Source organism: Nitrosospira sp. CT (genome assembly GCF_059489795.1).
In genome coordinates this window covers 1-57,671 of sequence record NZ_JCAHZJ010000065.1, presented here as the reverse complement: position 1 = coordinate 57,671, position 57,671 = coordinate 1, and the positions used below count along the sequence as shown (strand labels likewise).

The 57,671-nt window shown below is 56.9% G+C and carries 51 protein-coding genes and 3 tRNA genes (1 of these 54 running past the window's edge); 40 read left to right on the top strand and 14 right to left on the bottom strand.

Annotation, left to right across the window (positions count from 1 at the left end; translation table 11 throughout):
* From ispG to der, 5 genes are all read left to right on the top strand, one after another.
* Window positions 1-759, top strand: partial view of a flavodoxin-dependent (E)-4-hydroxy-3-methylbut-2-enyl-diphosphate synthase gene (ispG, locus tag AC52W5_RS11340; protein ID WP_074975443.1) — the 3' portion only. The gene continues 492 nt to the left of window position 1, outside the view; 759 of the gene's 1,251 nt are visible here — the last part of the coding sequence; its start codon lies beyond the left edge, outside the window; the stop codon is at window positions 757-759.
* Window positions 749-2,008 carry a histidine--tRNA ligase gene (gene hisS, locus AC52W5_RS11335; RefSeq protein ID WP_495671077.1) on the top strand — a complete coding sequence of 420 codons (1,260 nt, stop codon included), beginning with the start codon at window positions 749-751 and terminating at the stop codon, window positions 2,006-2,008. The genes ispG and hisS overlap by 11 nt, the downstream gene beginning before the upstream one ends.
* A gap of 33 nt (window positions 2,009-2,041) precedes the next feature.
* On the top strand, window positions 2,042-2,680 hold the full coding sequence (locus tag AC52W5_RS11330) for a tetratricopeptide repeat protein (RefSeq protein ID WP_495671076.1): 639 nt from the start codon (window positions 2,042-2,044) through the stop codon (window positions 2,678-2,680).
* A 154-nt stretch (window positions 2,681-2,834) separates the two neighbouring features.
* Entirely contained in the window at window positions 2,835-4,187 is a 1,353-nt protein-coding gene (gene bamB, locus AC52W5_RS11325; protein WP_495671075.1) for an outer membrane protein assembly factor BamB, read from the top strand.
* Window positions 4,188-4,316: 129 nt separating this feature from the next.
* On the top strand, window positions 4,317-5,717 hold the full coding sequence (gene der / locus AC52W5_RS11320; RefSeq protein ID WP_495671074.1) for a ribosome biogenesis GTPase Der: 1,401 nt from the start codon (window positions 4,317-4,319) through the stop codon (window positions 5,715-5,717).
* Window positions 5,718-5,735: 18 nt separating this feature from the next.
* Here der and apaG read toward each other — a convergent pair whose 3' ends face one another.
* The gene (gene apaG, locus AC52W5_RS11315) at window positions 5,736-6,119 is read right to left on the bottom strand and encodes a Co2+/Mg2+ efflux facilitator ApaG/CorD (RefSeq protein ID WP_074975439.1); all 384 of its coding nucleotides are present in this window, start codon (window positions 6,117-6,119) and stop codon (window positions 5,736-5,738) included.
* A gap of 186 nt (window positions 6,120-6,305) precedes the next feature.
* On the opposite strand from apaG, the gene rpe reads away from it, so the two are divergent.
* From rpe to trpE, 3 genes are all read left to right on the top strand, one after another.
* The gene (rpe, locus tag AC52W5_RS11310) at window positions 6,306-6,989 is read left to right on the top strand and encodes a ribulose-phosphate 3-epimerase (RefSeq protein WP_133668872.1); all 684 of its coding nucleotides are present in this window, start codon (window positions 6,306-6,308) and stop codon (window positions 6,987-6,989) included.
* Between the two features lie 109 nt (window positions 6,990-7,098).
* Window positions 7,099-7,827, top strand: coding sequence for a phosphoglycolate phosphatase (locus AC52W5_RS11305; protein ID WP_495671073.1), 729 nt, complete (start codon window positions 7,099-7,101; stop codon window positions 7,825-7,827).
* 139 nt (window positions 7,828-7,966) lie between these two features.
* Entirely contained in the window at window positions 7,967-9,448 is a 1,482-nt protein-coding gene (trpE, locus tag AC52W5_RS11300; protein ID WP_495671072.1) for an anthranilate synthase component I, read from the top strand.
* 23 nt (window positions 9,449-9,471) lie between these two features.
* Here trpE and AC52W5_RS11295 read toward each other — a convergent pair whose 3' ends face one another.
* The 6 genes from AC52W5_RS11295 to bioA all read right to left on the bottom strand — a co-directional run bounded on the left by AC52W5_RS11295 (window position 9,472) and on the right by bioA (window position 13,827).
* A complete protein-coding gene (locus tag AC52W5_RS11295) occupies window positions 9,472-9,648 on the bottom strand; it encodes a hypothetical protein (RefSeq protein WP_495671071.1) in 177 nt (58 codons plus the stop codon).
* 203 nt (window positions 9,649-9,851) lie between these two features.
* Window positions 9,852-11,501, bottom strand: a complete 1,650-nt coding sequence (gene dacB, locus AC52W5_RS11290) for a D-alanyl-D-alanine carboxypeptidase/D-alanyl-D-alanine endopeptidase (RefSeq protein WP_495671070.1) — start codon at window positions 11,499-11,501, stop codon at window positions 9,852-9,854.
* A gap of 1 nt (window position 11,502) precedes the next feature.
* Window positions 11,503-11,871 carry an MBL fold metallo-hydrolase RNA specificity domain-containing protein gene (locus tag AC52W5_RS11285; RefSeq protein WP_495671069.1) on the bottom strand — a complete coding sequence of 123 codons (369 nt, stop codon included), beginning with the start codon at window positions 11,869-11,871 and terminating at the stop codon, window positions 11,503-11,505.
* The gene (locus AC52W5_RS11280) at window positions 11,838-12,083 is read right to left on the bottom strand and encodes a hypothetical protein (protein ID WP_495671068.1); all 246 of its coding nucleotides are present in this window, start codon (window positions 12,081-12,083) and stop codon (window positions 11,838-11,840) included. The genes AC52W5_RS11285 and AC52W5_RS11280 overlap by 34 nt, the downstream gene beginning before the upstream one ends.
* A 32-nt stretch (window positions 12,084-12,115) precedes the next feature.
* Window positions 12,116-12,490, bottom strand: a complete 375-nt coding sequence (locus AC52W5_RS11275; protein ID WP_495671067.1) for an MBL fold metallo-hydrolase — start codon at window positions 12,488-12,490, stop codon at window positions 12,116-12,118.
* A gap of 23 nt (window positions 12,491-12,513) precedes the next feature.
* Window positions 12,514-13,827, bottom strand: coding sequence for an adenosylmethionine--8-amino-7-oxononanoate transaminase (bioA, locus tag AC52W5_RS11270; RefSeq protein ID WP_495671066.1), 1,314 nt, complete (start codon window positions 13,825-13,827; stop codon window positions 12,514-12,516).
* A gap of 69 nt (window positions 13,828-13,896) precedes the next feature.
* Between bioA and AC52W5_RS11265 the strand changes: the two genes are divergently transcribed.
* The 14 genes from AC52W5_RS11265 to AC52W5_RS11200 all read left to right on the top strand — a co-directional run bounded on the left by AC52W5_RS11265 (window position 13,897) and on the right by AC52W5_RS11200 (window position 26,763).
* Window positions 13,897-14,121, top strand: a complete 225-nt coding sequence (locus AC52W5_RS11265) for a hypothetical protein (RefSeq protein ID WP_495671065.1) — start codon at window positions 13,897-13,899, stop codon at window positions 14,119-14,121.
* A gap of 375 nt (window positions 14,122-14,496) precedes the next feature.
* On the top strand, window positions 14,497-14,667 hold the full coding sequence (locus AC52W5_RS11260) for a Flp family type IVb pilin (RefSeq protein WP_495671064.1): 171 nt from the start codon (window positions 14,497-14,499) through the stop codon (window positions 14,665-14,667).
* 133 nt (window positions 14,668-14,800) lie between these two features.
* Complete coding sequence (locus AC52W5_RS11255; RefSeq protein WP_495671063.1) at window positions 14,801-15,397, top strand: A24 family peptidase; 597 nt, start codon at window positions 14,801-14,803, stop codon at window positions 15,395-15,397.
* Window positions 15,398-15,630: 233 nt separating this feature from the next.
* Window positions 15,631-16,440 (top strand): Flp pilus assembly protein CpaB, encoded by an 810-nt coding sequence (cpaB, locus tag AC52W5_RS11250; RefSeq protein ID WP_495671062.1) that lies wholly within the window; start codon window positions 15,631-15,633, stop codon window positions 16,438-16,440.
* Entirely contained in the window at window positions 16,437-18,179 is a 1,743-nt protein-coding gene (locus AC52W5_RS11245; RefSeq protein WP_495671061.1) for a type II and III secretion system protein family protein, read from the top strand. Before cpaB ends, AC52W5_RS11245 begins: the two co-directional genes overlap by 4 nt.
* A gap of 7 nt (window positions 18,180-18,186) precedes the next feature.
* Complete coding sequence (locus tag AC52W5_RS11240) at window positions 18,187-18,576, top strand: tRNA dimethylallyltransferase (protein ID WP_081363639.1); 390 nt, start codon at window positions 18,187-18,189, stop codon at window positions 18,574-18,576.
* Window positions 18,577-18,747: 171 nt separating this feature from the next.
* Complete coding sequence (locus tag AC52W5_RS11235; protein WP_495671060.1) at window positions 18,748-19,983, top strand: pilus assembly protein TadG-related protein; 1,236 nt, start codon at window positions 18,748-18,750, stop codon at window positions 19,981-19,983.
* Between the two features lie 11 nt (window positions 19,984-19,994).
* Window positions 19,995-20,525: a TadE family protein gene (locus tag AC52W5_RS11230; RefSeq protein WP_256210531.1), complete on the top strand. Its 531-nt coding sequence runs from the start codon at window positions 19,995-19,997 to the stop codon at window positions 20,523-20,525.
* Window positions 20,525-20,989: a TadE/TadG family type IV pilus assembly protein gene (locus AC52W5_RS11225; RefSeq protein ID WP_074975512.1), complete on the top strand. Its 465-nt coding sequence runs from the start codon at window positions 20,525-20,527 to the stop codon at window positions 20,987-20,989. Before AC52W5_RS11230 ends, AC52W5_RS11225 begins: the two co-directional genes overlap by 1 nt.
* A 91-nt stretch (window positions 20,990-21,080) precedes the next feature.
* The gene (locus tag AC52W5_RS11220) at window positions 21,081-22,241 is read left to right on the top strand and encodes a CpaE/TadZ family protein (protein ID WP_074975511.1); all 1,161 of its coding nucleotides are present in this window, start codon (window positions 21,081-21,083) and stop codon (window positions 22,239-22,241) included.
* A 28-nt stretch (window positions 22,242-22,269) separates the two neighbouring features.
* Window positions 22,270-23,628 carry a TadA family conjugal transfer-associated ATPase gene (locus tag AC52W5_RS11215; protein WP_074975510.1) on the top strand — a complete coding sequence of 453 codons (1,359 nt, stop codon included), beginning with the start codon at window positions 22,270-22,272 and terminating at the stop codon, window positions 23,626-23,628.
* A gap of 17 nt (window positions 23,629-23,645) precedes the next feature.
* The gene (locus AC52W5_RS11210) at window positions 23,646-24,617 is read left to right on the top strand and encodes a type II secretion system F family protein (RefSeq protein WP_495671059.1); all 972 of its coding nucleotides are present in this window, start codon (window positions 23,646-23,648) and stop codon (window positions 24,615-24,617) included.
* Between the two features lie 42 nt (window positions 24,618-24,659).
* Window positions 24,660-25,601: a type II secretion system F family protein gene (locus AC52W5_RS11205; protein ID WP_074975508.1), complete on the top strand. Its 942-nt coding sequence runs from the start codon at window positions 24,660-24,662 to the stop codon at window positions 25,599-25,601.
* A gap of 16 nt (window positions 25,602-25,617) precedes the next feature.
* Complete coding sequence (locus AC52W5_RS11200) at window positions 25,618-26,763, top strand: LytR C-terminal domain-containing protein (RefSeq protein WP_495671057.1); 1,146 nt, start codon at window positions 25,618-25,620, stop codon at window positions 26,761-26,763.
* A 155-nt stretch (window positions 26,764-26,918) separates the two neighbouring features.
* Here the strand turns inward: AC52W5_RS11200 and AC52W5_RS11195 are convergent, their stop codons facing one another.
* From AC52W5_RS11195 to AC52W5_RS11185, 3 genes are all read right to left on the bottom strand, one after another.
* Entirely contained in the window at window positions 26,919-28,355 is a 1,437-nt protein-coding gene (locus AC52W5_RS11195; protein WP_495671056.1) for a DUF8689 domain-containing protein, read from the bottom strand.
* Between the two features lie 60 nt (window positions 28,356-28,415).
* The gene (locus AC52W5_RS11190; RefSeq protein ID WP_495671055.1) at window positions 28,416-29,078 is read right to left on the bottom strand and encodes a methyltransferase family protein; all 663 of its coding nucleotides are present in this window, start codon (window positions 29,076-29,078) and stop codon (window positions 28,416-28,418) included.
* 512 nt (window positions 29,079-29,590) lie between these two features.
* Complete coding sequence (locus AC52W5_RS11185; RefSeq protein ID WP_495671054.1) at window positions 29,591-29,998, bottom strand: hypothetical protein; 408 nt, start codon at window positions 29,996-29,998, stop codon at window positions 29,591-29,593.
* Window positions 29,999-30,306: 308 nt separating this feature from the next.
* Here AC52W5_RS11185 and groES point away from each other — a divergent pair, with 308 nt between their 5' ends.
* From groES to AC52W5_RS11120, 13 genes are all read left to right on the top strand, one after another.
* Window positions 30,307-30,597, top strand: coding sequence for a co-chaperone GroES (gene groES / locus AC52W5_RS11180; RefSeq protein WP_074975504.1), 291 nt, complete (start codon window positions 30,307-30,309; stop codon window positions 30,595-30,597).
* A gap of 59 nt (window positions 30,598-30,656) precedes the next feature.
* A complete protein-coding gene (gene groL / locus AC52W5_RS11175) occupies window positions 30,657-32,315 on the top strand; it encodes a chaperonin GroEL (protein ID WP_074975503.1) in 1,659 nt (552 codons plus the stop codon).
* Between the two features lie 271 nt (window positions 32,316-32,586).
* The gene (gene hpnD, locus AC52W5_RS11170; RefSeq protein WP_495671053.1) at window positions 32,587-33,429 is read left to right on the top strand and encodes a presqualene diphosphate synthase HpnD; all 843 of its coding nucleotides are present in this window, start codon (window positions 32,587-32,589) and stop codon (window positions 33,427-33,429) included.
* 122 nt (window positions 33,430-33,551) lie between these two features.
* Window positions 33,552-34,298 carry a YciK family oxidoreductase gene (locus AC52W5_RS11165; protein ID WP_177219771.1) on the top strand — a complete coding sequence of 249 codons (747 nt, stop codon included), beginning with the start codon at window positions 33,552-33,554 and terminating at the stop codon, window positions 34,296-34,298.
* Between the two features lie 117 nt (window positions 34,299-34,415).
* A tRNA-Leu gene (locus tag AC52W5_RS11160) sits at window positions 34,416-34,500 on the top strand.
* A gap of 96 nt (window positions 34,501-34,596) precedes the next feature.
* Window positions 34,597-35,904: a trigger factor gene (tig, locus tag AC52W5_RS11155; protein ID WP_495671052.1), complete on the top strand. Its 1,308-nt coding sequence runs from the start codon at window positions 34,597-34,599 to the stop codon at window positions 35,902-35,904.
* Window positions 35,905-35,906: 2 nt separating this feature from the next.
* Complete coding sequence (clpP, locus tag AC52W5_RS11150) at window positions 35,907-36,548, top strand: ATP-dependent Clp endopeptidase proteolytic subunit ClpP (protein ID WP_074975500.1); 642 nt, start codon at window positions 35,907-35,909, stop codon at window positions 36,546-36,548.
* Window positions 36,549-36,614: 66 nt separating this feature from the next.
* A complete protein-coding gene (clpX, locus tag AC52W5_RS11145) occupies window positions 36,615-37,892 on the top strand; it encodes an ATP-dependent Clp protease ATP-binding subunit ClpX (RefSeq protein WP_074706531.1) in 1,278 nt (425 codons plus the stop codon).
* A 92-nt stretch (window positions 37,893-37,984) separates the two neighbouring features.
* Window positions 37,985-40,396, top strand: coding sequence for an endopeptidase La (gene lon, locus AC52W5_RS11140; protein ID WP_074975499.1), 2,412 nt, complete (start codon window positions 37,985-37,987; stop codon window positions 40,394-40,396).
* A 168-nt stretch (window positions 40,397-40,564) separates the two neighbouring features.
* Window positions 40,565-40,837 carry an HU family DNA-binding protein gene (locus AC52W5_RS11135; RefSeq protein ID WP_074975498.1) on the top strand — a complete coding sequence of 91 codons (273 nt, stop codon included), beginning with the start codon at window positions 40,565-40,567 and terminating at the stop codon, window positions 40,835-40,837.
* Window positions 40,838-40,851: 14 nt separating this feature from the next.
* Window positions 40,852-40,927 (top strand) — tRNA-Val (locus AC52W5_RS11130).
* A 14-nt stretch (window positions 40,928-40,941) separates the two neighbouring features.
* Window positions 40,942-41,018: transfer RNA gene (locus AC52W5_RS11125), tRNA-Asp, on the top strand.
* A gap of 23 nt (window positions 41,019-41,041) precedes the next feature.
* Window positions 41,042-42,961, top strand: a complete 1,920-nt coding sequence (locus AC52W5_RS11120) for a SurA N-terminal domain-containing protein (protein WP_495671051.1) — start codon at window positions 41,042-41,044, stop codon at window positions 42,959-42,961.
* Window positions 42,962-42,974: 13 nt separating this feature from the next.
* On the opposite strand, the gene AC52W5_RS11115 is transcribed toward AC52W5_RS11120, so the two are convergent.
* Window positions 42,975-43,757 carry an enoyl-ACP reductase FabI gene (locus AC52W5_RS11115; RefSeq protein WP_074975496.1) on the bottom strand — a complete coding sequence of 261 codons (783 nt, stop codon included), beginning with the start codon at window positions 43,755-43,757 and terminating at the stop codon, window positions 42,975-42,977.
* 305 nt (window positions 43,758-44,062) lie between these two features.
* On the opposite strand from AC52W5_RS11115, the gene AC52W5_RS11110 reads away from it, so the two are divergent.
* Genes AC52W5_RS11110 through AC52W5_RS11090 form a run of 5 tightly spaced genes read left to right on the top strand, consistent with a single transcriptional unit; the run spans window position 44,063 to window position 52,547 of the window.
* A complete protein-coding gene (locus AC52W5_RS11110; protein ID WP_495671050.1) occupies window positions 44,063-46,315 on the top strand; it encodes an ABC transporter substrate-binding protein in 2,253 nt (750 codons plus the stop codon).
* An 11-nt stretch (window positions 46,316-46,326) separates the two neighbouring features.
* A complete protein-coding gene (locus AC52W5_RS11105) occupies window positions 46,327-47,304 on the top strand; it encodes an ABC transporter permease (RefSeq protein ID WP_495671049.1) in 978 nt (325 codons plus the stop codon).
* 21 nt (window positions 47,305-47,325) lie between these two features.
* Window positions 47,326-48,786 (top strand): ABC transporter permease, encoded by a 1,461-nt coding sequence (locus AC52W5_RS11100; RefSeq protein ID WP_495671048.1) that lies wholly within the window; start codon window positions 47,326-47,328, stop codon window positions 48,784-48,786.
* A gap of 36 nt (window positions 48,787-48,822) precedes the next feature.
* A complete protein-coding gene (locus AC52W5_RS11095) occupies window positions 48,823-50,922 on the top strand; it encodes an ABC transporter ATP-binding protein (protein ID WP_495671047.1) in 2,100 nt (699 codons plus the stop codon).
* 17 nt (window positions 50,923-50,939) lie between these two features.
* Window positions 50,940-52,547 (top strand): peptide chain release factor 3, encoded by a 1,608-nt coding sequence (locus tag AC52W5_RS11090; protein WP_074975492.1) that lies wholly within the window; start codon window positions 50,940-50,942, stop codon window positions 52,545-52,547.
* Between the two features lie 17 nt (window positions 52,548-52,564).
* Here the strand turns inward: AC52W5_RS11090 and AC52W5_RS11085 are convergent, their stop codons facing one another.
* From AC52W5_RS11085 to AC52W5_RS11075, 3 genes are all read right to left on the bottom strand, one after another.
* Complete coding sequence (locus AC52W5_RS11085) at window positions 52,565-53,452, bottom strand: fructosamine kinase family protein (protein ID WP_495671046.1); 888 nt, start codon at window positions 53,450-53,452, stop codon at window positions 52,565-52,567.
* Between the two features lie 9 nt (window positions 53,453-53,461).
* Complete coding sequence (gene argH, locus AC52W5_RS11080; protein WP_495671045.1) at window positions 53,462-54,898, bottom strand: argininosuccinate lyase; 1,437 nt, start codon at window positions 54,896-54,898, stop codon at window positions 53,462-53,464.
* Window positions 54,899-55,057: 159 nt separating this feature from the next.
* Window positions 55,058-57,262 (bottom strand): primosomal protein N', encoded by a 2,205-nt coding sequence (locus AC52W5_RS11075; RefSeq protein ID WP_074975489.1) that lies wholly within the window; start codon window positions 57,260-57,262, stop codon window positions 55,058-55,060.
* Window positions 57,263-57,671: the final 409 nt, after the last annotated feature.

The following is a 57,671-nucleotide window of genomic DNA, read 5'->3' as shown; positions in this document are numbered from 1 at the left end:
GACGAGAATGCCCGCTCCGGGGACCCGAAGGATGCTTCCGCGGTAATGTACGAAGCCTTGATTACCTCTGCGCTTCAAAGCGCTGAGCGCGCGGAGGAGATCGGTCTGGGTCGTGACAGAATCATATTGTCATGCAAGATGAGCGGGGTGAGAGATCTCATTACCGTTTATCGCGCCCTTGCATCCCGCTGCGACTATGCGCTGCACCTTGGGCTCACCGAGGCGGGCATGGGTTCGAAGGGGATTGTTGCTTCCACGGCGGCACTGTCGGTACTGCTTCTCGAAGGTATCGGCGATACGATACGCATATCGTTGACGCCCGAGCCAGGGGGGGACCGCTCGCGCGAAGTGATCGTGGCTCAGGAGATACTGCAAACCACCGGTTTGCGCGCTTTTGTGCCTCTGGTTGCCGCCTGTCCCGGCTGCGGCCGTACCACCAGCACCTATTTTCAGGAGCTGGCGGAAAGCATCCAGGGTTACGTGCGCGACCAGATGCTGGTATGGCGCGAAGAATACGAAGGTGTGGAAAACATGACGCTCGCTGTGATGGGCTGCGTGGTCAATGGCCCCGGCGAAAGCAAGCATGCCAATATCGGCATCAGCCTGCCAGGTTCGGGGGAACGGCCGGTGGCGCCGGTATTTGTGGATGGCCAGAAGTCTGTAACACTGAAAGGCGATAATATCGCAGGGGAGTTTCGCCAGATAGTCGATGAATATGTGCAGATGAAATACCCGAAGAAAGCAGTCGATGCCCACTAGGGGGATTCAGGCTGTACGCGGGATGAACGACATCCTGCCTGATCAGATTTACCGGTGGGAGTTCTTCGAGCAGAGTGTCCGCGACTGGATGGCGGCTTATGGTTACCGCAATATCCGCATGCCGATAGTCGAGCAGACCGACCTGTTTGTGCGTTCCATCGGAGCGGTTACAGATATCGTCGAGAAAGAGATGTACACCTTCGTGGATCATCTCAACGGCGAGAGCCTGACTCTGCGGCCGGAAGGAACCGCGTCCTGCGTGCGCGCGGTACTTGAGCATAACCTGCTCTACTCCGGCCCGCAACGGCTGTATTATTCGGGCGCGATGTTCCGCCACGAGCGTCCGCAAAAAGGACGTTACCGGCAATTCCACCAGGTCGGCGCCGAGGCCCTGGGATATGCCGGTCCCGATATCGATGCCGAGCTTATCATCATGTGCGCCGACTTGTGGAAGCGGCTCGGTGTTTCCGGGGTGCGGCTCGAAATCGGGACGCTTGGCAGCGCGGAGTCGCGCTCCGTGCATCGCACCCACCTGATCAGCTACCTGCAGCGGCATCTAGGCAAGCTGGATGAGGATGCATCCAGGCGCCTGCACAGCAATCCCCTGCGCATACTCGACAGCAAGAATGCCGGGATGAGAGAGATTATCGAGGGCGCTCCGCGGTTATTGGATGACCTGGACGAGGACTCTCTCATTCATTTTGAAGGTTTGCAGCAAATCCTGCGCGAGCAGGGGATCGACTTCGAGATCAACCCGCGACTGGTACGGGGGCTGGATTATTATAATCGCACCGTATTCGAATGGGTCACCGACAAGCTGGGAGCGCAGGGAACCGTCTGCGCAGGCGGACGTTATGACGGACTGGTAGAACAGGTTGGCGGCAAGGCTACTCCCGCGTGCGGATTCGCCCTGGGAGTGGAGCGGGTACTGGCACTGGTGATGGACAGTGTCATCCCTCAGGCTCCTCCTGATGTCTACGTGATTCACAAAGGCGACGCCGCGGCCGGGTTTGCCTGGAAAACGGTAAGGCATCTGCGTGACCACGGGTTCCAGGCAATTCTGCATTGCGGAGAAGGCAGCTTCAGGGCACAGATGAGAAAGGCCGACGCGAGCGGGGCGCGTTTTGCGGTCATCATCGGAGATGATGAAGCACAAGCTGGCGAAGTGAGCATCAAGCCGCTGCGGGAAGCAGCCGAGCAGGTCCGGACGGGGCTTGCGGAAGCTGCCGACCTGCTGAAAAGGGTCTGAATCAGAAGAATTCAATTCAACTCGGGAAGGTAAATGGCAGCATATAATCCGGAAGAGCAGGAAAATATAGACGAGCTGAAGTCCTGGTGGAACACGTATGGCACGTTGGTGATTGTGATTGTCGCAGTTTTCATCGCAGGTATCGGCGGCGCGCAAGCATGGAACTACTACAAGAAGCAGAAAACCGAGCAGGCCCTGGAATTGTATGATTCCGTGCTGCAGGTTCAGGGGAGTGGCGATGCAAAAAAAATCAGCGACGCTGCCGGTCTGGTGATGGAAAGCTTTCCGAATAGCGGTTACGCGTCGCGTGCGGCATTGATATCGGCTCAGGCCAGTTTCAACGCCGGAGATTTGCAGAACACGAAAGACCGCCTGCAATGGATGCTCGACAATTCTGGGGAAGAAGAGCTGAAAGACATGGCGCGATTACGTTTGGCGGGCGTATTGCTGGATGAGAAAAAATACGACGAGGCGCTGCGCCTGCTTGAAACCAGCCATGGGGAATCCTTCGACGGACTCTATGCCGATCGCCGGGGCGATGTGCTGGCGGCCACCGGGAAAGTTGGGGAAGCCCGGGCGGCTTATCAAACAGCGCTTGCCAGGATAAACGCCGGCGGCACTTACCATGATATCGTGCAGATGAAGCTGGATGCGCTGCCAGGCGCCAAATAGTTACAGTTTCGATATAAGCTGGATAAGCTGGCGCGAGTTCGCCAGCCCTCGCAGCTTGCTGCAGTCGGTCCATTCTGGAAGCCGCTCCTTAACCTGATATGCCTTGATCGGCTTGTTGATTTTTTCGTAACTACTCCTTCTCATAAACAGGAAAATGCGCGCAAGCAAAGCGTCAGCGGATGAGTTGCTGAATGTGTTTCCCATGTCTGCGGGTGCGGGGGGAAGCACTACGGCCGGCGCCAGTGAGGTACACAGGGAAATGGCACTCCCGGAAGAGTCGCGCCCGTTTCACCTGGCGGATAGTGCATTCTGGCGCTATGTTCTATTGCTCGTATCGTCCTTCACGCTTTCCGGATGCGCAGGCATGGTAGACATGGTGCGCGATGTGAGCCGCAGCCTTGCTGATATCGATGTATCCGGTGTTACGGATCTTTTCGGACCAGGTGAGGTTCAAATGAGCCCGGAGCAGATCGCACAACTGGAGGTGATACCCAGCACGCGCCCCGGCTGGGAGGCGGGCGTCGAGGAAAGCCCGGCGACTGTATTTCTGCCGGTTTTCAGCGATGGGGCTGTCTACGCGGGAGGGCCGGATGGCCGTCTTGTGCGTTTCGACGCAGCATCAGGCAAGGCTTCAGGCGTCATCGACACCAAGCATCCTCTCGCGGGTGGAATCGGCGCGGGAGATGGTATGCTGCTGGTGGGCACTTTCAAGGGCGAAGTGCTGGCTTTTGACGAGAAAAGCGGCAAACCGAAGTGGACTGCGAATCTTTCAACCGAAGTGCTGAGCCCTCCGCATGCCGGAATGGGTGTGGTAGTCGTTCGCACGGGAGATGGCCGTATATACGGGTTGGATAGCGAGAGCGGCAAGCGCAAGTGGGTTTATCAGGGCGCTACTCCATCACTGACAGTCCGGAGTTTTGCTGGCGCACTGATTGCCGATGATAGGGTATATGCCGGTTTTGCCGGAGGCAGGCTCGTGGCGCTGAATATTTCGAACGGTAGTCTGGTTTGGGAGGCAATGGTGTCACGGCCCAGGGGCGCCACCGAACTCGAGCGAATTTCGGATGTTACCAGTTTGCCCGTTCTGGATGAGCAACAGGTGTGCGCTGTTGCCTACCAGGGGCGTATCGCCTGCTTCGATATTACAGCCGGTAACCAGATCTGGGCCCGGGATGTATCCAGCAATGCTGGTCTGGCCATGGATGACAATTATGTTTATGTGAGCGAGAACAGGGGCGGAATAGTGGCTTACGACAAAAGGGATGGCACCAGCGTATGGGCGCAGGATCTGCTCAACGGGCTCAGGTTATCCGCTCCGCTGGCGCACGGCGCTCGCATCGTGGTAGGAGATTCTCAAGGTTATGTAAATTTCATCAGGAAGGATAATGGCGCCATTATTGCGCGCTCCGGAACCGACGAAAGTGCCATTACCGCCCGTCCCATATCCTTGCCCAATGGTATCGCGGTACAAACCCGGAAAGGCGGAGTTTTTGCCTTTGGTGCCTAATCGGGCGCTTGGGCGCCTGTTTGAAAACTCACCTTCTGAGGAACACCTCGGTAATCCGGAATTCACTGTTCAGCGCTTCAATTCCGTGCTCTATGCGAAGCCGAGCCCTGTTAAACGAAAGCTGAAATCATGAAACCCACTCTCGTACTGGTAGGGCGATCCAACGTCGGCAAGTCCACGCTCTTTAACCGTCTGACACGCAGTCGCGACGCGCTGGTGGCCGATATACCGGGATTGACACGCGACCGTCATTACGGACACGGCAAGCTGGGCGACAGGCCATATCTCGTGGTCGATACCGGAGGCTTCGAGCCGATGGCGACGGAAGGCATCCTGCACGAGATGGCGAAGCAGACGCTGCAGGCAATTGACGAGGCTGACATCGTGCTCTTCATCGTGGACGGTCGAAGCGGTTTGACAGCTCAGGACAAAATTGTCGCCGAGCAACTTCGCAAATCGGGGCGCCGAACCCTGCTGGCGGTAAACAAGACCGAAGGCATGGCTGCTTCCGTCGTTACTGCGGAGTTTCATGAACTGGGATTGGGCGAGCCTTGCGCAATTTCCGCCGCCCATGGCGAAAACGTGAATGAACTGGTGACGCTGGCGCTTCAGGATTTTCCCGACGAACCTGAGCAGGAAAGAAAAGACGAGCATCCGAAGATCGCCATCGTGGGTCGTCCCAATGTGGGGAAATCAACGCTCGTGAATACCCTGTTGGGAGAGGAGCGTGTCATCGCGTTTGATCAGCCGGGAACCACGCGCGACAGCATTTATATCGACTTTGAGCGGAATGGGCGCACCTATACCCTGATCGATACAGCCGGTTTGCGCCGCCGCGGCAAGGTGCAGGAGGCCGTGGAAAAGTTTTCCGTGGTGAAAACCCTGCAGGCGATAGAAGACGCCAACGTGGTGATACTGGTGCTGGATGGGCGCAGTGAGATTTCGGATCAGGATGCGCACATTGCCGGATTTATCCTGGAAGCGGGACGGGCACTGGTGCTGGCCGTGAACAAGTGGGACAGCCTGGATGAGTACCAACGCGACATAATCAAGCGCGATATCAGTCGTAAATTACCGTTTCTGCAGAATTTCGCCCGGTTTCACTACATCTCGGCGCTACATGGCACTGGCACGAAAGGACTGCTGCCCTCTGTCGATGTCGCCTATGGAGCGGCGATGGCTCATCTGCCCACTCCCAGGCTTACCCGCACGCTATTGGCCGCAGTGGAGAAGCAGCCACCCCCGCGCGCTGGTATGTCACGTCCCAAGCTGCGCTACGCCCACCAGGGTGGCTCGAATCCGCCATTGATCGTCATCCATGGCAATGCGCTCAATGCCGTGCCGCAAACCTATCAGCGTTATCTGGAAAATACATTCCGCGACGCCTTCGAGTTGGAGGGGACGCCGCTGCGGATAGAATTCAGGACAGGCCGCAATCCCTACGCGGAAAAGAGCCGCGCTCCGCTCACCGAAGCCGAGGCAAAACGGGCCCATCGCCGCCGACGCTATGGGCGGAAGAAGTATGGGTAACGGATGGCGGAAGATTTCTCAATGCAATATCCGTGGCACGCTCAGAATGAACTCCGGAATGGGCGCGTCGAAGCGCAGGCCATCCTCGGCCACCATCTGGTAGCTGCCTTTCATTGATCCTACCGGTGTCGAGATGGCCGTGCCGCTCGTGTATTCATAGCTGTCTCCCGGCTTCAGCAACGGTTGCTCCCCCACCACTCCCAGACCTCTTACCTCCTGTACGCCGCCGGTGCCATCGGCAATGACCCAGTGCCGGCTGATGAGCTGAGCAGTGACTGTACCGGTGTTGGAAAGAACGATCGTATAGGCGAATACATAGCGGTCCAGCGCCTCGTCCGATTGTTCCGGAAGATAGGTGGTATGAACCTTTACCGCGATCTCGTATCTTTTTCCTTCAGCCATAATGGCATTGCACACTATTTTCCGGTTCAGGGCAAGGGCAGGGCGCCGCAAAATCATTGGAACGATTTTTCAGGACTGCAAGAGATCGCAACCAGGAACAGCAGCTTTAAAGGCAGACGCCACTAACGCCGCAAGGCAATTTACGGTTAAAATCGAGCTTTTTTGATCATCACAAGGACGCCCTTCATGGCCAATTACCGCATTGCTCCAAGTATTTTATCTGCAAACTTTGCCAAGCTGGGCGAGGAAGTTTCCGCAGTTATCGATTCCGGCGCGGATTTTATCCATTTCGATGTGATGGATAATCATTATGTACCCAATCTGACTATCGGACCTCTTGTGTGCGAGGCCATTCGGCCGGTAACCGATGCGATTATCGACGTGCACCTGATGGTCGAGCCGGTTGACCGTATCGTTCCGGATTTCGCGAAAGCGGGAGCCAATATCATTTCCTTTCATCCGGAGGCAACGCGTCATATCGATCGCACCATCGGACTCATCAAGGAGCAGGGATGTATGGCGGGACTCGTTTTCAACCCCGCCACGCCGTTGAATTATCTTGACCACGTTCTCGATAAGCTGGACCTGATACTGATCATGTCGGTCAATCCTGGCTTCGGGGGACAGAAATTCATTCCGGAGGCGCTGCCGAAGCTGCGGGAAGTGCGAAAACGCATCGATGAGAGCGGCAGGAATATACTGCTGGAAATCGACGGCGGCGTGAAAGTGGATAACATCGCAGAAATTGCGCGTGCTGGAGCAGATACTTTCGTTGCCGGTTCCGCAATTTACAGCGCAGGAAAGGACAGCGATCCCCACCGGTATGACACGATCGTCTCAGCCCTGCGAGCAGAACTGAAGAAGGTTTGAGCAGGCCCGTGAGCAGGCTCCCGAAGTCTGGAGCGATCCGTCTGGAAGTCGCTTCGTCGCTTATACGAACGAGCCGGTATCATTTTTCAATGAATATGGATAACACGACGTGAACAAAAGCTTTTCTCCGCTTGCACGTGCTTCTTCCCCTGATACGCATTTTCCCCTGCCGATCAAAGCAGTCATGATCGATCTCGACGGCACCTTGCTCGATACGGCGCCTGATCTTGCCACCGCTGCCAATATGATGCTGAAGGAACTGGGGAAAGCCGAGCTTCCGCTGGAAACCATCCAATCCTATATTGGCAAAGGGATAGAAAAGCTGGTGAAACGCTCGCTCACCGGCGACCTCGATGGCGAGCCCGATGCAGACCTTTTGCAGCGTGCAATGCCGCTGTATGAGCAGAGCTACGAAAAAACGCTGTATGTGGATACGCGTGCGTATCCCGGCGTGCGCGAGGGATTGAACGCATTGCGCGCAGGCGGCTTCCGGCTTGCTTGCGTGACCAACAAGGCAGAGGCTTTTACCATGCCGCTGCTTCGTGCGGCGGAATTGCTGGATTACTTCGATGTCGTGGTTTCGGGCGATAGTCTGCCGAAAAAGAAACCGGACCCGATGCCTTTGCTGCACGCTTGTGAACGCTTCGAAATCGGACCTCGTGAGATGCTGCTGGTCGGGGATTCGCTGAATGATGCCCAGGCTGCGCGTGCGGCGGGTTGTCACGTCTTTTGTGTTCCCTATGGATACAACGAAGGGCGCGACGTATACGAACTCGATTGCGATGCGATCGTCCCATCGTTATATGAGGCAACAAAGCTGATCCAGAAATCGTCATGAGCAACGGAAAAACGGAAAAGGAAAGATATGCAACCCAGGGGTGGTGCTACTGGCACTGTGGGGGTTGGCGTTGGCGGTTCGATAGACATTGATCCGGTCTGCGGTATTTTTTCATTTTCTGTTTTTTGGAGCCTGAATCATGACGGAAGCAGAATTCCATGCCTTGGCGGCAAAGGGCTACACGCACATTCCTGTCGTCCTCGAAACTTTTGCCGATCTTGACACTCCGCTGTCAGTTTATCTGAAGCTGGCGAATGAGCCTTATTCCTATCTGCTGGAATCCGTCCAGGGCGGCGAGCGTTTTGGACGTTATTCAGTTATCGGCTTACCCGCCCGCAGTCGAATCGAGGTGCGCGGCAGCGATGTCAGCGTAATCGACCCCAGCAGCAGGCAGGTATTCCAGTCGGAAGATCCCCTTGCTTTCGTTCAATCCTATATGGCGCGCTTCAGGGCGGCACCGTATCCCGGCTTGCCCCGCTTTTGCGGTGGTCTCGCGGGCTACTTTGCATACGATACAGTGCGTTATATCGAGCGCAGGCTCGCCGGCGAGCACGCGCACAGGCTGCCCGATACGCTTGATACGCCCGACATCCTGCTGCTGGTTTCGGAGGAGCTGGCAGTGGTGGATAATCTTTCCGGCAAGCTCTACCTTATTGTATATGGGGACGCTGCTCTGGAGGGCGCGTATTCCAGCGCCCGGAAACGGTTGAAAGAACTGCTGGGATATCTCCGGGAACCATTGCGGATTCCATTGGAAGCCCCGTGTGAATCGGGTGCGCCCGTATCGGAGTTCGCCGAGGCAGATTTCATTTCGGCAGTGGAGCGAGCCAAGCGCTACATTTTTGATGGCGATATCATGCAGGTGGTGCTGTCGCAGCGCACCAGCAAACCGTACAGCGCCTCGCCGCTCGCACTGTATCGTGCGCTGCGCAGCCTCAATCCTTCTCCCTACATGTTTTATTACCACCTCGGCAGCTTTTACGTGGTGGGAGCCTCGCCCGAAATCCTGGTGCGGCTCGAGGGTGAAACGGTTACGGTACGGCCGATCGCGGGAACCCGTCCACGTGGCAAGACTAGGGCAGAAGACGCGGCACTGGCGGCTGATCTGCTCGCTGACCCGAAAGAGCGGGCGGAGCATGTAATGCTGATGGACCTGGGGCGCAACGATGCAGGACGCGTGGCGCAGATCGGAACGGTAAAGGTGACAGAGAACATGCGCATCGAGCACTACTCACACGTCATGCACATTGTTTCCAATGTCGAAGGCCGGCTCAAGTCCGGCCTGAACGCGATGGATGTGCTGCGTGCCACCTTTCCCGCGGGCACCGTGAGCGGCGCGCCGAAGGTGCGGGCAATGGAAATCATCGATGAACTGGAAGTCTCGAAGCGCGGAATCTATGCGGGTGCAGTCGGATATCTCGGATTCAACGGAGATATGGATCTGGCTATCGCCATCCGCACCGGCGTGATCAAGGATGGCAAACTGCATGTCCAGGCGGGTGCCGGCATCGTAGCCGATTCAGTTCCTCAAAGCGAATGGGTGGAGACGCAAAACAAGGCCAGGGCGCTGCTGCGCGCAGCGGAGATTGCGGAGGGCGGGTTGGATAGCAGGATCGAGTAAGGGAATTTCTTGCTGGATGACAACTACAAATTATCTTTTCTTATACCCCATTGCTTGCCGTTGATAAAGGCCTGCACGTCCTCATCAGAAACAATTTCATATTTCCACTGCCAAGAAGTGTAAAGATGAGGAGCATCCTCAGTGTTCTTAATTTTTGCCCATACTTTGAATTTCGTACCTATAGGATGAAGCTCTCGCATAGAAGTAGAGCACTCCACTTTCAAAGTGGTGGATAATCCTTGCCCCGAGAGGGCCGCGCCCTGATCGAATGGCGCGATAATTCGTTATCGGATCTGTAAGTCTCAATAATTACGTAACGGTAGTAATACGACATAACATATTCTTATAGCTCATATCGACTGTGCATGCGTCTTAATGCGATGCTCAGCCAACATTCCGTGATTTACTTAGCACCTTCGTAGACGCAATCGAGCAGCGCATCCATCGCAACCTGTCCGCTCTCCGCGCGCGGGTGGTTGATGAAAAAAACCACGACCGAGCGCCTGCCCGACTTGTCGCGCACATAACCCGCCATGGTTTTTACCCCCTCCAGCAGGCCTGTCTTGATATGGGCCTGGCCGGCGGCACCGCTGCGGTTCAGCCTTTTCTTCATGGTGCCGTCCACTGCGGCGATGGGCAGAGAAGAGATAAACTCGGGCATGACAGGGCTCTGGAATGCGGCGAGCAGCAGTTGGCCCATGTGCCCGGCGCTGATGCGTTCATTCCGCGACAAGCCAGCCCCGTTTTCCAGGATCAGCTCGGGAAAGACCAGTTGGCGGGAAGCGAGCCATTGCCGGATGGCCGTTTCCGATCTGGCAAGAGTTGCGCGTGACGGGTCAGGATTTTCCCTGATTCCATCCAGGGAAGGTATTGTTCCATTTTCGGCGGCTCGGCCATTCCCGTAGCCGATGCTGAAGGAAGCCGGCATTACTTGCGGTTCCCTGAACGGTTCGCTGCCCAGCCCCAGGGTGAGATAGAGCTGGCGCGCGGCGGTATTGTTGCTGAACTTGTTGATATCGCGCACGATATCTGCCAGGGGAGGAGACTGGTGGGTTTCCAGCGGAACAGTTCCTCTCGGAGCGGCACTCCTGCGCACGGTACCGCGCAGAACACCCCCCTGCTGCTCCCACAATTGCCTGAACAGGTCGAAGGTATAGCGGGCAGTGTCGTGAACACTGAGGAACAGGGTTTTTTCACCGCACCCAAAGGCATAGCTGCCCTTGAGCGTCACGGACACGCGGCTGGCGAAGCCGGGACCGGACTGAATATCCGTGCCAAGGGCGTCCTTCCAGTCATTGCATGCACCGTTGGTGAGCGTCAGGCTGTTTTTGAGGTCGAGAGAGGGCAGCAGGGGGTCCACCACGATGCGCACGCTCCTGCTTTCCGGCTGCGGCAGCAGCCGCAGCGCGAGCGTCCGGTAATTCACCATCAGCGCCTCGGGGAGGACGTTGTATGCGCGATAGGGCTTGCCGTCGAATGCGGCGGGATCGCTGCCGGGGAGATCAAAATGGCTGCTGTCGAGCACCAGGTCACCGGTAATCTCGCGCAATCCGGTCTGGCGCAGCCGCCGGGTGAGAAGCCAGAAGTTCTCCAGATTCAGCCTCGGATCGCCGTAGCCCTTAATGACCAGATTACCGTGAAGCGCCTCATCCCGTATGATTCCATCCGCGTACAGTTCTGTCTTCCAGGCGTACGCCGGTCCCAACAGTTCCAGTCCGGCGAATGTGGTCAGAAGCTTCATCACCGAGGCCGGGTTCATGCCGGTGCCGGCATTGACAGCCAGAAGCGGCTGTCCTGCGCCGGTTTCATGCACATAAATGCCGACAGCGGACCGGGGGATGCCCGCCTGCGCGAGCGCATGTTTTACCGCGAGAGGCAGGTCGAGTGCCAAACCCGGCAGCGGCAGGAAGACAAGCAGGCTGCATAATGCCCACTTTACTGCCCGTGCTAGGGGTGCGCGATGCAAGTTTGTCAGTGAGTTTCCGGATGAGCTTCCGGTCAGGTTTTTCTGCGGCTTTTCCAGCGAGTTTTCCAGAAGTGTGAGCAGGGCCATGCTAGGTCTCAACGGTTGCGGATTGGACAGGAATACTTGCATTCCAGTTCAGTTTCTGCCGGATGGCGTCGGCCAGAATGGCGCAAGTCGAAGATTCTCCATGAACGAGGAAAGTCCGGTCGGGAGGAGCGCCGAAGTGGCTCAACCAGGCGAGCAGGTCGGCCTGGTCCGCATGGGCCGACAGACCGCTAATAGTGTAGATATCCGCCCGGACGGGCACGTTTTCATCGAAAATCTTCACTGATCTAACCCCATCCACCAGTCTGCCTCCCAGCGTGCCGACCGCCTGGAAGCCGGTAATGAGTATGCTGCATTCCGGCCTGCCCAGATTGTACTTCAGATGATACTTGATCCTGCCCGCGTCGGACATTCCGCTTGCCGAGATGATAACGGCTCTCTCTCCCGTATATTATTGAGGCGCATCGATTCCTCGACGCTTTGAACGAAATGGATGTGTGACTTGCCGCTGTTGTGGCGCAGCCACTTCATTGCGTCCGCCATTTCCTCATCGAGCAGCCGGGTATGCTTGAGGGTGATCTCCGTGGCGGTCAGCGCCATGGGAGAATCGACATAGATATCCATCTCGCGGATTTTCCCTTTGCGGTAAAGATCGATCAGAAGAAAAAGCAGGTCCTGCGTTCGCCCCACCGTGAAGGCCGGCACGATGATATTGCCGCCCTTTCGCAGGAGGCACTGTCCTTGAGCATCACGGTGAGCAGATCGGCAGTGGCGGCGGTGGTGTAGATTGGCCCCCGGAACCCAAGCATGGCAAGGCGCGGCAATAATCCGGAATGATCGATATGCGCGTGGGTCAGCAGGACAAAATCGATCGTTTCGGGGCCGCAATCGAAGGCCTCGCGATTCTTGCGGTCCGCTTCCCGGCCGCCCTGGAACATCCCGCAGTCCACCAGAAACCGTACCTGGGGCGTTTCGATCAGAAAGCAGGAACCCGTGACTTCGCCTGCCGCGCCGAGAAAAGTCAGTCGCATGGGAGTTTGCTCAGCATGCGTTTTCACCATGAATCCAGCGCCGCCAGCGTGCCTGCCACCAGTAGGTCCATTTCCTGCTCGTTGATCACATACGGCGGCATGAAGTAGACGGTGTTTCCCAGTGGCCGCAGGGACAGCTCCTGCCTGAGCGCAGCCTGGAAAAATTTTCCGGAAAACGCCGGGTCGGAAGTTTCGACTTCGAACGCCCAGATCATTCCGCAATTGCGAAAATCCCGCACCCGTGGGTGTCGTGCGATAGACGTGGACGCCTCGTTGAGGTAGCGCGCCCTGGCGCGGTTCGCCTCGATAACCCCGTCCTGCTCGAAAATATCCAGGGTTGCGAGCGCGGCCCGGCAAGCCAGCGCATTGCCGGAATGGGTATGGGAATGCAGAAAGGCGCGCACCGTGCTGTCGCCGTAGAAGGCGGCGTAGATGCCCTCCGTGGTCATTACGACCGAGAGAGGAAGATAGCCCGCCGTCAAACCCTTACCGATGCAGAGAAAATCCGGCAGGATATCGGCCTGCTCGCAGGCGAACAGCGCTCCCGTCCTGCCGAAGCCGACCGCGATTTCATCCGCGATGAGATGCACCTGATACCGGTCGCAGAGCTCGCGCGCGTATCTGAGGTAATCCGGGTGGTACATGCCCATGCCGGCGGCCCCCTGAATCAGGGGTTCCAGAATGAGTGCGGCGGTTTGCGCATGATGCGCCGCAAGGTGCGCCTCGAGTGCTGCGGCGGCGCGCAGGGCATGCTCTTGGGGCGATTCGCCCTCGGGGGCATAGCGCCAGTCCGGGGTGGGAACATGATTGCCTGGTCGCAGGAGCGGGGCATAGGTTTCCCTGAAGAGCGCCACATCCGTGACCGAAAGCGCTCCCAGCGTTTCGCCGTGGTAGTCGTTCTGCAGACTGACGAAACGGTTCTTTTCAGGACGGCCGAGATTGTGCCAGTAATGAAAGCTCATCTTCAGCGCAATCTCCGTGGCAGAGGCGCCATCGCTCGCATAGAAGCAATGCCCGAGCCGGTTCGATACCAGTCTGCTTAGGCGCTCGGACAATTCCACTACCGGTTCATGCGTGAACCCCGCCAGCATGACATGCTCCAGGCGGTCGAGCTGCTCGCGAATGGCTGCGTTGATGCGCGGGTTGGCATGACCGAACAGATTGACCCACCAGGAACCGATGGCATCGAGATACCGCTTGCCGTCGCCGTCGTACAGCCACACCCCCTCCGCGCGTGAAATAGTAATGAGCGGCAGCGATTCATGCTGCTTCATCTGCGTGCAGGGATGCCAGACCGACTTCAGGCTGCGTTGGCACAAGGATTCACTGGGACTCATTGGGACTCATCGTTCATCTGCGGGTGGGCATCATGGGGAAAACAAGCGGGAAACTGGCAGTGGGAAGCAATGGGATGGAAAGCAGTGGGACCGATGGGACACAAGGGAACACGAAGGCGACATCATACCGTGCATCGCCCGGCAGGTGAACATGCGGGCGTGCAGGCAGTGCAAACGTCATGCCGTCTGCTATCAGCGGTCAGCGGCACGACGCTTATTTCACCTCCTGTAGCTGATCCGCATGCTGCTCAGTGCTGTGCTTCAGTAATCGAAACCCGGCTCATCAAATTTTGAGATGGCGCGTCTTCTTCCCCCTGTTTCCCGCAATGCCAGCAGGCTGCCGCCCGGATAATTTCGCCCATAAAGGGAGAGGGAGGACACGGGCGCATGCGGCGCCCAGGTTCAGGCAGATCGAGCGGGATAGAAGTCCTCCGGAAGAAAGTTGGGGGAAAAGCGGAAGAAGGGCATCCGCAACGGATTGGCCGCGACTCCCCTCTATGGGAACGTCATAATGGCGGCGGCTGTCACGCAACCTGTACCTTGGTACAAGGTGTACTTCAGTACGATGGACCCAGCCCCTGCGGGCTTTCAAAATGGCATCCGCAGTACGAAGAAAGAAGCACCGCCATCCGGCGGATTTTATTGATGACCTGAACAAGAGGAAACATTATGAACAAAATCGCACAAGGCATGAAACAGTTCCTGAATGACGAAGAAGGCGTGACTGCCATTGAATATGGCCTGATCGCAGCACTGATCGCGGTAGCGATTCTCGGTACCCTGCAACAGATCGGCCCTGCTTTGAATACTCATTTCCAGACTATTCTCGCTGCACTGTAAAAAGAAACCTCCCAAAGGCTGTCGATGAGGTATCCGGTCTTATCTCTGATACCTCTGGGCAGTCGTAGTTGGAGCTCAAGTGCCGCCCAGCTTTACGCTGGGCGGTTAGCAGTTGAAGCAGTTGAATGAAAACATGAACCAACACATGCATTCACTAACTATCGGATTTTTGCTGCTGCTGTTGCTGGCAGCAGCCTGGAGCGATATCCGCAGCCGCCGGATACCGAACGTCCTGGTTTTTCCGGGTGCGATCATCGGCGTTCTGCTGCATGCCCTGCTGCCGCAGGAAGCAGGCGGAGTGGGGCCCCTCGGCTCTCTGGCGGGGCTGGGCACCGGGCTGGCGCTGCTGCTGCCGCTCTACCTGCTGCGCATCATGGGGGCGGGGGATGTGAAACTCATGGCCATGACCGGCGCCTTCCTCGGTGCGCAGGAAACTGTCGGCGCCCTGCTGTGCGTCCTGCTTGCAGGCGGAGTGCTGGCGCTGTCAGCCGCGTTGGGTCAGGGCAAGCTTCGCCTGCTGTGGGGCAATCTCAATGTCATGCTGCTGGGTACACTCGCCGGGGGGGCGATGACGGGTCTGCCTGTGAGCGGAAAACCCGGTGAAAGTGCCGCGGGAGATGCCACGGAATCCGCCGCGGAGTCTGCCGAGGAATCTGTCGGCACGCTGCCCTACGGCGTGGCCATCGCGGCCGGCACGATGGTGTATCTGGGCATGACCCGCTGGGGTTGACAGAACGTATGCCAGATGAGCGCACGGGAATATAGGTACAAAGTTACAAAGTACAAAAGCGAAAGTATACGAGCAAAGTATGAAGAAAGCGCTCTGAGGGGTTCGCGGGTTATCCGGTGTGCCGATACCCGCATATTACAGAGTCAATGAATCGAGTGGCTGGATCACGAGAAGACAGCTTGGGGTGATCCGGAAACAATTATTAGCGAAAGTCAGCTAAAAGGAATGACTGAATGAAGAACGTGAGGGCGATATGGATGATCGTGATCTCGCTGCTGCTGGGATTGGCCGCGGTAGTGGTCGCCGGCAAGTGGATCATCGACCGCGCCAGCCTGGATGCGGCCACCGTGATCGTCGCCTCGCGCGATATCGATGTCGGCACCCGGCTGACGCCCGATATGCTGCAGTCGTCAGACTGGCCGCGCGCGACGGTGCCGGAAGGATCCTTTCGGGACGTAAATCTGCTCGATACACGCGTGGTCAAGGTCAACCTGGTGCGCGGCGAGCCCCTGCTGGAAGCCAAGCTCGCGCCGCAGGGCGCTGCGGGAGGGTTGTCGGGCGTGATTGCCGAGGGCAAGCGCGCCATCACGGTGAAGGTCAACGAGATCGTCGGCCTTGCCGGTTTCGCGTTGCCGGGAAACAACGTGGACATCCTCGTCAACGCTAAGGACGAAAACGAAAAACCCATTTCCAAGATCGTGCTTGAGCGAATCCTCGTGCTGGCCGTGGGACAGGACCTGGGCCGAGATGAAACCAAGCCGAAGGCGGTCACCGCCGTGACGCTGGAAGTCACGCCACAGGAAGCGGAAAAACTCGATCTCGCGCGCAGCATCGGCACCTTGTCGCTGGTGCTGCGCAACCAGATCGACAAGAGTCCCGGCACCACGGCGGGAGTGCGCACGCGGGATCTGCTGACGCTGCATTCCGATCCCGCTCCAGCCCCTGTCCGGCGTACTGCGGTGGCTACACCCAGGCCGGGCGTGGAAATCATCCGGGGCATGGAAAGAACCGAAGCAAAACTGGTGGAAAAGGAAACCCGATGAAGTTGCAGCTCTCCCCGAACAGATTTTCCGTCATGCCGACACCCATGATTATTTCAGTAGGCACTGCCGGTTTCCGTCGAACCCCCGGTTCCGTGCGTCGGCCATTTCGAGCGGCGTTGATCCCGGCTCTACTGGGCATGATTATGGTTGTGGGACTGAGCGGCAAGCTTTTCGCCGCAGGCCAGGCCAAAGGCCCGATCATGGAGCGGACGGTGGTTGCGTCAGCGAAACCGGCAGGACCAACGGATGTCCTGCTCGCTGCCTCCGATATGGATGTGACCTACGGCAAATCGGCCCTGCTCAGGCTGTCGGGGTCGGTCACGCGGATATCGGTAGGCAATCCGGACGTGGCCGATGTGACGCTGATCAGCCCTAGTGAAATCTACGTGCTGGGCAAGTCGATCGGGACGACCAACGTCATTTTATGGACCCGCGGTGGACAAAAGGGAAGCGGACAGACTGCCGTCATCAATGTCACAGTCATCCTGGATGCGGCGGCGCTGCAAGCCAAGCTGCGGGAACTGATGCCCGGTGAAACCGACATCAGGGTAACCTCGGCCGGAGATTCGCTGGTCCTCTCCGGCGCGGTATCCGATACGCTGAAGGCAGACCGGGCGGTGGCGCTGGCAGATGCCTATGTGCGCGCCGCGGCAGGGAGTCAAGGCGGGCAGCGCGGCGGCAAGCAGGGCGGGGATGCGTCCGGCGGGCAGGGTGGCGGCGGGGACGAACCCAAGGGCGCCGGCCAGGGGCTGGGCAGCATCCACGTGGTCAATCTGCTGCAGGTGGGCAGCAACCAGCAGGTGATGCTCGAAGTGAAGGTGGCGGAGATCAACCGCAAGGTCGCGGAAAAGCTCGGCTTCGATTTCCAGAGAGCGGCCAGAAAAGCCGGGAGCGCCTGGACCCAGATCATGACCGGCATCATCGGTGGTGCGCCCGGCATGCTGTTCCAGTCCAGGGGCACGCCCGATATCGGTGATGCTTTCCTGATCGATGCCGAGAAAAAGGACGAGCTCTTCCACATCCTGGCCGAACCCAACATCGTGGCGATCAGCGGCCAGGAAGCAAGTTTTCTGGTGGGCGGGGAAGTCATGATTCCAATTCCGCAGTTTGCCGGCGTTATCACGCTCCAGTCCAGGCAGTTCGGCGTGGGCTTGAGGTTCACCCCCACCGTGCTGGAGGAGGGCCGCATCAACCTGGTGGTATCGCCGGAAGTGACGGAACTGGTCAAATTCGACACCATCGCCACTACCGGACTCGGCGGTGTCTTGGCCGTGCCCACCTTCACCACCCGGCGCGTATCCACCACCGTGCAGCTGCGGGATGGCCAGTCGCTCGCCATCGGCGGGCTGCTGCAGGATAACATCAAGGAAACGATCAAGCGCTTCCCGGTGCTGGGAGAGATTCCCATACTCGGCGCTTTGTTCCGCAGCAGCGATTTCCAGAAAGACAAGACCGAGCTCATGGTGGTGGTGACGCCGCGCCTGATCAAACCGCTGCAGCCGGATTACGCGTTGCCGACCGATGCTTTCGTCCAGCCTGACCGGGGGGACTTCCTGTTTGACGGCAGGATGGAGGGCTCGCCGGCGGGGCTGCTGCCAAAGGGCATGCCGGCATCGGAATATCCCCCGCAGTATCCACCGCACGGGCAATTACAGGGCCAACCGCAAGGGCAATTACAAGGTCAACCACAGGGCCAACCCCAGGCCGGGCGTGACGATACCGGCTTCGAGATGAAGTGAGAGTGAAATGAAAGACGATAAGGACGCACTCAGCATGCACACAAACCTGATAACCGCCACTCCAGCCAGATTGCACCCAGGCAGGGCAGCTGTTCTGGCAGCAGTTGTGATCGCTACTCTCACTCTGGCGGGATGTATACCTGCCACGCCGCGGCTGGATGCACAGTCCGGCATTGCCGTGAACATTGCCCGTACCCAGCAGATCGCCAATCCCAATGCCTCGCGTGACAACGCTCCGGTGGAGGGAATCGACGGGCAGGCGGGCGACGCCGCCGTGGACAGCTACCGTGAATCGTTCGTGAATCCCCGGCCAGCCTTGTCAGGCGGCGTGGTGAACGTCGGCAGCGGCAGGGCCGGAAGCGGCGGCGGGGGCGGTGGCGGAATGTTTGGCAGGTAATACCGATTCGGCAGAGCGAGCACGTTTAGAGTTAGGAAGTGCGACAGTGGATAGTGAGACAGTGGGACGGAAGACAAGGCCATGAAGCAGACTACAGACGGGTCGCCGCGATACCGGAGCCCATACCGGGGTCGAGATCAGAGCCATTTAGGCTGCCGCCAGGAAAGGGGCGTGGTCGCCATCATCGTGGCGCTGTCGCTGGTCGTCCTGGTGGGGTTTGCCGGCCTGGCGCTGGACCTGGGCAAGCTCTATGTCGCCAAGTCGGAGCTGCAGAACAGCGCCGACGCGTGCGCGCTGGCGGCAGCGCGGGAACTCACCGGGGCCAATACCAATCAGCTCGTCCTGGCCGAAGCCGCGGGAATGACCGCGGGCATGCGTCACGATGTCCTCTTCCAGGATGAAATGATCGCGCTGACCGTTGACGACAGCGTGACATTCAGCCAGACGCTCAACGGCGTCTACCAGGCCAAGGCCGCCATCGGCCCGACGGAAGCCGTGCTCATGCAGTATGCGCGCTGCACGGTGGGCCGCACCGGAATTGCCAACTGGTTCATCCAGGTGCTCAATCTTCTGCCGGGAGTAACGATCGGCGACCAGGCAGTCGCGGCCGCCGCAGTGGCCACCCGCACCCCCTCGCAAGTGACCTCCTGCGCTGTCCCGGTAGGCGTCTGCAGCAGCGCGATCACGCCCTCGACGCCGCCCGGCACGTGGCTGCAGAGCGTGATCGGCCCCGGCGGGTCCGGTAGCGGAAGCGGTAATCTGACGGGTAATTTCATGTGGGTGGACTACACGCCGCCCGGCGGCGGGGCCTCCGAACTGGGAGGCATCCTGACGGGTCCGGGGGTGTGCAATCTTCCCGCCATAGGCACGGAGGTCGGCGAAGCCGGCGTCATGTCTTCGCTCGCGGCCCACTGGAACAGCCGTTTCGGCATCTATCAGGGCAGCGTCAAGCAGGGGGAGTCGATACCGGACTATACCGGTCGCGCCTATACCGACGCCGCGGGAAGCTGGCCCTCCAAATTCAATGCGTTTGCCGATTTCAGGAGCAAACGGGCGGTGTATGCACCCTACCAGGGGGACACCACTACCGGGCTGCGCACGAATGGAACGGTCATCAACTCGGCCACCCTCCAGGCAAGCGGCGGGGATCGCCGGCTGGCGACCGCCGCCGTGCTGGATTGCAGCGGCTTCACCAGCGGCTCGACGGTTGCACCGGTTCAGTCATGGGCGTGCGTCCTGATGCTGCATCCGATCAATACCAACGCGGGAGGCACCGGCACCGGAGCCGACCGCATGTATCTCGAATACCTCGGGCGGTCGGACGACGAGGGCAGTCCCTGCGCGAGTTCCGGCGTACCCGGTGGAGCCACCAGCGGCGGCCCGCTCGTCCCGGTGCTGGTGCGATGAGGATTACCGTCATGACTACTCTGGATAAGCAGGCATACGACAGACGGACATACAGCATGCGGACATTTTCGCGCGCGGGCCGGGGAACGAAGCATGGGGCGATGCGCGGCGCGGTCGCCGTGGAATTCGCCCTGCTGCTGATTCCCCTGCTGCTGCTTGCGTTCGGCATCGCCGAGTATGGCCGCGCGCTGTACCAGTACAACACGCTCGTCAAGACGGTGCGCGATGCGGCGCGCCTGCTGTCGCACCACAATCCTGAAGATCCGGCTTCCTACGGGCCAGTGCTGGAGGAAGCTCGATGCCTGGCGGTACATGGCAATACCAGTTGCAGCGGGCCCGCTCTGGCGCCGGGGCTGACGACCGGGATGGTGACGATTGCGTCCAGCGCTACGACCACCGCCGCGGGTACGACGGTTACATTGGTCGAGGTCAGGATTACGGGATATGTCTTCAATTTTGTCTTCAATCCGGCCCGGTTGCTGGGGGCTGCCGCCGATACCATTCCGTTCAGCGATATCCACGCCACGATGAGGCAGTTGTGATGAATGCGCGCCGCCCTTGCCGATTGTCGCCGCATGCGAACCGGTTCCGGCAACGGGGTGCTGCCGCGGTCGAATTCGCGCTTATCGCCTCGCTTCTGTTCATCCTGCTGTTCGGCATCATCGAAATGGGCCGGGTGCTGTTCTACTGGAACACCGCGACCGAGGCCACGCGGCTGGGGGCGAGACTGGCGGTGGTGTGCGGCAAGGACGCGGCAATCATCAAAACCCGCATGGGCAACATGCTCAACATCCTGACCCCGGGCACCATCGATATTGCCTATACCCCATCCGGCTGTGACGTCAGTTCATGCCGGTCGGTCACCGTCAGCATCACCGGCCTGAATGTTGCAACATTCATTCCGTTCGTGCCGTTGAATCTGAACATGCCTCCCTTCGCTACGACCCTCCCGCGCGAAAGCATGGGCATGAATGCAGGGGGCGAGGCCAATCCGGATTGCAGCTGATCCGGCGGAATGGTGAAAACTCAGCCAGGAAAGACAGGCAGGAAAGACAGCCAGGAAACTCAACCAGGAAAGAATAAGGGAAGGCAAAAAATTGAAGATCGCCGTAGTCGCGCAAGATTCGCAATATCCCAGCACCATCCAGAGATTTCTGGCCGAAGCCGACAAGCCTTATCCGCTGATCAGCCTGATAGGCGGAGTGCAGCAGGTCGCGGCCGTGGCGGAGCAGGAACAGCCTGATTTGCTGATGCTGGAGGGGCAGTACTTCAGTTCCATGGAACTGGAGGTGCTCAATCGCGTTACCTCCCGTTTTCCGGATGTAGGGATGGTAATGCTGTGCCCGGCCCAGCCTCCCGAGCTGCTCATCGAAGTCATGCGTGCCGGCATTCGCGAAGTGCTGCCGACGCCACTGACCCGCCATGTGGTGATCGATGCCGTCGAGCGCTTTCAGCAGAGACTCGCGCTGGCGCGGATGCCCATGCATGAGTGCAAGGTGCTGGCGTTCATTCCCTGCAAAGGCGGCAGTGGAGCCACATTTCTTGCGACCAATATCGCCTATGCCCTGGCCGCGCAGGAAAACAAGCGGGTTGCCTTGTTCGATTTCAATCTGCAGTTTGGCGATGCCGCGCTGTTCGTGCAGGATGATGCGCCCACCACTTCGATTGCCGATGTGGCGCGCCAGATCCAGCGACTGGATGGATCGTTCCTCAACTCGAGCATGATCCAGGTATTGCCGAATTTCGGCATGCTGGCTGCGCCCGAAAGTCCGGAAAAGGCCGCGGAGATAAGACCGGAGCACATCAATCCGCTCTTTCAGGTCGCGATGAAACATTATGACTTCGTGATCCTGGATGTCGGACGCGAACTGGATGGGATTTCGATCCAGGCGCTGGATCGCGCCGATCTGATTTTCCCGGTACTGCAGCAGACCCTGCCCTCCATCCGGGACGCCAGACGCATGTCGGCGGCGTTTGCCGCATTGAACTATCCGGAAGAAAAGATTCGGCTGATCTTGAACCGCTACAAGAAAAATGCCGATATCACGCTCGATGATATCGAGAGTACCTTGAACCTGAAGATCTTCAAGGTGGTGCCGAATGATTATGCCGTCGTCACCAGTTCGGTCAACCAGGGTATCCCCGCGACCAGGCTGGCACCCCGCAGTCCGGTGGCGAAGTCGTTGCAGGAGATTGCGCATGAATTATGCCGCAGCGCCGGCCAGGGAAGCCTGCTCAGGAAGCTGTTTGCATTCTAGATAACCCCGATTTTATGGACTGACAGTCATGTCGATACGAGAACGTCTCCAGAGCGTGAAGGAAACCGGGTTGGCCGAGCATCACCCTGCGCCTGTCACGGCTCTGCACGATATCCCCGCTTATGAGGAGTTGAAGGCGCGCGTCCATCAGAAGCTGCTCGACCGGGTGGATCTGGCAGTCATGGAAAGCCTGCCGGCCGAACGCCTGCTGATGGAGATCAGGAACCTGGTGGAGCGGCTGCTGGTCGAGGAATCCGTCCCGATCAACGAGGCGGAGCGCCAGGGCATCGTCCGCGACATCCAGAACGAAGTGCTCGGCCTGGGCCCGCTCGAGCCCCTGCTGGCGGACCCGACCATCTCCGATATCCTGGTGAACACCCATCGCCAGGTCTATGTCGAGCGGCGCGGGCGCCTGGAACTGACCGACGCCCACTTTGCCAACGAAAAGCACCTGAGAAAAATCATTGACCGGATCGTGTCGCGTGTCGGGCGGCGCGTGGATGAGTCCAGCCCCATGGTCGATGCGCGCCTGCCCGACGGTTCCCGCGTCAATGCCATCATCCCGCCCCTGTCGATCGATGGCTCGATGCTTTCGATCCGGCGTTTTTCCGTCAAGCCGCTCAAGATGAATGATCTCATGGCATACAAGTCACTGACACCGGAGATGGGGGAGATCATCAGCGGGCTGGTCAAGGGCAAGTGCAGCATCCTCATTTCCGGGGGCACCGGCAGCGGCAAGACGACGCTGCTCAATATCATGTCCGGTTTCATTCCCTCCTCCGAACGGATCGTGACCATCGAGGATGCAGCCGAGTTGCAGTTGCAGCAGCCCCACGTGGTGCGGCTGGAGACGCGTCCTCCCAACGTTGAGGGCAAGGGCGAAATCTCGCAGCGGGCGCTGGTGAAGAACAGCCTGCGCATGCGCCCCGACCGGGTCATCATCGGGGAAGTGCGCGGCGCCGAGGCGCTGGACATGCTGCAGGCCATGAACACCGGCCATGAAGGCTCCATGGCCACGATCCATGCGAATACGCCGAGGGATGCGCTGGGCAGGGTCGAAAACATGGTGAACATGGCCGGGCTGAACCTGCCCATCAAGGCGATCCGTCACCAGATCAGTTCGGCCATCTGGGTGGTGATCCAGGTTTTGCGTCTGACCGATGGCAAGCGCAAGGTGACGAGCATACAGGAGATCACCGGCATGGAGGGCGACATCATCACCATGCAGGAAATCTATACTTTCGAGCAGACGGGCATCGCGGCGGACGGATCAGTGCAGGGACATTTCCGCGCTACCGGCATTCGCCCCAAGTTCGCCGAACGCCTGCGTGTATACGGCATACCGCTGCGCGAGGAGCTGTTCGATCCCTCGCGCCGGTATACATAGCGGGCGAGGAGACGGGAATGGACCTTCTTTACTATCTGTTTCTCATATTCTGCTTCCTTGCGGTCGTGCTGCTGCTGGAAGGGGGCTACCTGGCCTGGCACGCGCACCGCGGGCCGGAAGCAAAACGCATCCAGGAACGTTTGCAGGCCGTTTCCGCGGGATGGGGAGATGCCGAGACGGGACTGATGAAGCAGCGGCTGCTGAGCAGTTCGCCGGCGCTGGAGCGTTTCCTGCTGCAGATTCCACGCATTCACAGCCTCGACCGCCTGCTGCAGCAATCCGGCATGTCCCTGATGGTGACCCACTTCCTGGGCTACACGGCCATGACCGCCCTCGGAGGAATGGCGAGCGCCGCGCTGCTGGGCCTGCCGTTTACGGTCGCGCTGCTGTCGGGGGCGGCGGGAAGCGGGCTCCCCCTGTTTTTCACGCTCAGCGCGAAACGCAAGCGCCTGGAGAAAATCGAGCGGCAGCTGCCGGAAGTGATCGACCTGATGGGGCGCGCGCTGAAGGCGGGCCACGCCTTTTCAGGCGCGCTGCAGCTGGCCTCCACCGACGGACCCCAGCCGGCTGCCGACGAGTTCCGCCTGACATTCGATGAGATCAATTTCGGCGTCTCGGTGCAGGATGCGCTCATGAATCTCGCCACGCGGGTTCCCATCACCGACTTGCGCTATTTTGTCATCGCCGTGCTGATCCAGCGCGAAAGCGGCGGCAACCTGGCGGAACTGCTCGACAAGATCAGTGGATTGATCCGCGCGCGTTTGACGCTGTTGGGGAGAATCCGCGTGCTTTCCGCCGAAGGGCGGCTGTCGGCCTGGATTCTCTCCTGCCTGCCGTTTGGCGCGGCTTTGATGATCAATCTCGTCAATCCCGGGTTTCTGACGGTATTGTGGACCGACCCCATAGGATTGATGATGGTGGGAACGGCGCTGGGAATGATGGTAACCGGTATCTTCGTCATGTCGCGCATCATCAAGATCCGGGTATGAAGCAGTTTCACTGACAATGCCAACCATGAGGATAGCCGAGACATGACACCTGTGCAGATCGCCTACCTGGCGATGATTTTCATCACCGTGGCCGGAGCCGCCTTCGGGGTGATGCGGGCGCTGGCGCCGCGTCCCACCAAAACCCGTCTCGATCAGGTTGCCGCGGGAGATTCTGGGCGGCAGCAGAAGGCCGGAGACGGCTGGGAACGGACCATGGTCAACCTGGCGGGTCCGCTCGCCAGGCTGGCCCTGCCGAGCGAGGGCTGGGAAACCTCCGTGCTGCGCACGCGCTTCATGCACGCAGGCTACCATGCCCGCTCGGTACCGATGGTGTACTTCGCGGCCAAGGCGGGACTGGCGCTGATTTTGCCGGCGATTTTCCTGCTTTACGTGGGCATCGGCCGCCTGGAACTGAGTACCAATGCCGTCCTGTTCGTCCTGTTGAGCCTGGCGGCATTCGGCTATTACCTGCCCAACATGGTGCTGGCGCGCCTGGTTTCGCAGCGCAAGCGGGAGCTGTTCGAGAGTTTTCCGGATGCCATCGACCTCATGACGGTGTGCGTCGAGGCCGGACTGGGACTGGATGCCGCCATGGTGCGGGTGGCGGAAGAAATGCGCCTGAGGAGCAAGGCCCTCGCCAACGAGCTTCATCTGGTCAGCCTGGAATTGCGTGCCGGCAGGACCCGCGAGCAGGCGCTGCGCAACCTTGCCATGCGTACCGGCGTGGAGGAAGTCGAGGCCCTGGTTTCCATGCTGGTCCAGGCCGACCGCTTCGGCACCAGCGTCGCCGCTTCCCTGCGCGTGCATTCCGACACGCTGCGCACCACCCGCCGACTGCGGGCGGAAGAAGCCGCGGCAAAAATCGCGCTCAAGCTGCTTTTCCCCCTGATTTTCTTTATCTTCCCGTCGCTCCTGCTGGTGCTGATGGGGCCGGCTTTCATCAACATCTATCGTGTGCTGCTCCCCACTCTCGGGAGCCAGTAACGAGCGGAGAATGATCATGTTCAGAATCAGACAGCTTGCATGGGCGATGGGTTGCGTATCGCTCATGAGCGGGTGCACGTTGTATCCGGGGTATCAGAACAAGGCCGGGCAGGCTGTCAGCATCAAGCCAGTGATGGAAGTCAACCATGCAGTTCGCGGTGCGGACGCGATGTATCAGCTTGGACGATATTACCAGGCCAGGGTCAACCATGCGGAAGCCATCGCCGCCTACGAGAAGGCGCTGGAGGCAGACCCCGGCCATGTCGAGGCGCACAATGGGCTGGGCGTCGCCCATTGCCTTCAGGATCGGCATGAACTGGCGCTGCAGTATTTCCGGAAAGCAATCGGGATAGCTCCGCTGGCAGCCCATCTGCACAATAATCTCGGTTATGCGCACCTGGTGAAGGGACAGGAAGCTGAAGCCGTGTCAGCGTTCGAGCGGGCGCTGTTGCTCGAGCCGCAAAACCAGCGGGTGCGCCGCAACCTCGCCGCCATCTACATGAAGGCGGGACGGCATGACAAGGTTGCCGTGCTGACCAGGGCGGGCTCTGAATCTTCCACAGCCTCCGCGGCAGCGCCTGCTGCCGGTACTGCCGCTGGTACTGCTTCTGCTGCTATATCGGCCATATTGCCTCCCGTGGCAGTCGCAGCAGGAGAGAAACAGAAGCTGTCATGCAGTGCTGGCGCGCGGCTGGTGCAGGTTACACCCGGTGTATTCGAGTTCCGGATGACCGAAACGGAGGTAGTGGCAGCCATACCTCCAGGTAAAGTAATCGGCAGGATCGCTGTTCCGCAAAATTCCGGAAAGTTTTCCGGCCAGGGCATCCGTATCGAGGTTTCGAACGGTAACGGCGTGCCCCGCATGGCCCAGCAGGTGTCCGATTTTCTGCAGCAGAACGGATTTGCCACGGCCCGGCTCACCGACCGGCAACCGTATCAGCAAGTCCTGACGGAAATACACTACCGGCCGGGTCATTCCGGAGTGGCCGAGGAGATCAGCCGACTGATGCCGGTGGGAGCTCCAATGGTCGAAAGTTACAATCTTCGCAAAGATATTCATGTGCGGGTGATGCTGGGCAAGGACGCTGCGCGGCAGGGGGCTTACCTGGAGAGCTCACGCGGGGTGCAGATCGCGCAAGGAACTGGCGGAGCCGTCGAGTAAAGCGGGCGAATCAAAGCAGGCGAATCAGGAGCACGGCGCGGGGCGCGAGTCTGAGTCGGCGTAAATGTGAGCAGTGTGCAGTGTGCAGATGCGGCGATTACCCCCTGCGCCCCGGGGCTCTGCCATGGGCGCTTCGTTACATCTCCAACGCTTCGTCACATCTCCACGAAATAGCTGGCCGCAGCCAGGTCCACAGTCTCGGGTGTCAATTCCGGAAGCTGCCGCATGAAACGCGCGCGATCCACGATATGCTCCATCAGATCCCGCGGGTGGCTGCCCGTCAGCGGCCGCTTGGCCTTGCGGTAATGATTATCCAGCAGATATTCGGCCGCTTCCGCATCGTAAGCAATTCCCTGTCCCTCACACACGCGCCGCAGGATTTCCCTGAACTCGTCTTCGGTCTGGTACTGCACCTGTATCTTGTGGCGAATACGGCGCAGGAAGGCCTCATCGACCAGATCCCCCGGGCGCAGGTTGGTACAGAAAACCGTGATCTGGTCGAAGGGAATCTCGAACTTCAGGCCGGTATGGAGCGTGGGGAAATCGGTGCCGCGCTCGAGGGGTATGATCCAGCGGTTGAGCAGTTGGCGCGGTTCCACCTGCTGGCGGCCAAAGTCATCGAGGATGAAGACGCCGTTGCCGGCTTTCATCTGGATCGGCGCTTCGTAGAATCTGCTGCTGGCGTCATAACGCAGGTCGAGCATGTCCAGGGTCAGTTCCCCGCCTACCATTACTACCGGACGCCGGCATTTTTTCCAGCGGGGGTCATGCTTCATGCTCTGGCTCAGGTCAAGACCGGTATCTTCCCTGGATTCATCTTCCACGCTGAAGTGAATCGAGGGGTCGAACAGGCGGATCACCTGGCCACTCACCTCTATCGCCTGCGGCATATAGATGTGTCCTGGCAGCGCGCGGCCCAATATTTCGGCAATACTTGTTTTTCCTGTTCCCGGCGGACCATAGAAGAAGATGGAACGTCCCGAACCAAATGCTGGACCCAACTGGCTGAGCATTCTCTCGCCGATGACCATGTGCTTGAGGGAGTGCCGGATCCATTCATCGTCCACTTCGACCTGACGGACGCATTGCCGCACCAGGGCGCGACAGTAGTCGCGCAGAGGGACCGGTGCCGCGCCTACATAACGGCTGGCATCAAGGGCGGCTTCCGCTCTTTCCCGCCCGCGCTTGGTCAACTCGAAGATATGCGATACGCGGCTGTATCCGCCAGCGGAGCGGATGGCCGCTAATTGGTCTGCCTTGATCAGTTCCGCCAGTTCATCGACCACGCTGAAAGGGAGAGAGAGCGTATCGGAAACCTGCTGCAAGGAGAATGTGCCAGCCTCGAGATAGGCGGCCTTGAGCAGCAGGTCGGTGAGAAAAGCTTCACTCAGGCCGGTGTCCACCACTTTCAGCGGGACCAGCGGGACAGGCTGGAAGAACTGATGAAACTGATCTGCCGTGAGGAAGCCAAGGGAGACGAGGATGTCCCCCAGGCGGCCATTGTCCTGCCTCTGGCAGGCAAGCGCCTGCGCCAGCTGGGCGGACGAGATCAAGCCTTCGCGAACCAGCAGTTCACCGATGGGGTTTGCCATATGGGGTCTATAAAAATAGGGAGCCTATAAAACTGGGGTAATCGTGGTAATCCCGGCCCGCTAAAACACGAACGGCACGAGCCGGTAACGTACCCGGAGCATGTAGGTGCGGTAGGACGGATCCAGGGCAAGATGTCTTTCCTCGCGTTGGATCCGCACCCAGAGCAACCCCATGGTCGCCGCAAAGATGAGCACGTTCGCGAGCGTCGTATGCACCAGCACGTAGCCGCCAAACACGAGGAAATAACAGGCATAGAGCGGGTGGCGCACGATACCGTACATCCAGGCCGTCTTGATTTCACGTTTGGCCGCGACGAGCGCAAAACTGCGATTAAGGGATAGCAGGCTGACGATCTGTAGCAGGGTGCCGAGCGCAATGATGCTGCTTGCCGCCGGAAACACGCCCCAGGTTGCAGGACGGAGAAACAGTGGTGCGAAGGAACCGGCAATCGCGACCAGCCAGTCGGACGGCGTCACGGAAACAGTCTGCGGGAAGCTGCGGAAGATAAAGAATCCCGTTGTCAGGGTTTCGGAAAGGATGACCAGCAACAGCGTCCACTCCCCTGTTTCCAGGTATTTGTTGAAGTGTGCCCAGGCAAAGAATCCGAATAATCCCGCCAGCAGCATGCCGCTGTATACATGGAACCGTTGGGAGTGCAGTATTTTTGACAATACGTTCATGCCTGCGTTACCCCCTTGGCGAGCGTCGATTTGAGCTGACATGGCAAATCCTTGTGTTTGATGAGTTGGATGTGTTCGATGTATTCAAGAGATGAAGAGCCATGGCAAAGACCGGATGCTCAGCCAGCAGGCGGCCCCAGCAAAAGGCAGAAGGCCCAGGAATCCTCGCATTCCTCCTGAATATGCGTTCTCATTCTAGGAATGTCCCCGGCGCCCTGTCCATCGTACTGAAGTACAGGGATCCGCCAGGGAAGTGATGGTCAAGCAGATATTTTGTGGGGGTAAGGTGAAAGGAAAGCTGGAATTTCCAATGCGGATTTGCGTAAGCGTTTATTGATCCGGCCAGAAAATACTATGAATCTCGTCATTCCGGGCTTGACTCGTAATCCAGTAAACCGCAATCCGGTCCAAACCAATAATGGCGTGCTTTGAACGTCACTGAATGTCCGCTTCCGCCGGTATGACGTTTGTACTGTTTGCTCGCTGAATTAATGGTTCCGCTGTATGGCAATACTCCATGTTGTCATACAGCGGGACAAAAACTTAGAAAACACCTAGAAGAATACCCGTTCTGCCGATCCGCTGAGGCGGGTTACGGTGTAGAAATCGCGCTGTCCGCTTATCGGCAGGACAGAGAATCTATGGAGGGTGGTGATACCAATGGTTCGTACAGGAACCGTCTGTTCTCCGGGTATCTGTATGCGAGGCAGCAAAAGGCTGAAAGTAGTTCCTCCTGTATCCACCGTCATCCGGATTGTAACGCTGACAAGCGTGCCGATTTCAGTTTCCACACTTCGGATTTCATCACCGGTAAAGTCGAGCGTTTGTTGCAAATCCTGATAGCTGAAATGCGGCTTGCCGTCTATGCCGCTGGTCGAATAGGTGATATTGAGATTTTTGCCGCTCAGTTGATACAGATTTGGTGTCTGGGCGGGCGGGGTTGTAGGCTGTGTAGCTTGCATGTCTGCCTCCTTTTACTGATGGACTGAGAGAATCAGTGTTTCGCTCTGGGAAAAGAATTGAAGGGACAGGCTGTAGGCCATTCGCATTCAATCATAGTCAAAGCCATTGGAAGGTGCGGAGAATGGAAAAAAGTTGTGGGCAGAGTCCCTCATCCACTTGAAATTCAGCGTCGCAAACCCTATTATTAGCACTCATTAGCGTTGAGTGCTAATAATTTCGATAATGAGTAATAACTCGGGAAACCGAATTCAGGCAATCCCGGAGGATTTCATTCGTTTTAATTTTTTAAAACACAGGAGAAGAAAACATGCAGATTCGTCCCTTACACGACCGCGTCATCGTCAAGCGGCTGGAAGAAGAACGCAAGACCGCATCCGGTATTGTCATTCCTGACAGTGCCGCGGAGAAACCGGATCAGGGCGAAATTGTCGCCGTGGGCAAAGGCAAGGTCGGCGATGACGGCAATGTCCGCGCGCTGGAAGTGAAAGTCGGCGATAAAGTGTTGTTCGGCAAGTATTCCGGGCAGACCGTGAAGATATCGGGAGAAGAACTTCTGGTGATGCGCGAAGAAGACATCATGGGCGTTGTTGAAGGTTAATGGTTAATTTTCGCAAGACGTCTTGCACAATATTTTCTGGAAATTAGGAGAAACGGATTATGGCAGCGAAAGAGGTTAAATTCAGCGATTCAGCTCGCCACAAGATGGTGAACGGGGTCAATATTCTGGCCGATGCGGTAAAAGTCACTCTCGGACCCAAAGGACGCAATGTCGTACTGGAGCGTTCCTACGGCTCACCCACCATCACGAAGGATGGTGTTTCAGTAGCGAAGGAAATCGAACTGAAAGACAAGTTCGAGAATATGGGCGCTCAGATGGTAAAGGAAGTCGCCAGCAAGACTTCCGATGTTGCCGGTGACGGAACGACTACGGCTACCGTTCTGGCGCAATCCATTGTCAAGGAAGGCATGAAGTATGTCGCCGCAGGGATGAACCCCATGGATCTCAAACGGGGAATCGACAAGGCGGTGGTCGCTACGGTTGAAGAGCTGAAGAAACTTTCCAAGCCCTGCACCACCAGCAAGGAAATCGCGCAGGTGGGCAGCATTTCCGCCAATTCCGACCCGGAGATCGGCAAGATCATTGCCGATGCAATGGAAAAAGTTGGCAAGGAAGGCGTCATCACGGTGGAGGATGGTTCCGGACTGCAGAACGAACTGGATGTGGTCGAAGGCATGCAGTTCGATCGCGGCTACCTCTCACCCTACTTCATCAACAACGCGGACAGGCAGATCGCACTGCTGGAAAGCCCGTTCATCCTGTTGCATGACAAGAAAATCTCCAATATCCGGGACTTGCTGCCAGTGCTGGAACAGGTGGCGAAGGCTGGCAAGCCGTTGCTGATCATCTCCGAAGATGTCGACGGCGAAGCGCTCGCCACGCTGGTGGTCAACAATATTCGCGGCATTCTCAAGACCTGCGCAGTGAAAGCGCCAGGCTTCGGGGATCGCCGCAAAGCGATGCTCGAGGATATCGCTATTCTCACCGGTGGCACGGTGATTGCCGAAGAAGTGGGTCTCTCGCTGGAAAAGGCAACTCTCGCGGACCTGGGGCAAGCCAAGCGGGTGGAAGTCGGCAAGGAAGAAACCACCATCATCGACGGCGCCGGGGATACCCAGAACATCGAAGGCCGTGTGAAGCAGATTCGTGCTCAGATCGAAGAAGCGACCAGCGACTACGATAAGGAGAAACTGCAGGAGCGCGTCGCGAAGCTGGCTGGCGGGGTAGCGTTGATCAAGGTCGGCGCGGCTACCGAAGTCGAGATGAAGGAGAAAAAAGCGCGGGTGGAAGATGCGCTGCATGCTACCCGGGCTGCGGTGGAAGAAGGTATCGTTCCTGGCGGCGGTGTCGCGCTCCTGCGCACCCGTAGCGCGGTGTCGAACCTGAAAGGCGACAACCACGACCAGGATGCTGGCATCAAGATCGTTCTGCGTGCTCTGGAAGAGCCGCTGCGCCAGATCGTCGCAAACTGCGGTGATGAGCCTTCCGTGGTCATCAACAAGGTTCTGGAAGGGACGGAGAATTTCGGTTATAACGCATCCAGCAGCGAATATGGCGACATGGTTCAGATGGGCGTGCTCGACCCCACCAAAGTGACGCGTTATGCCTTGCAGCATGCCGCGTCCATCGCGGGCTTGATGCTCACCACTGATGCGCTGGTAGCGGAAATTCCCAAGGAAGAAGGTGCCGGCGGCGGTATGGGCGGCGGCATGGGCGGTATGGGTGGAATGGGCGGCATGGGCGGCATGGACATGTAAGGTTTGTCCGCACCGGCTGTACCGATGTGCAATAAGCTGTGCAATAAAAAACCCCGCGGCTGCGGGGTTTTTTATTGGCGGAAGCGTGCGTCAGTCAGTATTCATCCATGGATATTTCTGCTACAGAATCTATCCGGGCAATCTATATCGGCTGATTGAGCAGGTTTTGTCCGGAGGAATGCAGTGATAAGTGTGATTGATGAGATAATGCACTTTTTTGCTTCAGCGTTGGTTCAGCGATTACAAATTATCGCCTTTTTAATAACTTATCATGACTCCAGACCAGTATTGCCAGGAAAAAGCTGTTCAAAGCGGTTCGAGCTTCTACTACAGCTTTCTCTATCTGCCTCCTGAGAGGCGTCGTGCCATTACTGCGCTCTACGCTTTTTGTCGAGAGGTGGATGATGTCGTGGATGAGTGTACGGATGCGTCAGTAGCGCGAGCAAAGCTTGCATGGTGGCGGCAGGAAGTCGCCGCGATCTTCAATGCGGACGGGAACAAGCCCAGCCATCCTGTGGCCCTGGCATTGGCCAGCGTGGCAAGCACGTTCAATCTGACCCCAGGCCGCCTGAACGAGATCATAGACGGCATGGAAATGGATCTTGACTATAACCGCTACGCGGATTTCGATACGCTTCGGCACTACTGTTACCACGTGGCAAGCGTGGTGGGATTATGCTCCGCCGAGATATTCGGCTATCGCAACCCGAAAACACTCGAATATGCGCAGAATCTGGGGCTTGCATTCCAGCTCACCAATATCATACGCGACGTCGGCGAGGATGCCCGGCGCGACCGTATTTATCTGCCCCAGGACGAGCTCGCGCGCTTCGGGGTGAGCAATGAGGATATACTCCAGTCGCGTGAAACGGACAATTTCAGGCGTTTGATCGAATTTCAGATCGAGCGGGCGGAAAGTTATTATGCGAGCGCTTTTGCGGCATTGCCGGAGGAGGATCGCAAAAGCCAGCACTCCGGGATCATCATGGCCGCAATCTATCAGGCCTTGCTGAAGGAGATCAAGGCTGATGGATGTCATGTGATGCGGCAGCGTATAAGCCTGACACCGCTGCGTAAGCTCTGGATAGCGTGGAAAACCTGGATGAAAGGGTAAAGTGCGTTGCTCCATCGCTACCCAAAGGCTGCTACCCAAAGGCACTTTCCCCGAAGCCTGCGTCGCTGTAAACCGGGAACAATCATCTTAACGGAAATTCGTTTCCAGCCGTAGTATCTTTTATGAACGATTTGAAAAACTACATTGCACCGAAGGACCTGCTCAAGGGCCGCGTGATTCTGGTTACCGGGGCCGGCCAGGGTATCGGTCGAACTGCCGCGCTGACATATGCTGCCCATGGCGCCACGGTTATCCTGCATGGGCGAAACGTGAAGAAACTGGAAAGCGTCTATGACGAAATCGAGGCGGGAGGCGGGGCTCAGCCGGCAATTTTTCCGCTGGATCTGGAAAAAGCGGGGGACAAGGATTTTACCGCTATTGCCCATGCCATTAAATTGCAACTGGGCAGGCTGGATGGCATTCTGCATAATGCGGCGCTATTATTCAACCTGACACCGCTGGAGGCCCAGACGCTGGAAGAATGGCTCGCCCTGCTGCGCGTCAACCTCGTTGCGCCATTTGCCCTGACCCGTGCCTGCCTTCCGCTGCTGAAGGCTTCTCCTGATGCGAGTGTCATTATGACATCGGATGTGCACGGGCATGTTCCCGCCGCGTACTGGGGTGGTTTTGCCGTAGCCAAAGCCGGAGTGGAGGCGCTGGTCAAGATCCAGGCGCAGGAGTGGGAGATCCTTCCCGCTCTGCGTATCAATGCCTTGATTCCGGGACCTGTACACACACCGCAGCGAACCAGAACGCATCCAGGTGAAGTCAAGCAGCGTTTGCGCCAGCCGCAGGATCTGATGTCCTGCTATTTGTATCTCATGGGTCCTGACAGCAAAGAGGTCAGTGGCAAAACGATACTCTGCTAGTTCACACTGCACATCGCGGCGCTGTCCTTCACGGCGGTCGAACTTGCCGAAGGCGCATGGCTGCTGTCGCTGGGAGAAACGAGTATAATCGTGGTCAAGGCCGGAATGAAAAGCCTTGCGAAAGTGGCGGAATTGGTAGACGCACCAGATTTAGGTTCTGGCGCCGAAAGGTGTGGGGGTTCGAGTCCCCCCTTTCGCACCAGGGAGGGTGAACAGGTCTGAGCGATGCGTGTTGATCGCCATCGGGTTTCTCTGGCCCCTTCATGGTAAATAATGTTGTCAACCCTCAGGAAATTTAATGCAGACAAATGTTGAAAACCTTGGTGCGCTCGAGCGCCGCCTTAACGTTTCAGTTCCCCAGGAGAAAATCGAAACGGAAGTCGAAAACCGCTTGAAGCGACTGGCGCGAACAGCGAAATTTCACGGGTTTCGACCGGGCAAGGTGCCCTTGAAGATTGTCGCCCAGCAATATGGTCCGCAGGTTCGCCAGGAGGTCATGGAAGATGTGCTGAAAAAGAATTTCAGCGAGGCCGTGCGCGAGAATAACCTGCGGGTAGCGGGCCATCCCCGCTTCGAACACAAGATGGCAGAAAGCGATACCGCTCAGGTTGAATTCAGTGCGACATTTGAGGTCTATCCAGATATCGCGCTCGGCGATCTTGGCAGCGCGCATATTGAACGTCCGGTAGTCGAGGTTACTCCTGCCGACGTGGACAAAACCCTGGAGGTATTGCGCAAGCAGCGGGTTGAGTTTGAACCTGCGGACCGGCCGGCCCAGGTGGGCGATCGAATCAATATCAACTATCGTGGCTTGATCGACGGTGCCGAGTTTGCGGGCGGCAAAGCTGAAGATTTCAGTCTGGTGTTGGGCGAAGGAAGGCTTCTCAAGGACTTCGAAGAGCCTTTGCTCGGTATGAGCCCGGGTCAGAGCAAAACATTTGAAGTTGCCTTTCCATCAGACTATCATGGAAAGGAGGTCGCAGGAAAAACGGCCGTATTCGAAGTGAAGCTCAATGGGGTGGAATCTTCGAAACTGCCGGAAGTGAATGCCGATTTCGCCGCTTCGCTCGGGATTGCCGGGGGCGATGTTGAAAAGATGCGCAGTGAAATTCGGGCGAATCTCGAGCGTGAGGCAGCCAAACGCGTAAATGCGAGGCTCAAGGAGCAGGTAATGCAGGTCCTTCTCGATACGACCAGTAACGTTGAACCTCCCAAAGCGCTGGTGGAAATGGAACTGGACCGCCTGCTGGAGGATACCCGCAACGATTTTGCTTCACGCGGCATGGATACAAAGAACTTCTCCCTGCCGCACGATATGCTTCAGGAGCGGGCGCAACATCGGGTAAAGCTGGGCCTGATTCTGGGAGAACTGGTAAAAATGCATAGCCTGCACCCCAAACCGGAGCAGGTGCGTGCGGTGGTGGAAGATCTCGCGCAAGCCTACGAAAATCCGGCTGAAGTAGTCAGCTGGCACTATGCCGCCCCGGAACGGCTGAGGGAGGCTGAATCGGCGGCGCTGGAGGATAACGTGGTGACATGGGTACTGGAGAAGGCGGTCGTGACCGGCAAGCCGATGCCGCTGGATGAATTGATGGGAAGATCATAAACATGCAACGATTCGAGTGGAAACAGCGTAATTCCGAACCACAGGGTTTGGGCCTGATCCCGATGGTGATCGAAACCAGCGGACGGGGAGAGCGTGCCTACGATATTTATTCCCGGTTGCTGCGGGAGCGGGTCATATTTCTTGTGGGACCCGTTACCGAAGCATCTGCCAACCTGATTGTCGCGCAACTCCTGTTTCTCGAATCGGAAAATGCCGACAAGGATATCCATTTTTACATAAATTCGCCCGGTGGACTGGTTTCCGCCGGAATGGCGGTTTACGATACCATGCAGTTTATCAAGCCCGATGTCAGCACGCTTTGCATAGGACAGGCGGCCAGCATGGGATCGCTGCTTCTGGCAGCCGGAGCGAAAGGGAAACGGTTTTGCCTACCCAACTCGCGCGTGATGATTCATCAGCCGCTGGGAGGGTTTCAGGGGCAGGCATCCGATATCGAGATCCATGCCCGGGAAATCCTGTATCTGAAGAACCGATTGAATGAGCTACTGTCAAAACACACCGGTCAGAGTATGGAAACCATTGAAAGAGATACCGACCGGGATAACTTTCTGGGTGCGGAGGACTCGGTGAAATATGGCCTGGTGGACGCTGTGCTGACTTCGAGGGGAGAGGGTGCCGGTTGAAGTTTGACTCGGGAGAGCTTGTAATCAGTCACGAGCTATTCAGCTCGGATAATGCGGGATAAAACTATGTCAGAGAAAACTGGCGGAGAAAAACTGCTTTATTGTTCCTTTTGTGGCAAGAGTCAGCATGAGGTAAAGAAGCTGATCGCCGGTCCTTCGGTGTTCATATGCGACGAATGTATCGAGTTGTGCAACGATATCATTCGCGAGGAAATACAAGGCGTGGAGGCGGCCAAGCTCGCAAAGTCGGACCTGCCTGTTCCCCATGAAATTCGGCAGATCCTGGATCAATACGTGATCGGCCAGGAGCAGGCAAAGAAAATTCTGTCGGTAGCGGTTTATAATCACTACAAGCGTCTGCGAACCCTCGCAAAATCTACCGACCCGGATGAGATCGAGCTGGCGAAGAGCAACATCCTGCTGATCGGCCCCACGGGCTCCGGCAAGACGCTGCTCGCCCAGACGCTGGCGCGTTTGCTGGATGTGCCTTTTGTCATGGCGGACGCGACAACGCTGACCGAGGCGGGTTATGTCGGCGAGGATGTTGAAAACATCATTCAGAAACTACTTCAGAAATGTAACTACGACGCGGAAAAGGCGCAGCAAGGCATTGTCTACATAGACGAAATCGACAAGATTTCGCGCAAATCGGATAATCCGTCCATCACGCGCGATGTCTCGGGTGAGGGTGTGCAGCAGGCACTGCTCAAGCTGATCGAGGGTACGGTCGCGTCTGTGCCGCCGCAGGGAGGGAGAAAGCATCCCAACCAGGAGTTCGTGCAGGTAGATACCACCAATATTCTTTTCATTTGTGGGGGCGCTTTTGATGGCCTGGAGAAGATCATCCGCGCTCGTTCGGAGAAGGGCGGGATAGGTTTCAGCGCCAGTGTAAGAAGCCAGGATAACCGCAAGGATTTTGGCGCCGTGCTGCGCGGTGTCGAGCCCGAGGATCTGGTCAAATATGGCCTGATTCCGGAATTCGTCGGCCGATTGCCTGTCGTTGCAACCCTTGAGGAACTTGATGAGGCCGCGTTGATTCAAATCCTGACCGAACCCAAGAATGCGCTCATCAAACAGTATCAGAAAATGTTTCACATGGAAGGAGGCATCGATCTCGAGTTCCGGGAGCAGGCCCTCAAAGCGATTGCCCGCAAGGCGCTGGTGCGAAAGACCGGAGCGCGAGGTTTACGCTCCATTCTTGAGGCTGCGCTGCTGGATACGATGTTTGATCTGCCGTCACTGGAGAATGTTGCCAAAGTGGTGATTGACCACAGTTCCGTCAATGGGGATATCAAACCCATTCTGATCTATTCGGACAAACCGAAAGTGGCGAAGAGCTGCTAGTCCGGGTTACGTGTTTCGACATTGCCGTTGTTGCCTTGAATTTCTTTACGGCGTCCCCATAACTATCGTTTGTTTCTTATAGGTGAGCCGATATGTCCTCTCCCATGAACGATCAAAATCAGATCTCATTACCTTTGCTGCCATTGCGCGATGTGGTGGTTTTTCCGCACATGGTGATTCCCCTGTTTGTCGGCCGGCCCAAGTCCATCAAGGCACTGGAAATCGCGATGGAATCCGGCAAGAGCATTTTGCTTGTGGCGCAGAAATTTGCAGCCAAGGACGAGCCCGCGCCCGAAGATCTGTACGGGGTGTGCAGCGTCGCAAATCTGCTGCAAATGCTCAAGCTGCCGGATGGTACCGTGAAAGTACTGGTGGAAGGCGGTCGCCGCGCGCGCATCATGAAAGTGGTTGATGATGGTACGTACTTTGCCGGTGAGGCAGCATTGCTGCCGCCCGATGCCGTGGATAACCATGAGGTCGAGGCGATGCGCCGCGCCATGCTGGCCCAGTTCGATCAGTACGTGAAGCTGAACAAGAAGATTCCTCCGGAGATCCTGACTTCGCTCAGTGGGATAGACGAAGCAGGCCGTCTGGCTGATACCATCGCCGCGCACCTGCCTTTGAAGCTTGAGCAGAAGCAGGAAGTGCTGGAAATTTTCGATGTGCCGAAGCGGCTGGAGCACCTGCTTGGTCTGCTGGAAACCGAGCTTGACATACTTCAGGTGGAAAAGCGTATTCGTGGCCGTGTAAAGCGGCAGATGGAAAAAAGCCAGCGGGACTACTATCTCAATGAGCAGGTGAAGGCCATCCAGAAGGAACTGGGTGAAGGCGAGGAAGGCGCTGATCTGGAAGAGATGGACAAGAAGATCAAAAGTGCCCAGATGTCCAAGGAGGCGCGCGTCAAGGCGGAATCGGAGTTGAAAAAACTGCGGTTGATGTCGCCCATGTCGGCTGAAGCCACCGTGGTGCGTAATTACATTGATGCGCTGGTGGCGCTGCCATGGAAGAAAAAAAGCAAGATAAGCAAAGACCTCAGCGTTGCGGAAGCCGTGCTTGAGCAGGATCACTACGGCCTGGAAAAGGTCAAGGAACGGATTGTCGAATATCTGGCGGTACAGCAGCGCGTGGATAAGTTGAAAGCACCCATCCTCTGCCTGGTGGGGCCGCCCGGGGTAGGAAAGACTTCATTGGGGCAATCGATTGCCCGCGCCACCAACCGGAAGTTCGTCCGCATGTCGCTCGGCGGCGTTCGCGACGAAGCGGAGGTACGTGGTCATCGCCGCACCTATATCGGTTCCATGCCGGGCAAGATCCTGCAGAACATGTCGAAGGTGGGCGTGAAGAACCCCTTGTTCCTGCTCGACGAGGTGGACAAGATGGGCATGGATTTTCGGGGCGATCCGTCATCCGCACTCCTGGAAGTGCTGGATCCCGAGCAGAATAACTCGTTCGTCGATCACTATGTCGAGGTTGAGTATGATCTGTCGGACGTGATGTTCGTCGCGACCGCGAATACATTGAACATCCCTGCGCCGCTGCTGGATCGCATGGAAGTAATCCGGCTCTCAGGTTACACCGAGGACGAAAAACTCAACATCGCGACACGCTATCTGTTGCCAAAACAAATGAAAAATCACGGCTTGAAGGAGAATGAGCTGACCGTCTCGGAGTCGGCTCTGCGGGATATCACGCGCTATTACACCCGCGAAGCGGGTGTGCGGGCGATGGAGCGCGAAATTTCCAAAATATGCCGCAAAGTGGTAAAGGCGCTACTGCTGAAGGGCGGCCAGAAGCGGATTACCGTCACTGGGAGGAACCTCGACAAATACCTCGGCGTAAGGCGTTACACCTATGGCGTCGCGGAGGAAAAGAACCAGATCGGGCAGGTGACAGGCTTGGCCTGGACCGAGGTCGGGGGAGAATTGCTGACGATCGAGGCTGTCGTATTGCCGGGTAAGGGTAAATCCATCACGACCGGAAAACTGGGCGAGGTCATGCAGGAATCGGTCCAGGCTGCCCTGTCGGTGGTTCGCAGCCGGTCGAGGGCTCTGGGTATTGCGGATGATTTTTACCAGAAGAACGACATCCATATCCATCTGCCGGAAGGTGCGACACCGAAAGACGGCCCCAGTGCCGGTATAGGTATCTGCGTGGCGATAGTATCGGCGTTGACCAATATTCCGGCACGCGCAACTGTCGCGATGACTGGTGAGATCACACTTCGCGGCGAGGTGCTGGCAATTGGTGGGCTCAAGGAAAAACTGCTGGCAGCGCACCGCGGCGGCATAAAGACCGTGCTGATTCCCGAGGATAACGTTAAAGATCTGAACGAAATCCCGGAGAACATCAAAAACAGGCTGGATATCCATCCGGTCAAATGGATAGATCAGGTGCTGGATCTGGCCTTGGAATCCAAACCCGAACCGCTTCCGCCTGCTCCTTCATCGGTTCCTGCTCCTGTTGCGGTGGAAGGCGATGTGACGCCGGCGGTCATCAAGCACTAGATTGTTAAAGAGTCTGTATAACAGGAGTGATAGGGGGCTAATAACCTGCAGAGGTCTTATAAAGTCGAAGCGGAAATATTTTTACAATGGCTTGACCAGGCACAAACCGCTTGATATAAAACGTTTGCAGGGTTTTTACTCTCTTAACAATAATGAAAGGGGAATCACGTGAATAAAGCTGAACTCATCGATGCCATCGCGAAATCATCGGACATTTCCAAAGCTTCGGCGGGAAATGCGCTGGATGGCGCGCTGGAAGCGATCAAAGCCGCTCTTAAGGAAGGCCAGACTGTAACACTGGTAGGATTTGGGACATTCAAGGTGGGCACGCGTGCAGCCCGCTCCGGCCGCAATCCCCGTACAGGCGACGCTATCACGATCGAAGCCACCAAGGTTCCTAAATTCATTGCTGGCAAGGCGCTCAAGGATGCAGTAAACTAGCGGCTTATCGGCGGGGGTGCTTAGCTCAGTTGGTAGAGCGTCGCCCTTACAAGGCGAATGTCGGCGGTTCGACCCCGTCAGCACCCACCAGAGTCAGATTTACTGGAGTGGTAGTTCAGTTGGTTAGAATACCGGCCTGTCACGCCGGGGGTCGCGGGTTCGAGTCCCGTCCACTCCGCCATATCTGCTTACATCAGGGCGAACGTGAGTTCGCCTTTTTTATTCGTTTTCCGTCATTCAATGTTTGATTTCGTCAACAAGAAAAGACGCATCGTTCAGATCATCCTGGGACTTGCCACCTTACCGTTCGTTTTCTGGGGCGTGGAATCCTACCGCAGTGACGGTGCGGGTGACCACGTTGCGCTCGCTGCGGGAGAAAAAATTTCACGCCAGGAATTTGAGCAGGCGCTGCGCAATCAGCAGGAGAATATGCGCGCCACGATGGGGGAGAATTTCAGCCCCGCGCTGCTGGAGAGACCGGAAGTGAGGGCGGCCATCCTGGAAGGATTGATCCAGCAGCGCTTGCTGCGAGAGGAGGCATTTCGCGTTGGACTGGGAGTATCCGACGTGCAACTGGTCGAGATGATCCAGAACATCGATTTATTTCAGGAAGACGGAAATTTTTCGAAGCAGCGCTATGAAGAATGGCTGCGGAGCCAGGGAATGAGCGCGCGCGCTTTTGAAGCACGCCTGCGTCAGGATTTGATGCGACAGCAACTGGTTGATCCTTTCTCCAAAAATGCGTTTATTTCCCATTCGGTGGCGGAAAGAATCCTGCGCCTGGGTGACGAAAAGCGTGAGGTGAGTGTCGTTCAAATCCAGCCGGAGCAGTTTCTGGCGAACGTCAAACCGGGTGATGACGCCATCAGAGCCTACTACGAGGCACACAAGGCCGAATTCCGGTTGCCGGAGCAGGCACAGGTCGAATATTTGGTGTTATCGATGGATGCGCTGGCCGAGAAGGCGCAGGTAACCGCCGATGAAGCGCTGGCATATTACGAGGAACACAAGCACGAATTCGGACAACCCGAAGAACGCCGTGCGAGTCATATCCTCATAAGCGCACCTGCCTCGGCCTCCGCTTCTGATCGGGCGGCAGCGCGCGCCAAAGCTGAGGAACTGCTGGCCGAAGTCAGAAAATCCCCCCAGCGTTTTGCGGAGCTTGCGAAACAGCATTCCCAGGATCCGGGCTCAGGGCAGGCGGGTGGAGATCTCGGTTTTTTCGCACGCAACATGATGACGAAATCATTCGAGGACGTGGTTTTCCGGATGAAGCTGGGTGAAATCAGCGATATCGTCGAAACTGAGCATGGATTTCATATCATCCTGCTGGCAGAGACAAGAGGCGGAAAGCAGGCGAGTTTCGAGGAAGTGAAGAAACAGGTTGAACAGGACGTCAAGAAACAGAAAGCTGCAAGGACGTTTGGTGAAATGGCGGACAGCTTCAGTAACATGGTGTATGAGCAGAGCGATAGCCTGAAACCAGCTGCGGAAAGTCTTGGCCTGAGCATACAGCAGAGCGGCTGGGTTCGGATGAACTCGGATGAACCGCCTTATTTCAACAATGAAAGGCTGCTTCAGGCAATATTTTCGGAAGACGCGATCAAGGATAAACGCAACACGGAGGCGATCGAAGTTTCTCCCAACACGCTTGTTTCAGCCAGAGTGCTGGACTACAGGCCGGCCACTACCCCTTCTGTAGAGGAGCTGAGGGATAAAATCGCGGTCTCGATCGCCCGGGAGGAGGCTTCCAAGGCAGCGGTAAATGAAGGGAAGGAGCAGCTTGCACAGTTGCAGCAGGGAAAGACTGCCGCAATCAAGTGGACTCCCAGCCAGCAGGTTTCCAGAAGGGAGCGCCAGGGTTTTGACAATGAGACGGTACAGGCAATTTTCAGGGCTGAAACAGATCACCTCCCGGCCTATTCAGGCCTGCCTAATGCTCGGGGTGGTTTTACCCTTATTCGCGTTGACCGTGTCATCGAGCCGCGGGCGCCCAGCGCAGAGGAGCGAAAAAGTTTTGCAGGCCAACTAAGCCAGTTGTTCGCCCAGGAAGAATTTTCATCCTATCTGAATGGAATCAAGAAAAGGTATGATGTATCGGTCAGTGAGAACTTCGAGAAGTAGTCATGCTCCGGGATTAGAGGGTGTCGAAGGCAATCGTGTTGAATCCGGCATCGACATGGGTAATTTCACCTGTTATGCCGCCTGCCAGATCACTGCATAGAAAGGCGGCGACGTTGCCCACATCCATGATCGATACATTACGCCGCAGCGGCGCGACCTTCTCCGTGTAGCTCAGCAGCTTTCCGAAATTGCCGATTCCTGCCGCAGCCAACGTTTTGATCGGCCCTGCCGAAATCGCATTGACGCGTATTCCCTTGGGACCCAGGCTGGACGCCATGAAGCGGACATTGGCTTCGAGACTTGCCTTGGCGAGGCCCATAACGTTGTAATTCGGCATCACCCTTGTTGCACCCAGATAGGAGAGCGTCAGAAGCGCGCCATTTCGCCCCTGCATCAGCGGAAGGGCGGCCTTTGCCAGCGCCGCGAAACTGTAGGAACTGACATCGTGGGCAATACGAAAAGCCTCACGGTTTACGGTTTCAAGATAATCTCCGCTGAGCGCATCGCGTGGAGCAAAGGCAATGGAATGAACAATGCCATCGAGGCCATCCCAGCGCTTTGCCAGATCATCGAAACATTGGGCGATTTCCTCATCCTTTGAAACATCGCAGGGAAACAGCAGATCGCTGTCAAATTCCTTAATGACTTTTTCGACCCGTTCACGCACACCTTCTCCTTGATAAGTAAAAGCAAGCTGGGCGCCCTCGCGATGCATCGCCTTTGCGATGCCATATGCAATCGAACGGTTGGTCAGAAGGCCCGTGATGAGAATGCGCTTGCTGGCGAGAAATGTCATGTCATATCCTTGCTGCGTTGAAGTAATGATGTGAAATATGGAAATATGGAAATATGGCGTCCCTGTTCGTCCGGATATCCCGAAGTCACGCGGCCGGCTTGAACTCCTGAAGAAACTGCGGGTCAAGGTACACGGGCAAATAACATGAGGTATAGCGTCAACTGAAGTATACGCTGAACCTGGCCAACTCCCGGCATTATAGCTTCAACTGTTGCATGCTTGTAGAATCACACGGTTTGCCGAAAATCTGCTCATGAGGAATCAAGAATTGCCGCTGTACCATCAAGCCTGTGTTTACCCGATTTTTGAATAAGACCGCAACCTTGCCAGCGACGCATTTCCTTCCCGCATTCCTTGCTGTTCTGGTGTGTGCCTGCAGCGACAACCCGTGGAACAGTCCATATCCTGCCGCGGATGCGGAAAAAAATATACTTTATGCTGCTTTTGCCGAGCGTCCCAAGCACCTGGACCCGGTGCAGTCATACAGCTCCAATGAGATTCTTTTTACGGCGCAGATATATGAACCGCCGCTGCAATACCATTACCTGAAACGTCCCTACGAATTGATTCCCGCTACCGCGACGAAAATGCCGGAGGTGCATTATTTTGACGAAAAAGGCGCGCGCCTGGGCGACAATGTGGACGCCGACCAGATCGCCTTTACCGTTTATGAAATTTCAATCAAGTCCGGTATACGTTATCAACCTCATCCGGCCTTTGCCAGGGACTCACAGGGAGAGTTCCTGTATCACAGGCTTGGCGAGGAGGATGTACATGGCATATACAGGTTGAGCGATTTTCCGCAAACCGGCTCACGGGAACTCACTGCTGCGGATTACGTTTTTCAGATCAAGCGGCTGGCTCATCCCCGGCTGCACTCCCCCATTTTCGGCCTGATGTCCGATTACATCATGGGCCTCAAGGAATATGCGGCAACGCTCGAGATGGCGGCCAAAGAACGCTCCAGGGAGCAGGGGGAGCAGAGCCGTCCGGAGCAGGACGGGGAGGATTACCTGGATCTTGCGCGTTATCCCCTGGAGGGGGCCGAGGTAGTGGATCGGTATACCTATCGTATCAAGATCAAGGGCAAATATCCCCAGTTCAGTTACTGGCTCACAATGCCCTTTTTCGCGCCGATTCCATGGGAAGCGGATCGCTTCTACAGCCAGAAAGGATTGGCGGAAAAAAATATCAACCTTGACTGGTATCCCGTTGGGACCGGCCCTTATATGCTGTCGGAAAATAACCCCAATCGGACAATGGTCCTGGAAAGGAATCCCAATTTTCATGGCGAAACCTATCCTGCCGATGGAATGCCAGGAGATGTGGAAGCCGGGTTGCTGAAAGATGCAGGCAAGCCCTTGCCTTTTATAGAAAAGGTCGTATATAGCCGGGAGAAGGAAAGCATTCCGCGCTGGAACAAGTTTTTGCAGGGTTACTATGATTCATCCAATATCGGTTCCGACAGTTTTGACCAGGCCGTGCAGTTGACAGGACAAGGAGAGGCCACCGTAACTGAAGCAATGAAGGAGCAGGGTATTCGGCTGGAAACGGCTGTTGCGGCTTCCACAAATTACGTTGGTTTCAACATGCTTGACCCGGTTGTCGGCGGCGTGGGGAAACATGGCCGCGAATCGGCCAGGAAGTTGCGCCAGGCGATTTCCATTGCAGTGGATTACGAGGAGTATGTCTCCATCTTCGCCAACGGACGCGGTATTCCGGCGCAAGGCCCGATTGCTCCAGGCATCGCCGGTCATCGCGAGGGCAAAGAAGGTATCAACCCGGTGGTCTATGAGTGGGTAGACGGGCGGCCCCGCCGCAAGTCGATCGAAGTGGCCAAGGCATTACTGGCAGAGGCAGGCTATCCCAACGGTATCAGCGCGAAAACTGGCGCGCCGCTGGTACTTTATTTCGATGTCACGGCCCGGGGGGCTGAGGATAAATCCAGCCTCGACTGGATGCGCAAGCAATTTCAGAAACTCAACATCCAGTTGGTGGTGCGCAGCACGGACTACAACCGCTTCCAGGACAAGATCCGGAAGGGCAATGCCCAGATTTTCGAGTGGGGCTGGAACGCCGACTATCCCGATCCGGAGAATTTCCTGTTCCTGCTACATGGTCCGCAGCAAAAGGTAGGCAATGAAGGCGAGAACGCTTCCAATTACTCCAATTCCGAATATAACCGCTTGTTCGAGCAAATGAAGAATATGGAGAATGGCCCCGCTCGCCAGAAAATCATCGATAGAATGGTTAATATCCTCCGCCGTGACGCACCCTGGCTGTGGGGCTACCATCCCAAGGATTATGGCCTGTATCACTCATGGTATGGCAACGCCAAGCCGAACAGGATGTCAAACAACAATGCTAAATACCTGCGCATAGACGGAGTCTTGCGCGAGCAGAAGCGACGTGAATGGAATGAACCAGTAGTCTGGCCGATGGTTGTAGGACTGACTGTGCTTGCCGGAAGTCTGCTTCCCGCCGTGCTTGTTTACCGGCGTAGGGAACGAGGGACAGGAATATCGGATGGCGCGCTGAAAATGGAAGCTCAGGGATGAGAGGATGACTGATGCTTAATTACATCATCCGGCGCATCCTGTATGCGCTCCCCATTCTGGTTGGCGTAAACCTGATTACTTTCACCTTGTTTTTCGTCGTAAATACACCCGATGACATGGCGCGCATGCAGCTTGGCATCAAGCGTGTTACACCGGACGCCATCGCCAAGTGGAAACAGGAACGCGGTTATGATCAGCCGCTGATGTTCAACAATGCCCGCGAGGGCCTGGAGAAAGTCACCCGTACCATATTTTTCGAGAAATCCATCGCCATGTTCGCGTTCCGCTTCGGTTACTCCGATGACGGGCGCGACATCGCCTACGAAATCAGGACACGCATGCTGCCCAGTCTCGCCATTGCACTCCCGGTATTCGTGCTGGGGCTCATCGTTTATATCGTCTTCGCATTGACAATGGTATTTTTTCGGGCTACCTACGTGGATTTTTGGGGTGTGGTACTATGCGTCGCGCTAATGTCCATCTCAAGCCTGTTCTATATTATTGGAGGGCAATTTCTGATCAGCAAATTGTGGCATCTCGTGCCCATATCAGGTTACAGCCAGGGACTGGACTCGGCCAAGTTCCTGGTGCTGCCGGTGATCATCGGCGTCATCAGCGCGGCCGGTGCAAACACGCGCTGGTACCGTACACTTTTTCTTGAGGAAATGGGCAAGGACTACGTGCGTACTGCCCGGGCCAAGGGCTTGCCGGAAAGTGCCGTGCTGTTTCGGCATGTGCTGCAGAATGCCCTGATTCCAATTCTTACCGGGGCCGTTGTGGTAATTCCCCTGTTGTTTCTGGGAAGCCTGATCGTGGAATCATTTTTTGGCATTCCGGGATTGGGCAGTTATACCATCGATGCGATCAACTCTCAGGATTTTGCCGTGGTGCGGGTGATGGTTTTCCTGGGATCGTTGCTCTATATCGTCGGACTGATATTGACCGACATTTCCTATACGCTGGTGGATCCGAGGATAAGGCTGGAATGACAATATTCCGGCAAGGTTGACATGTCTTTCAAACCTGTAATCCTGTGGACCGATGCGCTCGTCTACGTTCTGGTTGCCGTAATCGTTATCTTTGCCTGGCAGGTGCGGCGCCATGAACATCTTCTCGCGCCCTGGCGGCGTGTCGGACATAGCGCAAGCGGCATGGCGGCACTCACCATACTGATGTTCTTTATCGTTATCGGGTTGCTCGACACGATACATTTGCGTCCCGCCATCGAAAACGGCAATGGCGGCAGTGAAGCCGCTTACGGGGTCGAAGTGTTGAGCCTGCTCGACCTGCTTGCAACGCCTCTGCGCACGCAGGTGGAAACAACCTACTCGGCGCCTTTCGCCACGCATCTCTACGCTCGCGAAACCGTGGAGTTGCCGGGCGGAGGGCAGGTACGCGAATTCCCCCGTCTGAAATTTGGTGGAGCGCACCTGCAGGATCCGGAAGCTCAGCTTGCCGGCGATATTGCCACCAGAGCTGGAGCAGGCGCGGGCCTTGCCCTGCTGCTCTGGTTCTTGATCGCGACATCGGTGACAGCGATCGTGGCACACCGCAGGGATGAAAGGTTTATGTCCACGCTTTCCACAATCTGGCGGGGCATTACTCCGGTGCCCTGGAGAGCGGTATTTGTGACGCTTGCCCTGATACTGCTGCTTGGCGGTGCCGCTCTTGCATTGTGCAGCGATTACCACATTCTTGGCACGGACAAGGTGGGTCAGGACGTATTTTACCAGTCCCTCAAGAGTATCCGCACCGGACTTCTCATAGGAACGCTCACGACACTGATGATGCTTCCTTTTGCATTGCTTCTCGGAGTTGCCGCAGGTTATTTCCGGGGTTGGGTAGATGACTTGATTCAATACCTGTACACCACGCTCAGTTCGATTCCGGGTGTTCTGCTGATCGCTGCCACCGTGCTGATGATGCAGGTTTATATGGAGACTCATCCCGAGCTGTTCGATACAATCGCTGCGCGCGCTGATCTCCGATTGCTGTTTCTCTGTGTCATATTGGGGGTTACAAGCTGGACTGGCCTGTGCCGGCTCCTGCGGGGCGAGACCCTGAAGCTGCGCGAAATGGAATATATCCAGGCAGCCCATGCGTTCGGCGTTTCCCACTGGCGCATCATCAGCCGCCATATTATCCCCAACGTGATGCACATCGTGCTGATCACTACCGTGATGGATTTCAGCGGGCTGGTGCTGGCAGAGGCTGTACTGTCCTACGTGGGAGTGGGTGTCGATCCTTCAACCATCAGCTTTGGCACCATGATCAACGCTGCGCGTCTGGAAATGGCGCGGGAACCGATGGTATGGTGGGCGTTGTTTGCCGCCTTCACCTTCATGTTTGCGCTGGTCCTGAGCGCGAATCTCTTTGCCGATGCGGTACAGAGTGCATTCGATCCAAGGATGAAGACTCTGTCTGCGCTGGCGAGAACATGGCGCCGGAAAAGCATCGGGAAGAGTGCGTAACCAGTTCCCTTCTTCCGCAGAGGATTCTCTCCCGTCATGAATTCAGTTCTTGAAATCCAGAATCTCGAAACCGTTCTGCATACGGAGTCACGGCCGGTCTGGGCGGTTGATGGGCTTACGCTGCAGATCATGAAGGGTGAAACATTTGCACTCCTGGGGGAATCCGGGTGTGGCAAATCCATCACTGCGCTTTCGATAATGCGGCTATTGCCGGAAGCTGGCGAAATCGTGGGCGGTTCTGTCCGTTTGGGCGACGAAGACCTGCTGCTGCTTCCGGAGGCAGCCATGCGCAATGTGCGCGGGAAGCGCATTGGCATGATTTTTCAGGAGCCGATGCTAAGCCTCAATCCGGTGATGACCGTGGCCCAGCAAATTGGCGAGGTATTGCAGCGCCATTTCGACTTGCGTGGACAAGCGGCGGAAAAACGCATCGTGCAAATTCTGGATCAGGTGGGAATACCGGATGCAGCAAGCCGCATGAACGAATATCCTTTCCAGTTTTCCGGCGGAATGAAGCAACGGATAATGATCGCCATGGCCCTGGCCGGAGAGCCTGAACTCCTGATTGCCGATGAGCCCACTACCGCGCTGGATGTGACCATCCAGGCGCAGGTGCTGGAGCTCATGCGTGGCCTGCAGCAGCAGGGTGGCATGGCAATCTTGCTGATTACCCACGATCTCGGCGTGGCTTCGGAGATGGCGCATCGAGTGGGAATAATGTATGCAGGGGAAATCGTGGAAACGGCGAGTCGTGAGTCATTTTTTCGTGGTCCGGCACATCCCTATTCCCGCAAGCTCCTTGCTGCGTTACCCGACAGAGACAGGCGCAAGCAGGGTCATCGGCTGGATGCGATCAAGGGCAACGTTCCCTCCCTGTCACGGGAATTCGTTGGCTGCCGTTTTGCGGACCGGTGCGACCAAGCCTGGGAATTGTGTCATCAGGTGGCACCGGGATGGACCGCGCTGACCGGAGAGCAGCAGGTAAGATGCCACCTCTTTAATCAGAATTTTGGATCAAAGATCGTCAAACCGGCGGTTTCGGGGCAAGCTGGCGCGCCGGCAAGGCTGGATGCGGAAAGCAGGGAATTTGAATCCTTCCCCAGTGCTGGAACGGAGCAATCAACGCCTGATGGTTCCCTGTTATCCGTTACTGATCTGAAGGTTTATTTCCCTATCCACAAGGGCTTGATGAGGCGTGTAGCGGGGTACGTCAAGGCAGTCGACGGAATATCGCTCAAGATTGACCGGGGCAAAACGCTGGCGCTGGTGGGAGAATCCGGCTGCGGAAAGACGACGGCAGGAAAAGCCATGCTGCAACTCATCCCCCCCACGGCGGGCAGCGTGCGCTATAACGGGGTAGAACTGGTAGGTCTGGAGCGCAACCGGTTAAGGAGCCTGCGCGGTGAATTCCAGCTTATATTCCAGGACCCGTATTCGTCACTCAATCCCAGAATGCGCATTGTCGATATTATCGAAGAGGGAATGAACGCCCTCGGGGTCGAAGATGACGGAAAAGAGCCCAAGGAAAAAAGAGTGGATGAGTTACTCGAAAGTGTCGGCCTGCCAGCAGAGACCAAATGGCGTTACCCTCATGAGTTCTCCGGCGGGCAGCGTCAGCGGATAGCCATTGCCCGCGCATTGGCCGTCAACCCGAAGTTGATCGTCTGTGATGAGCCCACCAGCGCACTGGATGTATCGGTGCAGGCCCAGATTTTAAATCTGTTGAGGGAACTGCAGCGCAATCTGGGCCTGGCCTATCTGTTCATTACCCATAATATTTCAGTAGTCGAATACATTGCGGATGAGATCGCGGTCATGTATCTGGGAAGGATAGTGGAACGCGGGTCCGTGGACGAAGTTCTGGACAGCCCCCGTCATCCCTATACCCAGGCACTGTTATCCGCTGTTCCCGTTATCGAACTGGAGTCGAAGCGAAAGGTTATTCGCCTGCACGGCGACCTTCCGTCCCCCGCCAGCCCGCCACAAGGCTGCCATTTTCATCCCCGTTGCTCCCACGTCATGCCGGTCTGCCGTAAAAACTACCCGGCAGCAAGCATATTCAGTTCAACGCATACGGCACACTGCTATCTTTATCCTCAAGACGAAGAGCAGTCAGACCGTAAAACACAGGCATAAGATAAGGAATACCTCGAATGGTTGGTCAGGAAGTGGCGCGCAGGCGCACGTTTGCCATAATTTCTCACCCGGATGCCGGTAAAACGACACTCACGGAAAAATTACTGTTATTCGCCGGCGCCATCCATATCGCCGGCAGCGTCAAGGCGCGGAAGGCAAGCCGTCATGCCACCTCCGACTGGATGGAGATCGAGAAGCAGCGGGGCATTTCGGTTGCCAGCTCGGTCATGCAGATGGAGTATGGGGATTGTGTCATCAATCTGCTCGATACACCGGGGCACCAGGATTTCTCGGAGGACACTTACCGGGTGCTGACCGCAGTGGATGCCGCCCTCATGGTGATCGATGCCGGCAATGGCGTGGAAGCCCAGACATTACGCTTGCTGGAGGTGTGCCGTGCACGTAACACCCCCATTATCACTTTTGTAAACAAGATGGACCGGGAAGTGCGCGAGCCGCTTGATCTCATCGATGAGATCGAGCGAACACTGCGCATGGCAGCGGTGCCGTTCACATGGCCGATGGGGATGGGACGCAGTTTTCAAGGCGTCTTCGATCTGCGGCACAATCACATGCGTGTTTTTCATCCCGGTTCTGACAAGCTGGACGATGAAGATGAAATCATCAAAGGCCTGGATAATCCGCTGCTGGCAGAACGTTTTGGACACCAGGCTGCGAATCTGCAGCAGGAAATCGAGCTGATACGTGGCGCTTCGCCGGAATTCGACCAGGAAGCGTTTCTCGCAGGCCGCCAGACTCCGGTTTTTTTTGGTTCGGCCATTAATAACTTCGGCGTGCGTGAAGTGCTGGATGCCCTGGTAGGTCTTGCCCCGCCACCTGGTTCACGCAGCGCATTGCAGCGTCACGTGCAGCCGAACGAACCGCGGTTTACGGGAGTAGTGTTCAAGATTCAGGCCAACATGAATCCGGCTCACCGCGATCGTATCGCCTTCGTCCGCATCTGTTCCGGCCGGTTCGAACGCGGCATGAATTTGAGAGTCGCGCGTAACGACAAGGATATTCGTACCAACGGGGTCGTATCTTTCCTCTCCCAGCGCCGCGATTTGCTCGACGTTGCCTATCCCGGAGATATCATCGGCATTCCCAACCATGGGACATTGCAACTCGGGGATACGCTGACAGAAGGAGAGCGCTTGCAGTTTACCGGCCTGCCATTTTTCGCGCCGGAGATCTTTCAGACGGTGGAGATTGCCGATCCTATGCGCAGCAAGCAGCTCAAACTGGGGCTGGCGCAATTGGGCGAAGAGGGTGCGATCCAGGTTTTCAGGCCTCATCTGGGCAGTGCGCTGCTGCTCGGCGCGGTCGGGGCTTTGCAGTTCGACGTCGTCGCGCATCGCCTCAAGCATGAATACAGCGTGGAAGCCCGGCTTGCCCCGGCAAAATACCAGCTGGCGCGATGGGTTACTGCTGAGGATGCACGTGAACTCAAACGCTTCATCGATACCAACGCCCACCGCATTGCCTACGATGCCGTAGGCGCGCCGACCTTCCTGGCTTCCTTCGGCGCGGAACTCAGCGTGGCTGAAGAAAACTGGAAACACATTCGTTTCCACAAAATGCGCGAGCACGCCGGACTTGTGTTTCAGGAGTCTGTCGATGTCTGACAGCCTCGAAGCGAACCTCAGCGGATTTCCGCGAGCAGCCTGCCTATCATCTGTTCCGCCTGGCTGAGATATCCTCGGCCGAACAGGTTGAGATGGTTCAGTATGTGATACAGGTTGTAGAGGGTTTTGCGGGTTGCATAACCCGCATCCAGCGGATAGACCGCCCGGTAAGCCGCATAAAAACTGCCGGAAAAGCCGCCAAACAGTTCAGTCATCGCAATATCGGTTTCGCGGTCGCCATAGTAGACGGCAGGATCAAATATGACGGGTTGCCCCGTTTCATCGAAATTGTAGTTGCCGCTCCAGAGGTCGCCGTGCAGGAGCGACACCGCGGGTTGTCCGTCAGGAAAGAAGCAATCCAGTTCCTCCATCAAATGCTTCCCCTGCGTCTGTAACTGTCCCGAGTAGCCATTGGCCTTCGCCAATTGCAATTGATATCCTAAACGGTGCTTGCGCCAGAAATCGATCCAGTTGGACGAACGCTCGTTAATTTGCGACGTCGCCCCAATGGTGTTATTGCATGTCCACCCGAATTCTCCGGAAGAGACATGGTGCATTGCAGCCAGGCCTTCTCCCAACGCACTGGCGCCGCTACCGGAGCCGCCGTGCATCTCCACATATTCCAGCACCAGCCACGCCGCAGAAGTATTTCCGCTCCAGCATATTGGCGCAGGCGCACGCAGGGTGCGGGAATTGTGAATTTCCTGAAGACCCGCAGCCTCCGCCTCAAATATCGAAAGACATTCCGGACTGTTCAGTTTGACGAAGAACCGTTGGCCGTTCCCTTCGATTCGATACGCCTGATTGATGCAGCCGCCGCCCAGGGGAACAGTTGTTTGTACGGTAAAAGGAGCGCCGGTGAAATGGGAGATTTGCGCCGCGATTTCTGTCCAAGGCTGTTGCATAAGGTTGCTTCAGGCAATTGCGCGGCTGGCAGTTGCGGATAGCCATTCCCTTGCCCGCCGTATGGCGGCGGCAACCTGTACCGGGGCAGTACCGCCAATGTGATTGCGGCTATTTAACGACCCTTCCAGCGTCAGCACAGTGAAGATATCGTCCATCACCAGCGGGGAGAATTGCTGCAGTTCCGGCAGGGTGAGCGCGCTCAAGTCGCGATTGCTGTCTTCGGCAAAGCGCACTGTCTGCGCTACTGCTTCGTGCGCTTCACGGAAAGGCAATCCCTTTTTTGTCAGATAATCGGCAAGGTCGGTGGCTGTGGCATATCCGCGCGTCGTTGCTTTCCGCATGGCAGCATGCTTGACGCGTATACCAGCCAGCATGTCGGCATAGATGCGCAGCGTATCCGTCACGGTGTCTACCGTATCGAAGAGAGGCTCCTTGTCCTCCTGGTTATCCTTGTTGTACGCAAGCGGCTGGGCCTTCATCAGGGTCAGCAATGCGACCAGATGGCCGTTCACGCGCCCGGTTTTGCCGCGCACCAGCTCGGGCACGTCCGGATTTTTCTTTTGCGGCATGATGGATGAGCCGGTACAGAAGCGGTCAGCCAGGTCGATAAATCCGAAAGATGGGCTCATCCACAAGATGAGTTCCTCGGACAAGCGCGACAGATGCGTCATGATCAGCGCTGCTGCCGCACAGAATTCAATGGCAAAATCACGGTCGGAAACGGCATCCAGAGAATTTTCACAGACACCCTCAAAACCCAGTTCCCGCGCTACCATCGCGCGATCGACGGGATAGCTTGTTCCTGCCAGCGCGGCGGCTCCCAGCGGGAGTTTGTTCACGCGCTTTCTGCAATCGGACAAACGCTCCACATCGCGTTTCAGCATTTCGAAATAGGCCATGAGGTGGTGTCCGAAGACGATGGGTTGCGCCACCTGCAAGTGCGTGAAGCCGGGCATCACCGTATCGAGATGCTGCTCGGCCAGATGCAGCAACGCGTTCTGCATGACATGGATCAGGTCGATGATCCGGTCGATCGAGGCGCGCAAATAGAGCCGTATGTCCGTCGCTACCTGGTCGTTGCGGGAACGTGCCGTGTGCAGCCGTTTCCCGGCGTCACCAATCAGCGCGGTCAGGCGCTTCTCGATATTGAGATGAACGTCCTCCAGGGCCAACTGCCAGACAAATTCCCCACCCTGGATTTCCTGCCGGATCTGGCTCAGGCCCCGTTCGATGGCGGCGAGGTCATGATGACCGATAATGCCACCCGAAGCGAGCATGCGCGCATGGGCGAGGGATCCCTGGATATCGTACTCTGCCAGTCGCTTGTCGAAACCCACCGACGCGGTATAACGCTGAACCAGTTCCGAAACTGGCTCATCAAAGCGTCCTGACCATGTGTTTGTGTTATCGCCGGGCAGCGCTTCCGTGCTTTTTGAGGCCGTCATAATGTTTCCGGTGGAATGGCTTACAAAGGTAGAGTCCTTTGAAACCACTTTCTATCGTTGTTTCAGAAAAGAAAGTAACGAGTATAAATCAAATCATCTGTCACAATGCCGCAGCCCTGCGTCAGGAATGTTCCAGAGGAATTTATGCGCCGAATATTCCTAGAATTCCAGCGGGTCGATGTCCAGCGTCCAGCGCACTTTATGGCTGGGAAGGCTGTCGAGCTTCGTGCGCCAGCTCCCGAGGAATTCCTGCAGCTTCTTCCTGGACCTCGACTGCACCAGCAGATAAGCGCGCTCCATTCCCTTCAGCCGCGCCATTTGTGCCGGAACCGGATCAAATACCTCAATCTGGTGTGGCGCTTTTGCCATCATTGCCGCATTGGCAAGAAAGGCAAGTGCGGTAGCAATTGCCGGGGCGTCGGCCCGTAATAGAGCCTGATGGACGAATGGCGGGAAGCGCGCGGTTTTCCTTTCTTCCAGCAGCATCCGGGCAAGCGTGTCGTAATCGTGCTGGCGCAGTGCGCGGTAGAGCGGGTGATCGGGGAACTCGGTTTGAATCAAAACTTTGCCGAGGGTACCTGAACGCCCGGCGCGCCCGGCTACCTGCATCAGTTGGGCAAACAATCGCTCCGATGCACGGAAATCGGTGCTGAACAGGGAGGCATCCGGGTTCAGGATACTGACCAGTGACAGATTTGGAAAATCGTGTCCTTTCGCGAGAATCTGCGTGCCCACGAGCATGTCCACGCGCTGCTCGCGAATATCTTTCAATATCCGCTGCCAGGAATCTTTCCGCCTCGTGCTGTCGCGATCTATCCGGGCGATACGGGCATGGGGGAAAAGCCGGGTCAAGGCAGCTTCGATTCGTTGTGTGCCGTGACCAAAAGGAGCAATATCCTGATTCCCGCATTCCGGGCAGAGGCTGGGAAATCCCGCTTGATGGCCGCAATGGTGACAGCGCAGTTTTTTTTCGCGCAAGTGGACGACCAGACGGCTGGCGCAGCGGTGACAGACAGCTGTCCACCCGCATGCTCTGCATAGCAGAATTGGCGCGTAGCCACGGCGGTTTATAAAAACCAGGCTTTGCTGGTTTGATGCCAGGCATTTTTCCAGTGCGGTGATGACTGGAGGCGAAAAGCCCTCCTGAGTTTTTATTTTACCGATATCGATACAATGCACGGTTGGCAGGGAGGCATTGTCGGCGGCGCGCGAGGGCAGGCGCAAGAGGAGATAGCGTCTCGTAATGGCGTTGTAATAGGTTTCAAGCGACGGAGTGGCCGAGCCCAATACTATGGGTATCCCGGCGCGCTTTGCACGAAAGACAGCGACATCCCGGGCCGAGTAGCGCAAGCCCTCCTGCTGTTTGAATGAGAGATCGTGCTCCTCATCCACGATGATCATTCCCAGCCTTGGCAGTGGAGTAAATACAGCGAGCCGGGTGCCCAGTATTATTTCGGCTTCTCCAAGTTGTGCCTGGACCCACCCCTCGGCGCGTTCGGTGGGATTTAACCCGCTATGGAGGCTGGCCAGCCGTACGCCGGGAAAGCGCGCGCGGAAGATGGCCTCCAGTTGAGGCGTCAGGTTGATCTCCGGGACGAGGACGAGCGTCTGTCGCGCCTGGCGCAGCAACAGTGAAATCAACCGCAGGTATATCTCCGTTTTTCCGCTGCCGGTTACCCCATGCAGCAGCCATGTATTGAATTCCCCCATTTTGGGGACTATCGCATCGATCGCGTTTTTCTGCGCAGTGGTCAGGACGGGAAGCGTTTGTGTTTCTTGAGGCGAAGAAGCCGAAACGACGGGAGGTGCAACAGGTATTTCTTCCACCCATTGCAAAGCGACAAACTCCTTCATGACTTCAGAAGTCCGCCTGGAAAATTGTTTTGCCTCCCCATCTTCGATCATCCCGGATTCCTTCAGCTTTACCAGAAGCTTGCGTCTGGCAATGCTGCGACCTGGAATGGCCGATATATCGACAGCGCGGCCCTTCGTCGTAAGGCGGTATTGAAAAATGGCGGGCGCCGTGCGAATGAAAAAAGGTTGACTGCTGCGCAATCTGGCCGGAAGGCCATTCATTACCACTTCTCCCAGTGGGTGGTGGTAATACTCGCTGCAAAAACGGAATAAATCGAGCAACTCCGGTGGCAGGGGTGGAACATCGCGAAATACTTGGTCGGCTTGCTTGATCTTATCCGGGGAAATGTCGGAGTGAGAGGCCACTTCCATGATAACCCCCGCCATCCGGCCTTTTCCAAAGGGAACGAATACGCGGCAACCGATATCGTGTTTCGTTACTCCTGCCGGGGCGAGATAATCGAAAAGTATATTCAAAGGCTTATCAAGCGCCACGCGAATGATGGACATGCCAGGACGAGCGGTGATCGGGGGTGGAAAGGGGGTATGATAAACGCGGCAGGGATGAAATACGAATCCTGTCGGTCAGGCAAGAATGACTCGCTTCCCAGCTGATGTCTCCCCTATCCGGGTTCTCGGGGCCTCAGGAGATGTCGAGTTTTCTTACATCCGGGGTAATAAAAATATAAAGAGAATGTACAACTCCTTGAATTATATATAAACAATATTTCTGGCACGAGATATGCTGGAGTCTTTGGAATGCCTGGTATGACTAAGGATCAATAGATTATCGCGCATTTTGCCCTATTTGCCCACTGACAAACTGCTTGACTTAAGTGTATGGCGGGGAGTAGTCTTTACGGGCTTATGGGTATGTAAAGTACTGGTAGCGGGAATATGGGTGGTACCAGGGAGGGGT

Bases quoted from the DNA above. Each gene is read 5' to 3' on its own strand.
- AC52W5_RS11280 (WP_495671068.1), bottom strand. From the start codon at position 12,083: ATGGATATCTATGTCGATTCTCCCATGGCGCTGACCGCCACGGAGATC.
- AC52W5_RS11085 (WP_495671046.1), bottom strand. From the start codon at position 53,452: ATGCAACAGCCTTGGACAGAAATCGCGGCGCAAATCTCCCATTTCACC.
- AC52W5_RS11195 (WP_495671056.1), bottom strand. From the start codon at position 28,355: ATGGCAAACCCCATCGGTGAACTGCTGGTTCGCGAAGGCTTGATCTCG.
- AC52W5_RS11260 (WP_495671064.1), top strand. From the start codon at position 14,497: ATGAACAAAATCGCACAAGGCATGAAACAGTTCCTGAATGACGAAGAA.
- AC52W5_RS11200 (WP_495671057.1), top strand. From the start codon at position 25,618: ATGTTCAGAATCAGACAGCTTGCATGGGCGATGGGTTGCGTATCGCTC.
- lon (WP_074975499.1), top strand. From the start codon at position 37,985: ATGTCCTCTCCCATGAACGATCAAAATCAGATCTCATTACCTTTGCTG.
- argH (WP_495671045.1), bottom strand. From the start codon at position 54,898: ATGACGGCCTCAAAAAGCACGGAAGCGCTGCCCGGCGATAACACAAAC.
- clpX (WP_074706531.1), top strand. From the start codon at position 36,615: ATGTCAGAGAAAACTGGCGGAGAAAAACTGCTTTATTGTTCCTTTTGT.
- groL (WP_074975503.1), top strand. From the start codon at position 30,657: ATGGCAGCGAAAGAGGTTAAATTCAGCGATTCAGCTCGCCACAAGATG.
- AC52W5_RS11255 (WP_495671063.1), top strand. From the start codon at position 14,801: ATGAACCAACACATGCATTCACTAACTATCGGATTTTTGCTGCTGCTG.
- AC52W5_RS11265 (WP_495671065.1), top strand. From the start codon at position 13,897: ATGGGATGGAAAGCAGTGGGACCGATGGGACACAAGGGAACACGAAGG.
- apaG (WP_074975439.1), bottom strand. From the start codon at position 6,119: ATGGCTGAAGGAAAAAGATACGAGATCGCGGTAAAGGTTCATACCACC.
- bioA (WP_495671066.1), bottom strand. From the start codon at position 13,827: ATGAGTCCCAGTGAATCCTTGTGCCAACGCAGCCTGAAGTCGGTCTGG.
- rpe (WP_133668872.1), top strand. From the start codon at position 6,306: ATGGCCAATTACCGCATTGCTCCAAGTATTTTATCTGCAAACTTTGCC.
- hpnD (WP_495671053.1), top strand. From the start codon at position 32,587: ATGACTCCAGACCAGTATTGCCAGGAAAAAGCTGTTCAAAGCGGTTCG.
- AC52W5_RS11095 (WP_495671047.1), top strand. From the start codon at position 48,823: ATGAATTCAGTTCTTGAAATCCAGAATCTCGAAACCGTTCTGCATACG.
- AC52W5_RS11075 (WP_074975489.1), bottom strand. From the start codon at position 57,262: ATGTCCATCATTCGCGTGGCGCTTGATAAGCCTTTGAATATACTTTTC.
- AC52W5_RS11100 (WP_495671048.1), top strand. From the start codon at position 47,326: ATGTCTTTCAAACCTGTAATCCTGTGGACCGATGCGCTCGTCTACGTT.
- clpP (WP_074975500.1), top strand. From the start codon at position 35,907: ATGCAACGATTCGAGTGGAAACAGCGTAATTCCGAACCACAGGGTTTG.
- trpE (WP_495671072.1), top strand. From the start codon at position 7,967: ATGACGGAAGCAGAATTCCATGCCTTGGCGGCAAAGGGCTACACGCAC.
- AC52W5_RS11275 (WP_495671067.1), bottom strand. From the start codon at position 12,490: ATGCGACTGACTTTTCTCGGCGCGGCAGGCGAAGTCACGGGTTCCTGC.
- cpaB (WP_495671062.1), top strand. From the start codon at position 15,631: ATGAAGAACGTGAGGGCGATATGGATGATCGTGATCTCGCTGCTGCTG.
- AC52W5_RS11190 (WP_495671055.1), bottom strand. From the start codon at position 29,078: ATGTCAGCTCAAATCGACGCTCGCCAAGGGGGTAACGCAGGCATGAAC.
- AC52W5_RS11185 (WP_495671054.1), bottom strand. From the start codon at position 29,998: ATGCAAGCTACACAGCCTACAACCCCGCCCGCCCAGACACCAAATCTG.
- AC52W5_RS11090 (WP_074975492.1), top strand. From the start codon at position 50,940: ATGGTTGGTCAGGAAGTGGCGCGCAGGCGCACGTTTGCCATAATTTCT.
- AC52W5_RS11225 (WP_074975512.1), top strand. From the start codon at position 20,525: ATGAATGCGCGCCGCCCTTGCCGATTGTCGCCGCATGCGAACCGGTTC.
- AC52W5_RS11210 (WP_495671059.1), top strand. From the start codon at position 23,646: ATGGACCTTCTTTACTATCTGTTTCTCATATTCTGCTTCCTTGCGGTC.
- der (WP_495671074.1), top strand. From the start codon at position 4,317: ATGAAACCCACTCTCGTACTGGTAGGGCGATCCAACGTCGGCAAGTCC.
- dacB (WP_495671070.1), bottom strand. From the start codon at position 11,501: ATGGCCCTGCTCACACTTCTGGAAAACTCGCTGGAAAAGCCGCAGAAA.
- hisS (WP_495671077.1), top strand. From the start codon at position 749: ATGCCCACTAGGGGGATTCAGGCTGTACGCGGGATGAACGACATCCTG.
- AC52W5_RS11215 (WP_074975510.1), top strand. From the start codon at position 22,270: ATGTCGATACGAGAACGTCTCCAGAGCGTGAAGGAAACCGGGTTGGCC.
- AC52W5_RS11330 (WP_495671076.1), top strand. From the start codon at position 2,042: ATGGCAGCATATAATCCGGAAGAGCAGGAAAATATAGACGAGCTGAAG.
- AC52W5_RS11205 (WP_074975508.1), top strand. From the start codon at position 24,660: ATGACACCTGTGCAGATCGCCTACCTGGCGATGATTTTCATCACCGTG.
- AC52W5_RS11105 (WP_495671049.1), top strand. From the start codon at position 46,327: ATGCTTAATTACATCATCCGGCGCATCCTGTATGCGCTCCCCATTCTG.
- AC52W5_RS11285 (WP_495671069.1), bottom strand. From the start codon at position 11,871: ATGTCCGACGCGGGCAGGATCAAGTATCATCTGAAGTACAATCTGGGC.
- AC52W5_RS11245 (WP_495671061.1), top strand. From the start codon at position 16,437: ATGAAGTTGCAGCTCTCCCCGAACAGATTTTCCGTCATGCCGACACCC.
- AC52W5_RS11230 (WP_256210531.1), top strand. From the start codon at position 19,995: ATGACTACTCTGGATAAGCAGGCATACGACAGACGGACATACAGCATG.
- AC52W5_RS11115 (WP_074975496.1), bottom strand. From the start codon at position 43,757: ATGACATTTCTCGCCAGCAAGCGCATTCTCATCACGGGCCTTCTGACC.
- groES (WP_074975504.1), top strand. From the start codon at position 30,307: ATGCAGATTCGTCCCTTACACGACCGCGTCATCGTCAAGCGGCTGGAA.
- AC52W5_RS11240 (WP_081363639.1), top strand. From the start codon at position 18,187: ATGAAAGACGATAAGGACGCACTCAGCATGCACACAAACCTGATAACC.
- AC52W5_RS11295 (WP_495671071.1), bottom strand. From the start codon at position 9,648: ATGCGAGAGCTTCATCCTATAGGTACGAAATTCAAAGTATGGGCAAAA.
- bamB (WP_495671075.1), top strand. From the start codon at position 2,835: ATGCGCGCAAGCAAAGCGTCAGCGGATGAGTTGCTGAATGTGTTTCCC.
- tig (WP_495671052.1), top strand. From the start codon at position 34,597: ATGCAGACAAATGTTGAAAACCTTGGTGCGCTCGAGCGCCGCCTTAAC.
- AC52W5_RS11165 (WP_177219771.1), top strand. From the start codon at position 33,552: ATGAACGATTTGAAAAACTACATTGCACCGAAGGACCTGCTCAAGGGC.